The sequence below is a fragment of the Pseudomonas parakoreensis genome, assembly GCF_021602155.1.
Taxonomy (GTDB): Bacteria; Pseudomonadota; Gammaproteobacteria; order Pseudomonadales; family Pseudomonadaceae; genus Aquipseudomonas; species Aquipseudomonas parakoreensis.
This window is the reverse complement of sequence record NZ_BQHY01000013.1, coordinates 1-57,671: the sequence shown is the minus strand read 5'-3', so window position 1 is coordinate 57,671 and position 57,671 is coordinate 1. Positions and strand designations below refer to the sequence as shown.

The 57,671-nt window shown below is 61.0% G+C and carries 47 protein-coding genes and 1 other RNA gene (1 of these 48 running past the window's edge); 19 read left to right on the top strand and 29 right to left on the bottom strand.

What is annotated here, in order from left to right:
* Both L6D63_RS20275 and L6D63_RS20270 read right to left on the bottom strand, forming a co-directional pair.
* On the bottom strand, positions 1-337 hold the 5' portion of the coding sequence (locus tag L6D63_RS20275) for an ANTAR domain-containing response regulator (protein ID WP_047293011.1). It extends 239 nt beyond the left edge of the window; the window shows 337 of its 576 coding nt (coding positions 1-337); its start codon is at positions 335-337; its stop codon lies off the left edge, out of view.
* A gap of 15 nt (positions 338-352) precedes the next feature.
* Positions 353-1,564, bottom strand: coding sequence for a CmpA/NrtA family ABC transporter substrate-binding protein (locus tag L6D63_RS20270; RefSeq protein WP_047293013.1), 1,212 nt, complete (start codon positions 1,562-1,564; stop codon positions 353-355).
* 222 nt (positions 1,565-1,786) lie between these two features.
* Between L6D63_RS20270 and L6D63_RS20265 the strand changes: the two genes are divergently transcribed.
* Positions 1,787-2,809, top strand: a complete 1,023-nt coding sequence (locus L6D63_RS20265; protein ID WP_131670044.1) for a quinone-dependent dihydroorotate dehydrogenase — start codon at positions 1,787-1,789, stop codon at positions 2,807-2,809.
* A gap of 248 nt (positions 2,810-3,057) precedes the next feature.
* On the opposite strand, the gene rmf is transcribed toward L6D63_RS20265, so the two are convergent.
* Positions 3,058-3,273 carry a ribosome modulation factor gene (rmf, locus tag L6D63_RS20260; protein ID WP_003223300.1) on the bottom strand — a complete coding sequence of 72 codons (216 nt, stop codon included), beginning with the start codon at positions 3,271-3,273 and terminating at the stop codon, positions 3,058-3,060.
* A 531-nt stretch (positions 3,274-3,804) separates the two neighbouring features.
* Here rmf and rlmKL point away from each other — a divergent pair.
* Positions 3,805-6,075, top strand: a complete 2,271-nt coding sequence (rlmKL, locus tag L6D63_RS20255) for a bifunctional 23S rRNA (guanine(2069)-N(7))-methyltransferase RlmK/23S rRNA (guanine(2445)-N(2))-methyltransferase RlmL (RefSeq protein ID WP_131670045.1) — start codon at positions 3,805-3,807, stop codon at positions 6,073-6,075.
* Positions 6,076-6,222: 147 nt separating this feature from the next.
* Positions 6,223-8,610, top strand: a complete 2,388-nt coding sequence (locus L6D63_RS20250) for a sensor domain-containing diguanylate cyclase (protein WP_121184508.1) — start codon at positions 6,223-6,225, stop codon at positions 8,608-8,610.
* 137 nt (positions 8,611-8,747) lie between these two features.
* Here the strand turns inward: L6D63_RS20250 and dacB are convergent, their stop codons facing one another.
* Positions 8,748-10,208, bottom strand: a complete 1,461-nt coding sequence (gene dacB / locus L6D63_RS20245) for a D-alanyl-D-alanine carboxypeptidase/D-alanyl-D-alanine endopeptidase (RefSeq protein WP_047293022.1) — start codon at positions 10,206-10,208, stop codon at positions 8,748-8,750.
* A 234-nt stretch (positions 10,209-10,442) separates the two neighbouring features.
* On the opposite strand from dacB, the gene L6D63_RS20240 reads away from it, so the two are divergent.
* Positions 10,443-10,787: a YggL family protein gene (locus tag L6D63_RS20240; protein ID WP_003223308.1), complete on the top strand. Its 345-nt coding sequence runs from the start codon at positions 10,443-10,445 to the stop codon at positions 10,785-10,787.
* Between the two features lie 128 nt (positions 10,788-10,915).
* On the opposite strand, the gene L6D63_RS20235 is transcribed toward L6D63_RS20240, so the two are convergent.
* A complete protein-coding gene (locus tag L6D63_RS20235) occupies positions 10,916-12,106 on the bottom strand; it encodes a benzoate/H(+) symporter BenE family transporter (RefSeq protein ID WP_041067769.1) in 1,191 nt (396 codons plus the stop codon).
* A 357-nt stretch (positions 12,107-12,463) separates the two neighbouring features.
* Here L6D63_RS20235 and L6D63_RS20230 point away from each other — a divergent pair, with 357 nt between their 5' ends.
* On the top strand, positions 12,464-13,228 hold the full coding sequence (locus L6D63_RS20230; protein WP_007961054.1) for a GntR family transcriptional regulator: 765 nt from the start codon (positions 12,464-12,466) through the stop codon (positions 13,226-13,228).
* A 181-nt stretch (positions 13,229-13,409) separates the two neighbouring features.
* On the opposite strand, the gene guaD is transcribed toward L6D63_RS20230, so the two are convergent.
* The 4 genes from guaD to xdhA form a co-directional block, all read right to left on the bottom strand.
* Positions 13,410-14,714 carry a guanine deaminase gene (gene guaD / locus L6D63_RS20225; protein ID WP_131670046.1) on the bottom strand — a complete coding sequence of 435 codons (1,305 nt, stop codon included), beginning with the start codon at positions 14,712-14,714 and terminating at the stop codon, positions 13,410-13,412.
* A gap of 13 nt (positions 14,715-14,727) precedes the next feature.
* Positions 14,728-15,585 carry a xanthine dehydrogenase accessory protein XdhC gene (xdhC, locus tag L6D63_RS20220; RefSeq protein ID WP_131670047.1) on the bottom strand — a complete coding sequence of 286 codons (858 nt, stop codon included), beginning with the start codon at positions 15,583-15,585 and terminating at the stop codon, positions 14,728-14,730.
* A gap of 143 nt (positions 15,586-15,728) precedes the next feature.
* Positions 15,729-18,128: a xanthine dehydrogenase molybdopterin binding subunit gene (xdhB, locus tag L6D63_RS20215; RefSeq protein ID WP_047293027.1), complete on the bottom strand. Its 2,400-nt coding sequence runs from the start codon at positions 18,126-18,128 to the stop codon at positions 15,729-15,731.
* A complete protein-coding gene (gene xdhA / locus L6D63_RS20210; RefSeq protein ID WP_131670048.1) occupies positions 18,121-19,575 on the bottom strand; it encodes a xanthine dehydrogenase small subunit in 1,455 nt (484 codons plus the stop codon). Before xdhA ends, xdhB begins: the two co-directional genes overlap by 8 nt.
* 267 nt (positions 19,576-19,842) lie before the next feature.
* Here xdhA and L6D63_RS20205 point away from each other — a divergent pair, with 267 nt between their 5' ends.
* The 7 genes from L6D63_RS20205 to L6D63_RS20175 all read left to right on the top strand — a co-directional run bounded on the left by L6D63_RS20205 (position 19,843) and on the right by L6D63_RS20175 (position 31,448).
* Positions 19,843-20,535, top strand: coding sequence for a GntR family transcriptional regulator (locus L6D63_RS20205; protein ID WP_131670049.1), 693 nt, complete (start codon positions 19,843-19,845; stop codon positions 20,533-20,535).
* 2 nt (positions 20,536-20,537) lie between these two features.
* Positions 20,538-24,026 carry a chromosome segregation protein SMC gene (smc, locus tag L6D63_RS20200; protein WP_095667079.1) on the top strand — a complete coding sequence of 1,163 codons (3,489 nt, stop codon included), beginning with the start codon at positions 20,538-20,540 and terminating at the stop codon, positions 24,024-24,026.
* A 259-nt stretch (positions 24,027-24,285) separates the two neighbouring features.
* Positions 24,286-25,149, top strand: coding sequence for a cell division protein ZipA (gene zipA, locus L6D63_RS20195; RefSeq protein ID WP_047293036.1), 864 nt, complete (start codon positions 24,286-24,288; stop codon positions 25,147-25,149).
* Positions 25,150-25,332: 183 nt separating this feature from the next.
* Complete coding sequence (ligA, locus tag L6D63_RS20190) at positions 25,333-27,690, top strand: NAD-dependent DNA ligase LigA (RefSeq protein WP_131670050.1); 2,358 nt, start codon at positions 25,333-25,335, stop codon at positions 27,688-27,690.
* A gap of 171 nt (positions 27,691-27,861) precedes the next feature.
* Positions 27,862-29,025, top strand: coding sequence for a zinc-binding metallopeptidase family protein (locus tag L6D63_RS20185; protein WP_131670051.1), 1,164 nt, complete (start codon positions 27,862-27,864; stop codon positions 29,023-29,025).
* Between the two features lie 147 nt (positions 29,026-29,172).
* Positions 29,173-29,269, top strand: an RNA gene (ffs, locus tag L6D63_RS20180) — signal recognition particle sRNA small type.
* Positions 29,270-29,498: 229 nt separating this feature from the next.
* A complete protein-coding gene (locus tag L6D63_RS20175) occupies positions 29,499-31,448 on the top strand; it encodes a hypothetical protein (protein ID WP_131670052.1) in 1,950 nt (649 codons plus the stop codon).
* Positions 31,449-31,487: 39 nt separating this feature from the next.
* On the opposite strand, the gene L6D63_RS20170 is transcribed toward L6D63_RS20175, so the two are convergent.
* A complete protein-coding gene (locus L6D63_RS20170; RefSeq protein ID WP_131670053.1) occupies positions 31,488-32,237 on the bottom strand; it encodes a substrate-binding periplasmic protein in 750 nt (249 codons plus the stop codon).
* 143 nt (positions 32,238-32,380) lie between these two features.
* On the opposite strand from L6D63_RS20170, the gene dnaX reads away from it, so the two are divergent.
* From dnaX to L6D63_RS20145, 5 genes are all read left to right on the top strand, one after another.
* Positions 32,381-34,459, top strand: coding sequence for a DNA polymerase III subunit gamma/tau (dnaX, locus tag L6D63_RS20165; RefSeq protein ID WP_131670054.1), 2,079 nt, complete (start codon positions 32,381-32,383; stop codon positions 34,457-34,459).
* 67 nt (positions 34,460-34,526) lie between these two features.
* Complete coding sequence (locus tag L6D63_RS20160; protein ID WP_003223337.1) at positions 34,527-34,865, top strand: YbaB/EbfC family nucleoid-associated protein; 339 nt, start codon at positions 34,527-34,529, stop codon at positions 34,863-34,865.
* 299 nt (positions 34,866-35,164) lie between these two features.
* Entirely contained in the window at positions 35,165-36,199 is a 1,035-nt protein-coding gene (locus tag L6D63_RS20155) for an NADP-dependent oxidoreductase (protein ID WP_131670055.1), read from the top strand.
* A 66-nt stretch (positions 36,200-36,265) separates the two neighbouring features.
* Positions 36,266-36,868 carry a recombination mediator RecR gene (gene recR / locus L6D63_RS20150; protein ID WP_095667074.1) on the top strand — a complete coding sequence of 201 codons (603 nt, stop codon included), beginning with the start codon at positions 36,266-36,268 and terminating at the stop codon, positions 36,866-36,868.
* Positions 36,869-37,077: 209 nt separating this feature from the next.
* Positions 37,078-38,226, top strand: coding sequence for an acyl-CoA dehydrogenase family protein (locus L6D63_RS20145; protein WP_131670056.1), 1,149 nt, complete (start codon positions 37,078-37,080; stop codon positions 38,224-38,226).
* Positions 38,227-38,313: 87 nt separating this feature from the next.
* Here L6D63_RS20145 and L6D63_RS20140 read toward each other — a convergent pair whose 3' ends face one another.
* The 11 genes from L6D63_RS20140 to L6D63_RS20090 all read right to left on the bottom strand — a co-directional run bounded on the left by L6D63_RS20140 (position 38,314) and on the right by L6D63_RS20090 (position 48,162).
* Positions 38,314-38,862 (bottom strand): adenine phosphoribosyltransferase, encoded by a 549-nt coding sequence (locus L6D63_RS20140; RefSeq protein WP_003223345.1) that lies wholly within the window; start codon positions 38,860-38,862, stop codon positions 38,314-38,316.
* A 78-nt stretch (positions 38,863-38,940) separates the two neighbouring features.
* A complete protein-coding gene (gene fnr / locus L6D63_RS20135) occupies positions 38,941-39,675 on the bottom strand; it encodes a fumarate/nitrate reduction transcriptional regulator Fnr (protein WP_025110355.1) in 735 nt (244 codons plus the stop codon).
* A 159-nt stretch (positions 39,676-39,834) separates the two neighbouring features.
* Positions 39,835-41,217 (bottom strand): oxygen-independent coproporphyrinogen III oxidase, encoded by a 1,383-nt coding sequence (hemN, locus tag L6D63_RS20130; protein ID WP_047293078.1) that lies wholly within the window; start codon positions 41,215-41,217, stop codon positions 39,835-39,837.
* 246 nt (positions 41,218-41,463) lie between these two features.
* Positions 41,464-42,147, bottom strand: a complete 684-nt coding sequence (locus L6D63_RS20125) for a sulfite exporter TauE/SafE family protein (RefSeq protein WP_047293079.1) — start codon at positions 42,145-42,147, stop codon at positions 41,464-41,466.
* Positions 42,140-42,352 (bottom strand): cbb3-type cytochrome oxidase assembly protein CcoS, encoded by a 213-nt coding sequence (gene ccoS / locus L6D63_RS20120; protein WP_025110359.1) that lies wholly within the window; start codon positions 42,350-42,352, stop codon positions 42,140-42,142. Before ccoS ends, L6D63_RS20125 begins: the two co-directional genes overlap by 8 nt.
* A 22-nt stretch (positions 42,353-42,374) precedes the next feature.
* A complete protein-coding gene (locus tag L6D63_RS20115) occupies positions 42,375-44,825 on the bottom strand; it encodes a heavy metal translocating P-type ATPase (RefSeq protein ID WP_131670057.1) in 2,451 nt (816 codons plus the stop codon).
* 130 nt (positions 44,826-44,955) lie between these two features.
* Positions 44,956-45,495, bottom strand: coding sequence for a FixH family protein (locus tag L6D63_RS20110; RefSeq protein ID WP_095667071.1), 540 nt, complete (start codon positions 45,493-45,495; stop codon positions 44,956-44,958).
* A gap of 11 nt (positions 45,496-45,506) precedes the next feature.
* Positions 45,507-46,922 carry a cytochrome c oxidase accessory protein CcoG gene (gene ccoG, locus L6D63_RS20105; protein WP_236170378.1) on the bottom strand — a complete coding sequence of 472 codons (1,416 nt, stop codon included), beginning with the start codon at positions 46,920-46,922 and terminating at the stop codon, positions 45,507-45,509.
* A gap of 222 nt (positions 46,923-47,144) precedes the next feature.
* Entirely contained in the window at positions 47,145-47,555 is a 411-nt protein-coding gene (locus L6D63_RS20100) for a type II toxin-antitoxin system VapC family toxin (RefSeq protein WP_131670058.1), read from the bottom strand.
* Complete coding sequence (locus L6D63_RS20095) at positions 47,555-47,809, bottom strand: type II toxin-antitoxin system Phd/YefM family antitoxin (RefSeq protein ID WP_041067899.1); 255 nt, start codon at positions 47,807-47,809, stop codon at positions 47,555-47,557. Before L6D63_RS20095 ends, L6D63_RS20100 begins: the two co-directional genes overlap by 1 nt.
* Before the next feature lie 152 nt (positions 47,810-47,961).
* Positions 47,962-48,162, bottom strand: coding sequence for a hypothetical protein (locus L6D63_RS20090; protein ID WP_080963258.1), 201 nt, complete (start codon positions 48,160-48,162; stop codon positions 47,962-47,964).
* A 253-nt stretch (positions 48,163-48,415) separates the two neighbouring features.
* Between L6D63_RS20090 and L6D63_RS20085 the strand changes: the two genes are divergently transcribed.
* On the top strand, positions 48,416-49,420 hold the full coding sequence (locus tag L6D63_RS20085; protein ID WP_095667067.1) for a metallophosphoesterase family protein: 1,005 nt from the start codon (positions 48,416-48,418) through the stop codon (positions 49,418-49,420).
* Positions 49,421-49,474: 54 nt separating this feature from the next.
* Here L6D63_RS20085 and ccoP (L6D63_RS20080) read toward each other — a convergent pair whose 3' ends face one another.
* The 8 genes from ccoP (L6D63_RS20080) to ccoN (L6D63_RS20045) form a co-directional block, all read right to left on the bottom strand.
* Positions 49,475-50,458, bottom strand: coding sequence for a cytochrome-c oxidase, cbb3-type subunit III (gene ccoP / locus L6D63_RS20080; protein ID WP_047293090.1), 984 nt, complete (start codon positions 50,456-50,458; stop codon positions 49,475-49,477).
* A complete protein-coding gene (locus L6D63_RS20075; protein WP_003175465.1) occupies positions 50,455-50,640 on the bottom strand; it encodes a CcoQ/FixQ family Cbb3-type cytochrome c oxidase assembly chaperone in 186 nt (61 codons plus the stop codon). Before L6D63_RS20075 ends, ccoP (L6D63_RS20080) begins: the two co-directional genes overlap by 4 nt.
* Before the next feature lie 6 nt (positions 50,641-50,646).
* Positions 50,647-51,255: a cytochrome-c oxidase, cbb3-type subunit II gene (gene ccoO / locus L6D63_RS20070; protein ID WP_041067866.1), complete on the bottom strand. Its 609-nt coding sequence runs from the start codon at positions 51,253-51,255 to the stop codon at positions 50,647-50,649.
* Positions 51,255-52,697, bottom strand: coding sequence for a cytochrome-c oxidase, cbb3-type subunit I (gene ccoN, locus L6D63_RS20065; RefSeq protein ID WP_047293093.1), 1,443 nt, complete (start codon positions 52,695-52,697; stop codon positions 51,255-51,257). Before ccoN (L6D63_RS20065) ends, ccoO (L6D63_RS20070) begins: the two co-directional genes overlap by 1 nt.
* 481 nt (positions 52,698-53,178) lie before the next feature.
* The gene (ccoP, locus tag L6D63_RS20060; RefSeq protein WP_041067872.1) at positions 53,179-54,132 is read right to left on the bottom strand and encodes a cytochrome-c oxidase, cbb3-type subunit III; all 954 of its coding nucleotides are present in this window, start codon (positions 54,130-54,132) and stop codon (positions 53,179-53,181) included.
* Positions 54,129-54,326, bottom strand: a complete 198-nt coding sequence (locus tag L6D63_RS20055; RefSeq protein WP_041067875.1) for a cbb3-type cytochrome oxidase subunit 3 — start codon at positions 54,324-54,326, stop codon at positions 54,129-54,131. The genes ccoP (L6D63_RS20060) and L6D63_RS20055 overlap by 4 nt, the downstream gene beginning before the upstream one ends.
* Before the next feature lie 3 nt (positions 54,327-54,329).
* Entirely contained in the window at positions 54,330-54,938 is a 609-nt protein-coding gene (gene ccoO, locus L6D63_RS20050; RefSeq protein ID WP_003223389.1) for a cytochrome-c oxidase, cbb3-type subunit II, read from the bottom strand.
* 10 nt (positions 54,939-54,948) lie between these two features.
* Positions 54,949-56,373: a cytochrome-c oxidase, cbb3-type subunit I gene (gene ccoN / locus L6D63_RS20045; protein WP_041067879.1), complete on the bottom strand. Its 1,425-nt coding sequence runs from the start codon at positions 56,371-56,373 to the stop codon at positions 54,949-54,951.
* 95 nt (positions 56,374-56,468) lie between these two features.
* Here ccoN (L6D63_RS20045) and L6D63_RS20040 point away from each other — a divergent pair, with 95 nt between their 5' ends.
* The gene (locus L6D63_RS20040) at positions 56,469-57,146 is read left to right on the top strand and encodes an alpha/beta family hydrolase (protein ID WP_047293097.1); all 678 of its coding nucleotides are present in this window, start codon (positions 56,469-56,471) and stop codon (positions 57,144-57,146) included.
* The last annotated feature ends 525 nt before the right edge of the window (positions 57,147-57,671 follow it).

Genomic DNA, 57,671 nt, shown 5'->3' with positions numbered 1-57,671 from the left:
GAATCGGCTGCAGGCGCTGGGCGTGGATGCCTTCGACGATGTAGGCGCTGACCCCGGATTTGATCGCCTGACGCATCACCCCCGGGTCGTGTTCGTCGGTGAACATCACGATCGGCCGGGGCTGGTCGCGGCTGACCAGCACCACTTGCTCCATCACATCGCGGCCCGGTGACTCGGTATCGATCAGGATCACGTCCGGGCGCACCGTTTCGACGCGCGCTGGCAGGTCGATGGTCAGACCGGACTCATCGATGACCTCGAAACCCGCCTCGGTCAGCGCGGCCTTCAGGCGCCCGACTTTTTTCGCGGTGTCGTTGATCAGCAGAATGCGCAGCATATTGGCGGTCTCCTGTCAGCGGCGGGCGAGCAGAGGAGCGGCGTCGCTCAGGGCGTGCAGCTTGAAACTGCGGGCGTAAGCGGCCGGATCGCTGCCGTCCCAGACTTTGCCATCGAGCAACTGGCTGCTGCGCATCTCCTTGCCCCACGCGGCGACACCAACGGCGGTGGCGGCTTCGCGGTAGATGTCCAGTTGCTGAACCTGGCGGGCCACCGCGAGGTAGTCGGGATCCTCGCGCAACAGGCCCCAGCGACGGAATTGGGTCATGAACCACATGCCGTCGGACAGATACGGCAAATTCACCTCGCCGTTGCCGTGAAAACGCAAGGCGTGCGGGTCCTGCCAGCGATTGCCGAGGCCGTCGGCGTAATCCCCGAGAAAACGCGGTTCGATGCAGGACAGCGGGGCGTCGAGGTATTCCGGGGCGCTCAGCAACTGCGCGGTGCTGCGGCGGTTTTCCGCGCTTTGTTCAATGAAACGGCTGGCCTCGAGAATCGCCATTACCAGCGCCCGGGCGCTGTTGGGGTATTGCTCGACGAACGCGCGGGTGCAGCCGAGGACTTTCTCCGGATGATCGGGCCAGATGCTCTGGCTGGTCGCCAGGGTGAACCCCAGATCCTGTTGCACGGCGGCCGCCGCCCACGGCTCACCGACGCAGAAACCATCGATGCGCCCGGCTTGCAGGTGCGCGACCATTTGCGGCGGCGGCACCACCACGCTGTCGACGTCCTGCAACGGATGAATGCCCTGACTCGCCAGCCAGTAATACAGCCACATCGCGTGGGTACCGGTGGGGAAAGTCTGGGCGAAGGTCAGTTTTGCGCGGGTTTGGTGCGCGTGCCGATCCAGCGCTTCAGGACTGGTCACGCCCAGTTGCTGCAAACCGTGGGACAGGTTGAGGCTCTGGCCGTTCTGGTTCAGCCCCATCAGCACCGCCATGTCGCTCGGCGCCACGCCACCGAAACCCAGATGCACCGCGTAAATCAGCCCGTACAGGCTGTGGGCGACATCCAGTTCACCGCTGACCAGTTTGTCGCGCAAGGTCGCCCAGGACGCCTGACGCTTGAGGTTGATTGTCAGGCCGTAAGGCTGGGCGAAGCCTTGTGTGGCGGCCACGATCACCGAGGCGCAGTCGCTCAAGGCCATGAAACCGAGATTGACCACGCTTTTTTCCGGGGCATCACTGCCATTGACCCAGGCCAGTGGCCCGACGGACGAATCATTCATATAAAACCACCTTGAAAAAAAAGCGCCGTCCCAGGCTTTGCCCGAGCAAACCTGAGGACGACGCCATTGTCCGTGCCCGCACGCCGCCATTGGCCTGTGGGCTGATACCCTGAAAGTGCAAGGCATATGCCAGTCAGGCTGATTTGCCCGTGCGCCTCGCGCCGGGGGGCGATGCCCGGCTATAATCGCCGCCTCTTTTCGCCGCCCGAGTCATCGCCGCCCATGTACACCCTGGCCCGTCAGCTGTTGTTCAAACTTTCCCCGGAAACCTCCCACGATCTGTCGCTGGATCTGATCGGCGCGGGTGGGCGTTTGGGCCTCAACGGCTTGCTGTGCAAGAAGCCGGCTAACCTGCCGGTGACGGTCATGGGTCTGGACTTCCCGAATCCGGTCGGTCTGGCGGCCGGTCTGGACAAGAATGGCGCGGCCATCGACGGTTTCTCGCAACTGGGTTTCGGCTTTGTCGAAATCGGCACCGTGACCCCGCGTCCGCAGCCGGGCAACCCGAAACCACGGATCTTCCGCCTGCCGGAGGCCGAGGCGATCATCAATCGCATGGGCTTCAACAACCTCGGTGTGGATAACCTGCTGGCGCGGGTCGCTGCAGCCAAATACAAGGGCGTGCTGGGGATCAACATCGGCAAGAACTTCGACACTCCGGTCGAGCGCGCCGTGGATGACTACCTGATTTGCCTGGACAAGGTGTATGCCCACGCCAGCTATGTCACGGTCAACGTCAGCTCGCCGAACACCCCGGGCCTGCGCAGTCTGCAGTTCGGTGATTCGCTCAAGCAGTTGCTGGCGGACCTGGCCACGCGCCGCGCCGAACTGGCCCTGCGCCACGGCAAACATGTACCGCTGGCGATCAAGATCGCCCCGGACATGACCGACGAAGAGACCGCGCAAGTGGCTCAGGCATTGATCGAAACCGGGATGGACGCAGTGATCGCCACTAACACCACACTGAGTCGCGTCGGCGTCGAAGGCATGGAGCACGGTGACGAAGCGGGCGGTCTGTCCGGCGCCCCGGTGCGCGACAAGAGCACCCATACCGTGAAGGTGTTGGCGGCTGAGCTGGGGGGGCGCTTGCCGATCATTGCCGCTGGCGGCATCACCGAGGGCAAGCATGCGGCCGAGAAGATCGTGGCGGGTGCGAGCCTGGTGCAGATTTACTCGGGCTTCATCTATAAGGGCCCGGCCTTGATTCGTGAAGCGGTAGACGCGATCGCCGCGCTGCGCAAATAACCCGGGCTGACCCGGTCAATGTAGGAGCTGCCGAAGGCTGCGATCTTTTGATGTTGTTTTTTAATATCAAAAGCAAGATCAAAAGATCGCAGCCTTCGGCAGCTCCTACATGAGATGTGTGCCATTTCAGGCAAGCATAAAAAAGGGCTCCTCGAAGGAGCCCCTGGGCCGTAGCCCGCCGTCCGGGAAGGACGTGCATGGTAAGTCGCTAGAAATTCAGATTGTCGTGTTGCAATAAGTGCCCTGTGTCAGCCGACGGCGTGAAGTTCGTTGAGTCTGTGGATCCCCGCAGTGCCGGTCATACCGTCCCAGTTGTCGCCGCGTCCTTCTCGCCAGCCGTTGATCCAGGCTTGACGTACCGACGGTAGAGTAAATGGGCAAAGCTCGCGGGATTTGCCACCAACGCCATATTGATATCCGCGCAAAAATGCTCTTTCCAACGGATCACGCTTAAGTCTTCTCATAGGGTGTTTCCCTCACTTGTTGACTGTTTTCGTCGCGTTGACCTCAATCGAGGTCTGGCAGAAAAACTCTGCCGTTGGGCGGCTCGCTGCCGGCGTGGCGAGCCAAGGCGTTGACGCCGTTGCGACGTCAACCTGTGGTCAGTTCTAACCAATGAGTCACAGCGAGGGAATGATCGTTTTGTCATAAGGACGTAACGAAAGTAGTGCTACAGCCATAAGTAACGACGGGTTTCATGAAGGTTTCTGCAGCAAACCCCGGTATGATCGGCCCCGCGCTGGATGATGGGGTTAATCCTTTAGTGAGAATGACCCACGTTTGCGCTTGGGTAATATGCGACGAAGGGTCGCTTTAAGACTTTTTGTTTCATCAACTTTTTTATCTGTCCCGGCATCTAAGCTCTTTTAACCCGAGCAGCGGGGATGGAACGGCACACCTTCGTGCCACGCGGGCGTTCTTTTGGAAAAGCGCCTGATTGAAAACCGGACCGGCAATGCGTTGCCGGTTCACTAGCCAAAGGCTCTGGAAATACCATGTCCGATCGTTTCGAACTCTTCCTCACTTGCCCCAAAGGCCTTGAAGGCCTGCTCATCGAGGAAGCCGTCGGGCTTGGCCTTGAAGAGGCCCGCGAGCACACCTCCGCCGTGCGTGGCATGGCGACCATGGAAACCGCTTATCGCCTGTGCCTGTGGTCGCGTCTGGCCAACCGGGTACTTTTGGTGCTCAAGCGCTTCCCGATGAAAGACGCTGAAGACCTGTACCACGGCGTGCTTGACGTCGAGTGGCAGGATCACATGCTCGCCGACGGCACTCTGGCCGTCGAATTCAGCGGCCACGGCTCGGGCATCGACAACACCCACTTCGGCGCGCTGAAAGTCAAAGACGCCATTGTCGACAAACTGCGTACCCCGCAAGGCGACCGTCCGTCGATCGACAAGCTCAACCCGGATCTGCGCATTCACCTGCGCCTGGATCGCGGCGAAGCTATTTTGTCCCTCGACCTGTCCGGTCACAGCTTGCACCAGCGCGGTTACCGCCTGCAGCAGGGCGCGGCACCGCTGAAGGAAAACCTCGCCGCAGCGATCCTGATCCGTTCCGGCTGGCCGCGCATTGCGGCCGAAGGCGGCGCGCTGGCTGACCCGATGTGCGGTGTCGGTACGTTCCTCGTCGAAGCGGGGATGATCGCCGCCGACATGGCGCCGAACCTGCGCCGTGAGCAGTGGGGCTTCACCGCCTGGCTGGGGCACGTTCCGGCGCTGTGGAAAAAACTCCATGAAGAAGCCGTCGAGCGTGCCGCTGCCGGTCTGGCCAAGCCGCCGCTGTGGATTCGCGGTTACGAAGCCGACCCGCGCCTGATTCAACCGGGTCGCAACAACGTCGAGCGCGCCGGTCTGAGCGAGTGGATCAAGATCTATCAGGGCGAAGTCGCGACCTTCGAGCCGCGTCCGGACCAGAACCAGAAAGGTCTGGTGATCTGCAACCCGCCGTACGGCGAGCGTCTGGGCGACGAAGCCAGCCTGCTTTACCTCTATCAGAACCTTGGCGAGCGCCTGCGTCAGGCCTGCCTGAACTGGGAAGCGGCGGTGTTCACCGGCGCGCCGGATCTGGGCAAGCGCATGGGCATTCGCAGTCACAAACAGTATTCGTTCTGGAACGGCGCGTTGCCGTGCAAACTGCTGTTGATCAAAGTGCTGCCGGATCAGTTTGTCACCGGCGAGCGGCGGACCCCGGAACAGCGTCAGGCCGAGCGTGAGCAAGCCGCTTACGATCAAACCCCGAACGAGCCGCAAGAGCGCAAGTTCAACAAGAACGGCAACCCGATCAAACCGACGCCAGCCCCGGCCCCGGTGATCGAGCAGCCGCGCCTGAGCGAAGGCGGGCAGATGTTTGCCAACCGCCTGCAGAAAAACCTCAAGGCAATGAGCAAGTGGGTCAAGCGCGAAGGCATCGACTGCTACCGCGTCTACGATGCTGACATGCCGGAATACGCCATGGCCATCGACCTGTATCACGACTGGGTGCACGTGCAGGAATACGCCGCGCCGAAGTCGATCGATCCGGAAAAGGCCTCGGCACGCATGTTCGACGCCCTGGCCGCGATCCCGCAGGCGCTGAACGTCGACAAGAGCCGCGTGGTGGTCAAACGCCGCGAGCGCCAGAGCGGCACCAAGCAGTACGAGCGTCAGGCCGCGCAGGGCAAGTTCAATGAGGTCAGCGAAGGCGGCGTCAAGCTGCTGGTGAACCTCACCGACTACCTCGACACCGGGCTGTTCCTCGATCACCGGCCCATGCGCATGCGCATTCAGAAAGAGGCGGCCGGCAAGCGCTTCCTCAATCTGTTCTGCTACACCGCGACCGCCAGTGTGCACGCGGCCAAGGGCGGTGCGCGCAGCACCACCAGCGTCGACCTGTCGAAGACTTATCTGGACTGGGCGCGGCGCAACCTGTCGCTGAACGGCTTCTCCGACAAGAACCGTCTGGAGCAGGGCGACGTGATGGCGTGGCTGGAGAGTTGCCGGGATGAATACGACCTGATCTTCATCGACCCGCCGACCTTCTCCAACTCCAAGCGCATGGAAGGCATCTTTGACGTGCAGCGTGACCAGGTGCAGTTGATCGACCTGGCCATGGCGCGCCTGGCCCCGGGCGGCGTGCTGTACTTCTCCAACAACTTCCGCAAGTTCCAACTGGAGGAGAACCTGGCCGAGCGTTACGCGGTCGAGGAAATCAGCGCGCAGACCATTGATCCGGATTTCGCCCGCAATACCAGGATTCACCGCGCCTGGAAAATCACGGCGCGTTGACACTTGCCGTGGTTGGATCCACAGAGCCTTGATTTTTAAAGGCTCTTGGATCCGATCAGTGCTAGCCAAATTAATGGCTAATAGCTATAACTCAACGCATGGCCAATGGGGTTTTCCCCCGAAACAATGGCGTCGTGAGTTGCCCCTATGTCGTTGCACCCCGTGCGCCCAAAGATTCTGGGTTTTATCAGTGAAGACGTCTCGGCCTGGCTGGTCGCGATCCTGGTATTGCTCGCCGGCGGGATTCTCACGGGGCTGCTCGCCTGGGCCACCCTCAATCAGTTTCACCATCAACTGCGTCAACGCTTTCAGCTGCTGGCCAATGAGCGTTACAGCCGCATCGAAGAACGTTTTCAGGATCAGGAACAGCGTCTCGACGGCCTGCGCCGTTTTTTCGCTAATTCCGATTCGGTTTCGCGCAGCGAATTCGACGGCTATGCCAAACCGCTTCTGTTACGCACCCAGGCCTATTCCTATGCGCCGCGGGTCAGCCGTGCCGAGCGTCCGGCGATCGAACAAGCGGTGCGTAGCGAAGGGTTCAGCACCTTCACCTTTCGCGAGCTGAATGCTGACGGCCAGTTGCAGACCGCCGGTGATCGTCCCGAATACGTTCCGGTGATCTACACCCAGAGCCAGAGCCGCTTGCCCACCCCGCTGGGCTATGACCTGCTGGCGCAACCGTTGCGCCGGGCGACGCTGGAGCGCGCCGACCGCAGCGGGCACATGGCGGTGTCGCAGCCGCTGCATCTGGTGGGAATTGATCCGGCCTATGCCCGGGGCGTCTTGCTGCTGGCGCCGGTCACCGAGGAGGGCGCGGCGAAAGGTTCTGCGCAAGGGTACGTGATGGCGGTGATCAGCATGCAGCAGTTGCTGGCCGACGGACTGCCGGAGGAAACCCAGGATTTCCTCACGGTGCGTATTCTCGACCTGTCCACCGACGATCAGCATGAAGTGCTCTACGAGTCCGCCAACAAGGCCGGGGCCAGCGACCTGTCGGCCACACGTTTGGTTCGCATGGCCGACCATGATTATCAAGTGGACATTCAGCCCAGCGAGGCATTTTTACAGGCCAACCATTCTTCCATCAGCAGCCTGGTGGTGCTGGGGGCGCTGCTGAGCCTGTTGCTCAGCGCGTTGCTGTATGTGCTGGTCAGTCAACGCCAGCGCGCCCTGCGCATGGTCGAACTGCGCACGCAGGAGCTGCACGCCCGCGAGCAGGAATTGCGCGGCACCCACGGTCAGTTACGCGGCGTGCTGAATGCCGCGACCCAGGTGGCGATCATTGCCACGGATCTGCGCGGGGTGATCAACACCTTCAACCCCGGCGCGGAACAAATGCTCGGCTATAGCAGCGCCGATGTGGTCGGCCACATGACCCTGGAAAACCTGCATCTGCCGCGAGAGCTGGCCGCGCGTTCGGCGGAATTGAGTGCGCGTTACGGCAAGAGCATTCCGACCTGCCACGCGATGTTGGTCGAGGGCGGTGAAGTGGGCGGTCACGAGGCGCGCGAATGGACGCTGGTACGCCGCGACGGCAGTCATCTGCCGGTGAACATGCTCGCCACCCCGGTACTGGATGAGCAGGGGTTGTGGGTCGGGCATCTGGCGATCTGCATCGACATCACCGAACGCAAGCGCGTGCACGAAGCACTGGCGGCGCGCGATGTATTGCTGAAAAAACTCAGCGCCCACGTGCCCGGCGGCATCTACCAGTTCAAGATGGAATTCGACGGGCGCTTCAGCGTGATTTATGCCAGCGACGGCATCCGCGAGATCTACGAGCTGGAGCCCGACGTGTTGCTGCTCAATGCCGAGGCGATTTTCACCCGCATTCATCCGCAGGACGTTTCGCGGGTGCGCAGCTCGATCCGAACTTCGGCGGACAGCCTCAGCCCATGGCGCGAGGAATACCGTGTGCAGTTGCCCGAGCGCGGCCTGCGCTGGGTACGCGGCGAGGCGACGCCGGAGGAACTGCCGGGCGGCGGCGTGCTGTGGCACGGCTACATCTCGGACATTTCCGACTTGAAACGGGTGGAGGAGGAACTGCGGGCGCTGTCGGTCACCGACTCACTGACCGGCATCCACAACCGCCGCTACTTCCAGGAGCGCTTGACCACCGAAATGGCCCGGGTCGAGCGCGGCGGCGGTGAGCTGTCGGTGATCATGCTCGACATCGATCACTTCAAACGCATCAACGACCAGTACGGCCATGCCGTCGGCGATCGGGTGCTGCAGGCGGTGTGCGAGCGCATCGGCCATCGCTTGCGGCGGACCGATGTGTTCTGTCGTCTCGGTGGCGAGGAATTCATGGTGCTGTGCCCGGACATCGACGGCGAACATGCGTACATGCTGGCGGTGGAGTTGTGGCAAGGCCTGCGCAGCGCGCCGGTGGACGTGGTCGGGGTGGTGACGGCCAGTTTCGGCATCGCCAGCTGGCGTCCGGGGGAAGGCGCGGATGCGCTGTTGCTGCGGGCGGATTCGGGGGTGTATGCGGCGAAGCAGGGCGGTAGGGATCGGGTGGAGCAGATGAGCTGAGATTCAATACACCACAATCCTGTGGGAGCTGGCTTGCCAGCGATAGGGGCGTTTCAGTCAGCATCTTTGGTGGCTGACATTCCGCTATCGCTGGCAAGCCAGCTCCCACAGGGTTTGGTGGTGTTCGCAGGATCGTATTACAGCGCCGAAGCGGTCTGCGGCAAACGTGGCTGCTTGTACAGATCCAACAGCACCTGATCCAGCACCGACGACGCGCCGAACGGGGCCTTGTCGTTGAGGATCGCCACCACCGCCCAGGTGTTGCCGTTGACGTCGCGGCTGAAGCCGGCGATGGCGCGCACGGTGTTCAGGGTGCCGGTCTTGACGTGGGCTTCGCCACGCATCGCGGTGGTTTTCAGGCGTTTGCGCATGGTGCCGTCGGTGCCGGCAATTGGCAGCGAGCTGATGTACTCGGCAGCGTATGGGCTGTGCCAGGCGGCTTGCAGCATGTTGGCCATCTCGCGGGCGCTGACGCGTTCGGCGCGCGACAGCCCGGAGCCGTTTTCCATCACCAGGTGCGGCGCGGTGATGCCTTTCTTCGCCAGCCACTGGCGGACTACGCGTTGTGCGGCTTTGGCGTCGTCACCGTCGGCTTCGTTGCGATACTTCTGACCGAGGCTCAGGAACAGCTGCTGGGCCATGGTGTTGTTACTGTATTTGTTGATGTCGCGGATGATTTCCGCCAGATCCGGCGAGTAGGCGCGGGCCAGCAGCTTGGCGCTGCTCGGGGTCGCGGCGAGGCGATCCTTGCCCTGGATGCTGCCGCCCAGTTCTTTCCAGATCGCGCGCACGGCGCCAGCGGTGTAGGTCGCGTGGTCGAGCAGCGACAGATAAGTCTGCGAGCTGCAGCCATCGCCCAACTGGCCGGCGACGGTCACGGTCACGCTGCCATCAGGCTGGGTCACCGGGTTGTAGCGCACGCCACCGGTGCACTGCTTGGAATTGAGCGCCTTGACCGTGTTTTCGATGCGCACGCTGGCAATCGGCGGTTCCACCGAGATCAGCACCCGGCCACCGTCATTGCGCGCGACGAAGCGCAGGGCCTTGAGGTTGACCAGCAGGGAATCCGGTTTGACCAGAAACGGCTTGTTCTCGTCGTTGCCGTCGTCGTTGAATTCCGGCAGTTGCGGCTGGATGAAGAAGCTGCGGTCGAGGATCAGGTCGCCGGTGACCTGGGTCACGCCGTTGGCGCGCAGGTCGCGCATCAGCAGCCAGAGTTTTTCCATGTTCAGCTTCGGATCGCCGCCACCCTTGAGGTAGAGGTTGCCGTTGAGGATGCCGCCGCTCAGGTCGCCGTCGGTGTAGAACTCGGTTTTCCACTGATGGTTGGGGCCGAGCATTTCCAGCGAGGCGTAGGTGGTGACCAGTTTCATGGTCGAGGCCGGGTTGACCGAGACATCGGCGTTGTACACGGTCGGATTGCCCGGGCCGTCGAGCGGGATCATCACCAGCGACAGCGCGGTCGGCTGCAGCTTGCTGGCCTTGAGGGCTTTTTCGACGTTGGGGGTGAGGGCGGTGTTGATGGTGGCAGCGGCAACCGGCAGGGCCAGGGGCAGAATAAGGCCGGCAAGAAACAGAGGACGCAACGATTTGATCATATGAAATAAAACCCTGCAGAAGAGGGGAAAAATAACGAGGGCATGGATGAAAAAGCCCTCAGTGGTCATGAAAGTGTCGGCATTATGCCCCAAGGTGTAACAGCTTGTGCCTTGCCCGGGGCGGCCATTTCGTTATTTTTTTACAGGCGGTCGGCCATAGCGCCCAGAGAGTCGGGCAATTGACGGCTTAAACTGGTAAAGTGCCGGCCGTTATTACTTAAGAGGATTGTTCCAATGGCGACTAACCGTTCCCAGCGTCTGCGCAAAAAACTGTGCGTTGATGAATTTCAAGAGCTGGGTTTCGAACTGAACCTGGACTTCAAAGAAGACTTGTCCGAAGAAGCCATTGACGCTTTCCTCGAAGCATTCATCAAAGAAGCCATGGAAGCCAACGGTCTGGGTTATGTCGGCGGCGATGACTTCGGTCTGGTATGCCTGCAGAAGCGTGGCTCGGTCAACGAAGAGCAGCGCGCTGCCGTTGAAGCCTGGCTGAAAAACCGTAGCGAACTGACCGGCATGACCGTCAGCCCGCTGCTGGACGTCTGGTATCCGGAAAAGCCGATCAACGCGGCCAAGTGATACTGAAAAAAACGGCGACCTTCGGGTCGCCGTTTTTTTGCAAGATCAAAAGATCGCAGCCTTCGGCAGCTCCTACATGGGAATGGTGTACACCCTGTAGGAGCTGCCGAAGGCTGCGATCTTTTGCTTTAAGCTTTACGCCAATTCAAAATCAGCAGCGTAAGAACCCCCGCGACAATCCCCCAGAACGCCGAACCAATGGAAAACAGCGTCAACCCCGACGCCGTGACCATGAACGTGATCAGCGCCGCCTCGCGTTCTTTCACCTCGGTCATGGCAATGCTCAAACCGTTGATGATCGAACCGAACAGCGCCAATGCGGCAATCGACAGCACCAGTTCTTTCGGCAGTGCGGCAAACAGCGCCGCTAATGTGGCGCCAAACACCCCGGCAATCCCGTAGAAAATCCCGCACCAGACCGCGGCGGTGTAGCGTTTGTTGCGATCTTCATGGGCGTGCGGCCCGGTGCAGATGGCTGCGCTGATCGCCGCGAGGTTGATCCCGTGGGAACCGAACGGCGCCAGCAACAACGAGGCGATGCCGGTGGTAGTGATCAGCGGCGAGGCCGGGACGTTGTAGCCATCGGCGCGCAGCACGGCGATGCCGGGCATGTTCTGCGAGGTCATCGCCACCACGAACAGCGGAATGCCGATGCTGATGGTCGCCGCGAGGGAGAAGTGCGGCGTGGTCCAGACTGGCGTCGCCACTTCCAGGTGAAAACCGCTGAAATCCAGCAGCCCCATGAAGCCTGACAGCGCGGTACCGATCAGCAATGCAGCGAGCACGGCGTAACGCGGCGACAGGCGCTTGACCAGCAGATAGGTGAAAAACATCCCCAGCACCAGCCCGGTACGGTGCTGTGCGGCGACGAAGATTTCGCTGCCGATCTTGAACAGAATCCCCGCCAGCAACGCCGCCGCCAGCGATGCCGGGATTTTTTTCACCAAGCGTTCGAAGCTGCCGGTCAGGCCGCAAATGGTCACCAGTACTGCGCAAGTGATGTAGGCGCCGATGGCCTCACCGTAGCTGACACCGCCCAGGCTGGTGATCAACAGGGCTGCACCGGGGGTCGACCAGGCGATGGTGATCGGTGTGCGATAGCGCAGCGACAAGCCGATCGAGCACACCGCCATGCCGATCGAGATCGCCCAGATCCACGAAGAGATCTGTCCGCTGCTCAGGCCCGCCGCTTGCCCGGCCTGGAACATCAGCACCAGCGAACTGGTGTAGCCGGTCATCATCGCGATGAAACCGGCGACGATCGCCGAGGGCGAAGTGTCGGCGAGAGGGCGCAGGCGGGTGTAGGTGGCGTCGTTCATGACGGCGGTGTTCCTTATACAGATGGAGATGTCCGCAATTACGCTGAACCCTGTGTAGGAGCTGCCGAAGGCTGCGATCTTTTGATTTTGATGTTTGGAAGCAAGATCAAGAGATCGCAGCCTTCGGCAGCTCCTACATAAGAGCAGGTGTGCGCAAAAGCGGATTCTGCGATCAAGCCTAAACTCAATCGTAACGGATCGTTGCAATACAGCCGTGGTCACAAACAGCCATACAGTCGTGTTGCCACCATCCATTGTGTACAATCGCGCTGTTTTTTACGCGATACTTGCCAGCGACCTACTGTGCCGTATTACAGTCACGGTCTATTCGCCGCAGTTCTCCCGACTCGAGTGCCCATGAACGAACAGTTGCAACCCCTCAAGAAACAACCGCGAGCAGGCAAAGCCGGCCGCAGCGGAACCCAGGACGATATTGTCTACGCGCACATTTTCGAGGCGATCCTCGAACAGCGTCTGGCGCCCGGTACAAAATTGAGCGAAGAAGCGCTGGGGGAAATCTTCGGGGTCAGCCGCACCATCATTCGCCGCGCACTGTCGCGTCTGGCCCATGAAGGCGTGGTGCTGTTGCGGCCGAACCGTGGCGCTGTCGTCGCCAGCCCGAGCGTAGAAGAAGCGCGACAGGTGTTCATGGCCCGTCGTCTGGTGGAGCGCGCGATCACCGAATTGGCTGTGCAGCACGCCACCGCCGAGCAGATCGCCGAACTGCGCCAGATGGTCAACGACGAGCGCGACAGCTTCTCCCGCGGCGATCGTGGTGCCGGTATCCGTCTGTCGGGCGAATTCCACCTGAAACTCGCCGAAGCGGCGAAAAATGCGCCACTGATCAGCTTCCAGCGCAGCCTGGTCTCGCAGACCTCGCTGATCATCGCCCAGTACGAAAGCGGCAACCGCTCGCATTGCTCCTACGACGAGCACACCCAGTTGATCGACGCCATCGAAGCGCGCAACGGTGAGCTGGCGGTGGACCTGATGATGCACCACATGGACCACATCGACAGCAAGCTCAACCTCGATGAGGAAAGTGCGTCGGATGACCTGCATGCAGTGTTCTCGCATTTGCTGCAGACCAAGAAGCCTGGGCGTCCGGCGGCCAAGCTTTGAGCTGACACCGAGTCGCCCCAATCGCTGGCAAGCCAGCTCCCACAGGGATTTGTGGGGTTCACCGAATCTGCGATACACCGGAAAACCTGTGGGAGCTGGCTTGCCAGCGATAGCAATCTGACAGGCAACAAAAATCCCCCAGGCTGAAAAGCGCTGGGGGATTTTTTATGCCTTGGGAAACTCAGCGCTGATGCACCAGTGCACCCGCCGCATACGTCTGCTGCACCGTGCGGTCATCCCCGAGCGTCATCAGCACAAACAACGTCTCGGCAATGTTGTTGGCCTGCTTCAAACGATAGCTCAGCAGCGGCGTAGCGTTGTAGTCCAGCACCAGGAAGTCCGCATCGGAACCCGGTTGCAGGTTGCCGATCTTGTCTTCCAGGCGCAGTGCCCGCGCACCGCCGAGGGTCGCCAGGTACAGCGACTTGAACGGACTTAGGCGCGCCCCCTGCAACTGCATGACTTTGTAGGCTTCGTTCAGGGTTTGCAGCAGCGAGAAACTGGTGCCGCCACCGACGTCGGTGCCCAGACCGACATTCAGCTTGTGCTTCTCGGCCATCGGCAGGTTGAACAGGCCGCTGCCGAGGAAGAAGTTCGAGGTCGGGCAGAACGAGATCGCCGAGCCGGTTTCCGCCAGTCGCGCGCATTCGTCGTCGCACAAGTGCACGCCGTGGGCGAACACCGAGCGCTCGCCGAGCAGCTGGTAGTGATCGTAAACGTCCAGATAGCCCTTGCGCTCCGGGAACAGTTCCTTGACCCACTCGATTTCCTTGAGGTTCTCGCTGATGTGGGTCTGCATGTACAGATCCGGGTATTCGGTCAGCAACTGGCCGGCGAGGGTCAGTTGTTCCGGGGTGCTGGTCGGGGCGAAACGCGGGGTGACCGCGTAGTGCAGGCGGCCCTTGCCGTGCCAGCGCTCGATCAGCGCCTTGCTCTCTACGTAGCTGGATTCGGCGGTGTCGGTCAGATAATCCGGCGCGTTGCGGTCCATCATCACCTTGCCGGCGATCATCCGCAGGTCGAGCTTCTCGGCGGCCTCGAAAAACGAATTCACCGACTGCGGGTGCACGCTGCCGAACACCAGCGCGGTGGTGGTGCCGTTGCGCAGCAGTTCCTTGATAAAAATGTCCGCGACTTCATCAGCGTGGGTCTTGTCACCGAACTGGCTTTCGCACGGGAAGGTGTAGGTGTTGAGCCAGTCCAGCAGTTGCTCGCCGTAGGCCCCGACCATGCCGGTTTGCGGCAGGTGGATGTGGGTGTCGATGAAGCCCGGGGTGATCAGCGCATCCTGATAGTGGGTGATCTCGATGTCCGCCGGCAGGGTCGGCAGCAGTTCGCTGGCGTGGCCGAGGGCACTGATCTTGCCGCCATCGACCACCAGCAGGCCGTCCTCGAAATATTCGTAGGAGGCTTCGATACCGACCTCGGCGGGGTCGGCGATGCTGTGCAGGATGGCGGCGCGGTAGGCTTTGCGAGTCAGAGGCATGAGGGTTCTCTAATCAGTTTGAGGCTTTGAGTGTGGCGGCCTGACTGCGCCGGGAAACCGGCAGCAGTTTGGCAATCGGTTCGGCGCTGGCGCTGTGCTGGCCGAAATTGGCGTTATAGGTGGCGATGATTTCGCCGGCGATGGAGATGGCGATTTCCACGGGCAGTTTGCCTTTGACTTCGCCGATGCCCATCGGGCAGCGCATGCGTTGCACGACGCTGCTGTCGAAACCGCGATCACGCAGGCGATGTTCGAATTTGACGCGTTTGGTCTTCGAACCGATCAGGCCGAAGTAAGCGAAGTCGTTGCGCTTGAGGAGCGCGGCCGTCAGTTCCAGGTCGAGCTGATGGTTGTGGGTCATGACGATGCAGTAGCTGCCGGCGGGCAGGTCATCAATTTCATCCACAGGCTCTTCGGCGACGATTTTACGCACGCCGTGGGGAATCTGGTCGGGGAATTCCTCTTCCCGCGAATCGATCCAGCGCACCCGGCACGGCAGACTGGCGAGCAGCGGCACCAGCGCGCGGCCGACATGTCCGGCGCCGAACACGGCAATTTGCGCCTGCACCTGGCCCATCGGTTCGAACAGCAACACGGTGGCGCCACCGCAGCACTGGCCGAGGCTGGCACCAAGGCTGAAACGCTCCAGATGGGTGACCTGCTTGCCGCTGGCGAGCATCTCGCGGGCGATCTGCATGGCTTTGTATTCCAGATGCCCGCCACCGATGGTGTCGAAGGTCTGTTTCGCGCTGACGACCATTTTCGAACCGGCGTTGCGCGGGGTCGAGCCGAGTTCTTCGATGATCGTCACCAGAACGCAGGGTTCGCCCTGGTTCTGCAGGTCGGCGAGGGCGTCGATCCAGTTGTACATGTTCACCTCGACATCTGTCGTTGTCTGTTCGGGCCGCATCGCTGGCAAGCCAGCTCCCACAGGTTTTGTGGTGTACCGCAAATCGTGAAATCACCACGGATCACTGTGGGAGCTGGCTTGCCAGCGATTGGCCGCGCCTCGGTCTAGAGCGGAGCCAGCTCGGTTTCAGCTTCGACCGCTTTCACCGTCTTGAGCTGGCGCATCTGCTCACACCCCCACAACACCCGCTCCGGGGTCGCCGGCGCATCGATCTGCGGTTGATGCTTGTAGTCACCGAGGCTTGCCACCGCGTCCTTGATCGCGCACCACGCGGCAATCCCGAGCATGAACGGCGGCTCACCGACGGCCTTGGAATGGAACACCGTGTCTTCCGGGTTCTTGCGGTTTTCCACCAGTTTCACCCGCAGGTCCAGCGGCATGTCCGCCACGGCCGGGATCTTGTAGCTGGCCGGGCCGTTGGTCATCAGCTTGCCCTTGTTGTTCCAGACCAGCTCTTCCATGGTCAGCCAGCCCATGCCCTGGATGAAACCGCCCTCGACCTGACCGATGTCGATCGCCGGGTTCAGCGAGGCGCCGACGTCGTGGAGGATGTCGGTACGCAGCATCTTGTACTCGCCGGTCAGGGTGTCGACGATCACCTCGCAGCACGCTGCGCCGAAGGCGAAGTAGTAGAACGGCCGGCCCCGGGCCTGGCTGCGGTCGTAGTAGATTTTCGGGGTCTTGTAGAAACCGGTGCTCGACAGCGAGACCTGATTGAAATACGCCAGTTGGATCAGCGCCTCGAAGGTCATGATGTGGTCACGCACGCGCACATGGCCGTTGTGGAATTCCACATCTTCTTCGCTGACCTTGTAGTGCCGTGCGGCGAACTCCACCAGACGCTGCTTGATGATCTCGGCGGCATTCTGCGCGGCCTTGCCGTTGAGGTCAGCGCCGCTGGAAGCCGCAGTCGGCGAGGTGTTTGGCACTTTGTCGGTGTTAGTCGCGGTGATCTGCACGCGATCCATTTCCACCTGGAACACTTCGGCCACCACCTGCGCGACTTTGGTGTTGAGGCCCTGGCCCATTTCCGTGCCGCCGTGGTTCAGGTGGATGCTGCCGTCGGTGTAAACGTGGATCAGCGCGCCGGCCTGGTTGAGGAAACTGGCGGTGAAGGAAATGCCGAATTTCACCGGGGTCAGCGCCAGGCCTTTTTTCAGGATCGGGCTGTTGGCGTTGTAGCGGCGGATCGCCTCGCGGCGCTCGGCGTACTGGCTGCTTTCTTCCAGCTCGGCGGTCATCTCTTCGAGCATGTTGTGCTCGACGGTCTGGTAGTAGTGGGTGACGTTGCGCTCAGTCTTGCCGTAGTAGTTGGCCTTGCGCACGGCCAGTGGATCGAGGTTGAGATGGCGGGCAATCGCGTCCATCACTTCTTCGATGGCGACCATCCCTTGCGGGCCGCCGAAACCCCGGTAAGCAGTGTTCGACGCGGTGTTGGTCTTGCAGCGGTGGCCGTTGATGGTCGCGTCACCGAGGTAATAAGAGTTGTCCGAGTGGAACATCGCCCGGTCGACAATCGAAGCGGAAAGGTCCGGCGAACAGCCGCAGTTGCCGGCCAGGTCCATGGCGATGCCGTGCAGGCGCCCGGTGCTGTCGAAGCCGACGTCGTACTCGACATAGAACGGGTGGCGCTTGCCGGTCATCAGCATGTCTTCGACCCGTGGCAGGCGCATCTTGGTCGGCTGGCCGGTGAGGTGCGCGATCACCGCGCACAGGCACGCCGGGCTGGCGGCCTGGGTTTCCTTGCCGCCGAAACCACCGCCCATGCGGCGCATGTCGACGACGATCTTGTTCATCGACACGTCGAGCACTTCGGCCACCAGTTTCTGCACTTCGGTGGGGTTCTGCGTCGAGCAGTAAACGATCATGCCGCCGTCTTCGGTGGGCATTACCGAGGAGATCTGCGTCTCCAGATAAAAGTGTTCCTGGCCGCCGATGTGCAGCGTGCCTTGAATGCGGTGTTCGGCGGTGGCCAATGCCGAAGCCGAATCGCCACGCTGATGGGTGTGGCTGTCGAGTACGAAATGGCGTTTGCGCAGGGCTTCGACCACGTCCAGCACCGGCTCCAGATCTTCGTATTCGATGATCGCGGCCATCGCGGCTTTACGCGCGGTTTCCAGATCTTTCGCGGCCACGGCCAGCACTGGTTGACCGACGAACTGCACGTCATCGATCGCCAGCAGCGGATCGCCCGGCAGCAGCGGGCCGATGTCTTTCAGGCCCGGCACGTCTTCGTGGGTGATCGCAATGCGCACGCCTTCGAAGGCGTAGCAGGGCTTGGTGTCTATGCGGATGATTTTCGCGTGGGCGCGGTCCGACAGCCGTGCATAAACGTGCAGTTGATTGGGGAATTCCAGGCGATCGTCGATGTACTGCGCTTCACCGGACACATGCTTGGCGGCGCTGTCGTGCTTGACGCTGCGGCCGACGCCGGTGGTCAGGTCCCTGGCGAACAATTCCGCCAGTTCGGCTTGAGTCTTCTCTACGGCGTGATGGTTAGACATAAGCGGTCACCCGAGTCTCGATGTGCGGTGTTTGCAGTTCGATGAAGTATTTGCGCAGCAGGTTCTGCGCGCTGAGCAGGCGATATTCCTTGCTGGCGCGGAAGTCCGAGAGCGGCGTGAAGTCTTCGCCCAGTGCGGCGCAGGCGCGTTCGATAACGGCGTTGCTGAATGGCTGGCCGAGCAGCAAGGCTTCGCAATGGGCGGCGCGTTTGGGGATCGCGGCCATGCCGCCGAACGCCACGCGTGCGTCAGTGATCACGCCATTCTCGACGCGCAGATTGAAGGCGGCGCAGACGGCGGAAATGTCATCGTCCAGACGCTTGGAGACCTTGTAGGCGCGGAAACGCTGCCCGGCCGTGGCACGCGGGACGATGATCTTCTCGATGAACTCGCTTTCCTGACGGGCGGTGACCTTGTAGTCGATGAAGTAATCTTCCAGGTTCAGGGTGCGCCGGGTTTCACCCTTGCACAGCACCACCTGCGCGCCGAGGGCGATCAGCAGCGGTGGCGAATCACCGATCGGCGAGGCGTTGCCGATGTTGCCGCCGAGGGTGCCCTGGTTGCGGATCTGCAGCGAGGCAAAGCGGTGCAGCAGTTCGCCGAAGTCCGGGTATTCGGCAGTCAGCGCTTCGTAGCAGTCGGAGAGGGCGGTGGCGGCGCCGATTTCGAGGCGGTCATCGAAGCTTTCGATGCGCTTCATTTCGGCGACGTTGCCGACGTAGATCATCACCGGCAAGGTGCGGTGAAACTGGGTGACTTCCAGCGCCAGATCGGTACCGCCGGCCAGCAGCCGCGCTTGTGGGTAAGCGTCATACAGATCAGCCAGATCGGCCACGGTCAGCGGCACCAGGCAGCGCTTGTCGCCACTGTTGAGTTCACCGATATCGGTCGGGGCGATGGCTTTGAGGCGGGCGATGGTCTCGGCTTCGCGGGCATCGAACTGGTCCGGCTGTTTGCCGCAGCAGGATTGCTCGGCGGCGGCGAGAATCGGCCGGTAGCCGGTGCAGCGGCAGAGATTGCCGGCCAGCGCTTCGTGCGCCTTGGCCTGATCCGGTGCATCGCTGTTCTTTTGCAGGGCGAACAGCGACATGACGAAACCGGGGGTGCAGAAGCCGCACTGCGAGCCGTGGCACTCGACCATGGCTTGCTGCACGCTGTGCAGTTCGCCCTGGTGCTTGAGGTCTTCGACGCTGATCAGTTGTTTGCCGTGCAGCGACGACACAAAGGTCAGGCACGAGTTGAGGCTGCGATAGCGAATGTGTTCGCGGCCGGCGTCATCGGTTTGCAACTCGCCGACTACTACGGTGCAGGCGCCACAGTCGCCGCTGGCGCAGCCTTCTTTGGTGCCGGATTTGCCTACATGCTCACGCAGGTAATTGAGCACGGTCAGATTCGGGTCCAGGGCGTGCTCGCTACGGAGTTCCTGGTTGAGTAAAAACTGGATCACGGAAGGCCTCGCAGACTCATTATTGTTGTTAACCGACGTGAGCCGAATTTAGCAGGTCTGACTTTTCGGTCAATGGTTTTCTGACTTAAAGGTCAGGAAAATCGGTTTTGTCGATTAACGCGTGCTCTATTGAGTATTGACCCTGAGCGGAACCCCTGCTTTTTTGCTTGAATCGTGCCAAAAAGCGCCGTGCGGGCACTCCGCCATGCACGTGCATTTGCGCTACACTGCGCCGCTTGTGCAGATCGAAGAGTTTGAAGGACAACCATGACGTTCAAGGCGCCGGACAGCCTCGCCGAGCAAATCGCTCACCACCTCGCCGAACGCATCATTCGCGGCGAAATGAAGCCGGGAGAGCGCATTCAGGAACAGAAGGTCACGCTGGCCCTCAATGTCAGCCGCGGATCGGTCCGCGAAGCCCTGCTGATCCTCGAACGCCGTCACCTGATCGCGATCCTGCCGCGACGTGGCGCCCATGTCACCGAACTTACCGCACACAAGGTGCAGAGCCTGTGCAAGCTGATGAGCGAGCTGTACATCCTGCTCGGCAATGCGGTCGCCAATGGCTGGCAGACCCAGGCCGACATGGCGCCGTTCGTGCAGATCCAGCAGCGCCTCACCGCCAGCTATGAGCGTCAGGACATCCGCACCTTCGTCGATGACAGCTTCGCCGTGATGCGCGCGGCGTACCCGTTTGCCAACAACCCGTACCTGCAAGAGACCGTCGAGAACCTGCAGCCGGCCATGAGCCGTGCGTATTTCCTCGCCCTCGAACAGCGCAAGGCCGAAATGAGCGAGTTCCTCGAACAGCGCAAGGCCGAAATGAGCGAGTTCCTCGAACTGTTCGAACGCCTGCTGGCCGCTGTCCTCGCCCGTGATTTGCCGCAGATCCGCATCGTGCTGACGGCTTATGCCCAGCGCAGCTGCGATCTGGTGGTCTCCGCCCTGACGGGTGCCTGAGCGTGCGGCTAAAGTGCATCAAGCTGGCGGGGTTCAAGTCCTTCGTCGACCCGACCACGGTGAACTTCCCCAGTAACATGGCGGCAGTCGTCGGGCCGAACGGTTGCGGCAAGTCGAACATCATCGACGCCGTTCGCTGGGTGATGGGCGAGAGTTCGGCGAAGAACCTGCGTGGCGAGTCGATGACCGACGTCATCTTCAACGGCTCGACCAGTCGTAAGCCGGTGAGTCAGGCGAGCATCGAACTGGTATTCGACAACTCCGACGGCACGCTGGTCGGCGAATACGCGGCGTACGCCGAGATTTCCATTCGCCGCAAAGTCACCCGCGACAGCCAGAACAGCTATTTCCTCAACGGCGCCAAGTGCCGCCGTCGCGACATCACCGACATCTTCCTCGGCACCGGCCTCGGCCCGCGCAGCTACTCGATCATCGAGCAGGGGATGATCTCCAAGCTGATCGAAGCCAAGCCGGAAGACCTGCGCAACTTTATCGAAGAAGCGGCGGGCATCTCCAAGTACAAGGAGCGTCGGCGCGAAACCGAAAACCGCATCCGCCGCACCCACGAAAACCTTGCGCGTCTGACCGACCTGCGTGAAGAGCTGGAGCGCCAGCTCGAACGCCTGCACCGCCAGGCCGAGTCCGCCAAGAAGTATCAGGAATACAAGGCCGAAGAGCGCCAGCTCAAGGCGCAACTGTCGGCCCTGCGCTGGCAGGATCTGAACGATCAGGTCGGCCAGCGCGAATCGATCATCGGCAACCAGGAAGTCAGTTTCGAAGCGCTGGTCGCCGAGCAGCGCAATGCCGATGCCGCCATCGAGCGCCTGCGCGACGGGCACCATGAACTGTCCGAACGCTTCAATCTGGTGCAGGGACGCTTCTATTCGGTCGGCGGCGACATCGCCCGGGTCGAGCAGAGCATTCAGCACGGCCAGCAACGCTTGCGTCAGTTGCAGGACGACCTTAAGGAAGCCGAGCGCGCGCGTCTGGAAACCGAATCGCACCTGGGCCATGACCGTACGTTGCTGCTGACCCTCGGCGAAGAGCTGGACATGCTCATCCCCGAGCAGGAAGTCACCAGTGCCGCCGCCGAAGAGGCCGCCGCCGCACTGGAAGATTCCGAAAGCGTCATGCACGGCTGGCAGGAGCAGTGGGACACCTTCAACCTGACCGCCGCCGAACCCCGGCGCCAGGCCGAAGTGCAGCAGTCGCGGATCCAGCAACTGGAAACCAGCATGGAACGGCTGGCCGATCGGCAAAAGCGTCTCGCCGAGGAGCGCGACTTGCTCTCCGCCGACCCGGAAGACGCGGCGATCATGGCGCTCAACGAGCAGCTCGCCGAATCCGAAGCGACCCTCGAAGATTTGCAGACCAGCGAAGAAGCGCAGGTCGAAAAACTTGAACAACTGCGTCAGGAATTGCAGCAGGCACTGACCGCGCAACAACAGGCGCAGGGCGATCTGCAACGGCTCAACGGGCGACTGGCGTCGCTGGAAGCCTTGCAGCAAGCTGCGCTCGATCCGGGCACCGGCACCGCCGAATGGCTGAAAGAACACAACCTCGCCGAACGGCCGCGTCTGGCCGAAGGCCTGAAGGTCGAGGCTGGTTGGGAGCTGGCGGTGGAAACCGTGCTCGGCGCCGATCTGCAAGCGGTGCTGGTGGATGACTTCAGCGGCTTCGATCTGTCCGGTTTCACCCAAGGCGATTTGCGCCTGCTCAGCCCTGCCAGTGATGGCGTGCGCGTCGCGGGCAGTTTGCTGGATAAAGTCGAGGCGCAGATCGATCTGTCGCCATGGCTCGGCCAGGTCAAACCGGTCGACAGCCTCGAACAGGCGCTGGCCCTGCGCGGGCAGTTGAGTGCCGGGCAGAGCCTGATCAGTCGCGACGGTTACTGGGTTGGTCGACACTTCTTGCGCGTACGTCGCGCCAGTGAAGCCGAGAGCGGCATGCTCGCCCGTGGCCAGGAAATCGAGACGCTGCAGGCCGAGCGCGAAGAGCGCGAAGCCACGGTCGAAGCCATGGAAACCCGCTTGCAGACCTTGCGTGCGCAACAGCGTCAGCAGGAAAACGGCCGCGAACATTTGCGTCGCCTGCTGCAGGATGAAGCCCGCTCCCAAGGTGAATTGAAAGCCCAGTTGTCTGCCGGTAAAGCCAAGGCCGAGCAACTGACGCTGCGCCGCACGCGGCTTGACGAAGAGCTGATCGAGCTCGCCGAGCAGCGCGAGCTTGAGCACGAACAAGTCGGCGAAGCGCGCATGCAATTGCAGGAAGCGCTCGATGCCATGGCGCTGGACACCGAGCAGCGCGAATTGCTGCTGGCCCAGCGTGACAGCTTGCGCGAACGCCTTGATCGCGTGCGCCAGGAAGCCCGCCAGCACAAGGATCACGCCCATCAACTGGCGGTGCGTCTCGGTTCGCTGCGTGCGCAGCACGATTCCACGCGCCAGGCGCTGGAGCGTCTGGAAATGCAGGCCGAGCGCCTGAGCGAAAAACGCGAACAGTTGAGTCTGAATCTGGAGGAGGGCGAGGCGCCGCTGGAAGAGCTGCGCCTGAAACTCGAAGAACTGCTCGACAAGCGCATGACCGTCGACGAAGAACTGAAGACCGCGCAGATCGCCCTGGAAGACGCCGACCGCGAACTGCGCGAGGCGGAAAAGCGCCGGACCCAGGCCGAGCAGCAATCGCAACTGATCCGTGGTCAGCTCGAACAGCAGCGCATGGAATGGCAGGCGCTGACCGTGCGGCGCAAGGCGTTGCAGGATCAATTGCTCGAAGACGGCTACGATCTCAATGGCGTGCTCGCGACATTGACGCCTGAGGCCAGTGAACGCGCCGCCGAAGAAGAACTCGAACGGATCAATGCGCGGATTCAGCGCCTGGGCGCGATCAACCTCGCGGCCATCGACGAATACACGCAACAATCCGAGCGTAAACGTTATCTGGATGCGCAGGACGCCGATCTGGTCGAAGCATTGGAGACCCTGGAAAACGTCATTCGCAAGATCGACAAGGAAACCCGTAACCGTTTCAAAGATACCTTTGATCAGATCAATGGCGGTTTACAGGCGCTTTTCCCGAAAGTTTTCGGTGGCGGCAGCGCGTATTTGGAACTGACGGGCGAAGATCTACTCGATACAGGGGTGACGATCATGGCGCGGCCGCCAGGAAAGAAGAACAGCACCATCCATTTGCTCTCCGGCGGGGAAAAAGCCCTGACCGCGCTGGCCCTGGTTTTTGCGATCTTCAAATTGAATCCGGCGCCGTTCTGCATGCTCGATGAAGTTGACGCGCCACTGGATGACGCTAACGTTGGACGCTACGCACGATTGGTTAAAGAGATGTCGCAGACCGTGCAGTTCATCTATATCACCCACAACAAGATCGCCATGGAAATGGCCGATCAACTGATGGGCGTGACGATGCACGAGCCGGGTTGTTCGCGACTGGTTGCAGTGGATGTCGAGGAGGCGATGGCGATGGTGGACGCCTGAGTCAGCGTGGTGTCGGAAGGGTATGAATAGTCTGTAGGACTTTTTTACCGACTTCGACTTGCTGGCCAATCGACATATTCGCGCAAGCCAACGTGACAGACGGTGTAAAGTTGTCTTTGGTCGTGCTAGTTTAATGTCAATTTTTCGTATACGTGGGCAAAACGCCTGTCAGAACATAGAGTTGGCGCCACGTTTTAAAGCGGTTTGCACAATGTAAACCCCTTATTTTTCAGCATTTTTTATAGAGGCACGGGATTACATGGAAATCGGTCTGCGCGAGTGGCTGATCGTCATCGGCATCATTGTGATAGCCGGTATTCTTTTCGATGGCTGGCGCCGTATGCGCGGCGGCAAGGGAAAACTGAAATTCCGTCTTGACCGAAGTCTGTCCAACCTGCCGGACGAGGACACCAGCGCTGAGCTGTTGGGCCCGGCCCGCGTGCTGGATACGCACAAAGAGCCACAACTGGACGAACACGATCTGCCATCGGTGAGCATGCCGGCCCGCGAAGCACGCGAGCCTCGCGAATCCGGTTCGAAACGTGGCAAGCGCGGCAGCAACGGTCCGGCCCAGGGCGACTTGAACCTCGACCTGGATCTGGACGGCGGTCCGAGCTTCAGCAGCCGTGATGACGACTTCGTCGAAGACAGCAAGCCTGCGCCGGCCGTGGCCGACAAGGATCAGCCGCAAGCCGAAGAAGTCCTGGTGATCAGCGTGATCTGCCGTGACGCCGCCGGCTTCAAAGGCCCGGCCTTGCTGCAGAACATTCTCGAAAGCGGTCTGCGTTTTGGCGAGATGGATATTTTCCACCGCCACGAAAGCATGGCCGGCAACGGTGAAGTGCTGTTCTCCATGGCCAACGCGGTCAAGCCGGGTATTTTCGATCTGGACGACATCGACCATTTCAGCACGCCGGCGGTGAGTTTCTTCCTCGGTCTGCCAGGCCCGCGTCATCCGAAGCAGGCCTTCGACGTGATGGTGGCGGCAGCGCGCAAGCTGTCCCAGGAGCTGAACGGCGAGCTGAAAGACGACCAGCGCAGCGTGCTGACCGCACAGACCATCGAGCACTACCGTCAGCGTATCGTCGAATTCGAGCGCCGCGCCCTGACCCAGAAGCGCTAAGGCCAGAGCGCAGTTGTGGCGAGGGAGCTTGCTCCCGCTCGGTGGCGAAGCCGCCGTGATTTTGGGGCTGCTGCGCAGCCCGGCGGGAGCAAGCTCCCTCGCCACAATGTCCATAGCCCTGAGCCACTGTGATTTAGAGATTGAGCAGCCTCGGCTGCTCTTTTGCTTTATGAGAGAACACCCATGACCGCCGCCAAAAACCGCATTCTAGAGCTGCGCGCTGAACTCGATCAGCACAACTACCGGTACCACGTCCTCGACGAGCCGAGCATTCCGGACGCCGAGTACGATCGGTTGTTCCACGAGCTCAAGGCGCTGGAGGCGGCCAATCCCGAACTGATCACCAGCGACTCGCCGACCCAGCGTGTCGGCAGCGTGGCGTTGACTGCCTTCACCCAGGTGCGTCACGAAGTGCCGATGCTCAGTCTCGGCAACGCCTTCGAAGAAACCGACATGCGCGAATTCGACCGCCGGGTGACCGAAGGTCTGGATCTGCCGGCCGGTGATCTGTTCGGTGGCGGTGCGGCGGTGGAATACAGCTGTGAGCCGAAACTCGATGGCCTGGCGGTCAGCCTGCTGTATCAGAACGGTGTGCTGGTACGCGGCGCTACCCGTGGCGATGGCACCACCGGTGAAGACATCAGCGTCAACGTGCGCACGGTGCGCAACATTCCGTTGAAGCTGCATGGCGAAGGCTGGCCGGCGACTCTGGAAGTGCGTGGTGAAGTATTTATGTCCAAGGCCGGTTTCGAGCGCCTTAACGCTTCGCAACTGGAAGTCGGCGGCAAGACCTTCGCCAACCCGCGCAATGCCGCGGCCGGCAGCCTGCGCCAGCTGGATTCGAAGATCACCGCCAACCGCCCGCTGGAATTCTGCTGCTACGGCATCGGTCAGGTCTCCCACGATATCTCCGATACCCACATCGGCAACCTCAAGCAGTTGCAGAAGTGGGGCCTGCCGATCAGCCACGAGCTGAAACTGGCCAAAGGCATCGGCGAGTGCCTGGATTACTACCGCGACATCGGCGAACGGCGTAACGCGCTGGCCTACGAAATCGACGGTGTGGTGTTCAAGGTCAACAGCATCGCCGATCAGCGCGAGCTGGGCTTCCGTGCCCGCGAACCGCGCTGGGCGATTGCGCACAAATTCCCGGCCATGGAAGAGCTCACCGAACTGCTCGACGTGGAATTCCAGGTCGGCCGCACCGGCGCCGTCACGCCGGTGGCGCGGCTGAAACCGGTCAAGGTCGCGGGCGTCACCGTGGCCAACGCCACCCTGCACAACATGGACGAAGTGGCGCGCCTGGGCCTGATGATCGGCGACACGGTGATCATCCGCCGCGCCGGAGACGTGATCCCGCAGGTGGTGCAAGTGGTCACCGAACGTCGCCCCGAGAATGCGCGTCCTGTGGCGATTCCAGAGAGCTGCCCGGTCTGCGGCTCCCATGTCGAGCGCACGCAACTGGTCAAGCGCAGCAAAGGCAAGGAAACCATCAGCGAAGGTGCGGTGTACCGTTGCGTTGGCCGTCTGGCCTGTGGTGCGCAGCTGAAGCAGGCGATCATTCACTTCGTCTCGCGTCGGGCGATGGACATCGAAGGCCTTGGCGACAAGAGCGTCGAGCAACTGGTCGACGAAGGTCTGGTCAATTCGCCGGCCGATCTGTATGCGCTGAAGTTCGACGACATTGTTGATCTGGAAGGCTTCGCTGAAGTCTCCAGCAACAAGCTGCTGGCGGCGATTGAAGACAGCAAGCAGCCGGGGCTGGCGCGTTTCATCTACGCCCTTGGCATTCCCGATGTCGGCGAAGAGACGGCCAAAGTCCTGGCGCGCTCGCTGGGTTCGCTGGAGCGCGTGCAACAGGCGCTGCCACAAGTGCTGACCTACCTGCCGGACATCGGTCTGGAAGTGGCGCACGAGATTCACAGCTTCTTTGAAGATGCGCACAACCAGCAGGTGATCAGCGAGTTGCTGGGGCATGGCTTGCAGATTCAGGATCAGGGCGAGTTGGGCGCCGAGTTCGCCGCCAGCACCACGCTCGGCGGTCTGCTCGACAAGTTGCACATTCCCTTTGTCGGCCCGGGCGGCGCGCAAAAACTGGCGGACAAATTCGGTTCGCTGGAAGCGGTAATGAATGCCGACTGGCTGGACATGCGCCAGGCGCTGCCGGAGAAGCAGGCCAATTCGGTGCGTGAGTTTTTTGCTGTGGCCGAGCACCGGCAGATTGCCGAAGCGGCGGAGAAACAGCTGCGTGATTTCGGCATGCACTGGCTCAGCGAGAAGAAAGTCGTCGAAGGCCTGCCGTTGTCCGGCGAAACCTGGGTGCTGACCGGCAAGGTCGAGCTGATGAGCCGTGATGTGGCCAAGGAACATCTGGAAAGCCTTGGCGCCAAGGTCGCCGGTTCGGTATCGGCCAAGACCCACTGCGTAGTGGCGGGGCCCGGAGCCGGTTCGAAATTGACCAAGGCCAATGAGCTGGGGGTGAAGGTGATGGACGAAGAGGCGTTTATCGCTTTCCTGAAGGGACACGGTCTGTCCGTTTAAGAACAAAAGATCGCAGCCTTCGGCAGCTCCTACAGGGGATCAATGTGGCAAGACACTAATTCTGTAGGAGCTGCCGCAGGCTGCGATCTTTTGCTTTTCCCCACACAAAGCGTGGGAACGATCAGCGCACGAGGATGATCTAGTCTTGGCAAGCCCCAGGGAGAGATCGCCATGTACCGCTTTTTCGAGCAGCTCAGTTCTCGCATCGTCGCGCCGTTCATGGGCGAGTCTTCACGCAACAGCAAAATCTGGCCGTGCCGCTGCGGCCAGTCGCTGTTCTTTCGCAACAGCCAGTGCCTGGCTTGCAGCGCCATGCTCGGCTATCAGCCTGAAGCAAGTCGCCTGACCTCGCTGAAGCCCGGGCCGCAGGACGGTAGCTGGACACTCGATGCCGATCCCGACGCCGGATTGTTCCGCCGCTGCGCCAATCTCGACACTCCCGCCGCCTGCAATTGGCTGCTGCCGGATAACGGCCGCGACAGCCTGTGCGTCGCCTGCAGCCTCAATCGCACCATCCCCGACCTCTCGGTGCCGGAAAACCCTGAGCGCTGGCGCAAAGTCGAAATCGCCAAACGCCGGTTGGTGGCGCAACTGATCACCCTCGGGCTGCCGGTCATCCCGAAAACCGTGGATGAAGAGCGCGGCCTGGCCTTTGATTTCATCGGCGTCGACCTCGAAGGCAACGCGCCAATGACCGGCCACGCTAACGGCCTGATCACCCTCGACATCAAAGAAGCCGACGACGCCCATCGCGAGCAGGTGCGGGCGGCGATGCATGAACCTTATCGCACGCTGCTCGGGCATTTCCGGCATGAGGTCGGGCATTATTATTGGGATCGTCTGATCGCCAACGGCCCGTGGCTCGAAGCCTTCCGCAACCTGTTCGGCGACGAGCGCGCCAGTTACGCCGAAGCGCTCGACCGTCACTATCAACAAGGCGCGCCGCTGGACTGGCCGCAACACTACGTCAGCGCCTACGCGACCATGCACCCGTGGGAAGACTGGGCGGAAACCTGGGCGCATTACCTGCACATGATGGACGCGGTGGACACTGCACTGGGTTTCGGCATGAGTGCACGGGAGATGGACTTCGACTATCAGCCGTTTCCACCCAGCACACTGTATGACCCAGAGCATCCCGGCGGCGCGGCGTTCCTGTCGTTCGTCAACGCCTGGATCGAACTGGCGGGCATGCTCAACGAACTGTCGCGCAGCATGGGGCAGCCGGATTTCTACCCGTTCGTGCTGCCGGCGGCGGCGATTGCCAAACTGCACTTCATTCATCTGGTGATCCAGCAGGCGGGCGGCAAAGCGGACGAGGTGCTGACCCTGTAGGAGCTGCCGCAGGCTGCGATCTTTTCAGGCTCAGCGCATGTCCTTGAACCCGTTCATATTTTTTATCTGCAACCAACGGTTGTAACTTCATCTCAGATAGGTACAATGGCGCGGCTCGCCGACAGGTGAGTGTCGTTATGGTGACCCCATCGGTCCCCCCGCAACGATTACCCGTGAACCTGGTCAGATCCGGAAGGAAGCAGCCACAGCGGGAACATTGTGTGCCGGGGTGTGGCTGGTGGGGTTACCACCTTAACGAACAAAGAACGCTTCAACAGAACTGCATGGGTTTCGCCCACTGCGGTTTTTTTATGCCCGCGATTTGGGCTTTCACGCCAGCCCCTGTGGGAACAAGCCTGCTCGTGAAGGCAGCCACCCCGATGCCTGTTCAGCCACCAAGGTTGAACAGTGGCATACTCCACCGTCTTGCTGCGCGCGTCGTTGACAAGTTCGCGCCCTGGCTACGAGGTTGTATGCACCCGGAACATCACGATTTATCCACCGCCGTTTACTTGCCCGTGACGGACGAGACCTGCGCGAGCCTGTTGCAGCCCGATGGCGTGACAATCCTCGACACGCTGACAGATGCGCAGCTCGCCGCCGTGCTGGTCATCCAGAATCTGGCTCAGGCCGCCGAGAAGGATCTCACTGCCGCTGCGGCGGAGAAGGTGCTGGCGCGGCTGATTGCGTGGGCGGTCGATGGCCGGACAGGGTTGCTGTCCGAGGCGCAACGACTGTTCGATCCGCGTCAGCTGTATTTCGGCCTGAACGCCATCAGGGGATTGAATCTGCGTTTGCTGTTGGCTGACGAGGTGTCGGCGCAGGATTACTTGCTGCCCGATGGCAAGTGGGATGATGAGTTCAAAACGCGCCACCACGCGGCCAACAATCCGTTCAGCCAGCAGATGATCAGCCCGGCACACCGCGAGCGCTGGCTCAGCGCCGCGCAAGACAAACTGGTCAGAACCTTCCGCGCCAACCTCGATGAAGACCTGCACGTCCAAGGCTACGCCGGGATCGGCAAGAGTCACCTGATCGGCGCCTTGACCGAGTGTCTGGATCCCGCGAAAACCCTGCTGCTGGCACGCACGCCGGAAAAACTCGCGACGCTCCGCCAACGCATGGGCGTTACCGGTGACCGCAAACCCGGCATCACCTTTGAAGCGTTCGCGCGCGGGCTGATTTATGGGCGCAAGCTGCCACCCGCAGGCGCCGCCGGCCGGGTCGCGAGCAAACAGAGTCTGGCGCAGGCGCTGAATATCCTGGGCTTTCGCGAGCACGACGCGCAACGCACCCTGAGCGTTTGTCTGGAAACCCTTGAGCGCTATTGCCACTCCCGGGACTACAGCCTGTCGGCGCATCATCTGCCGCATTTCAAACTGTCCTTGTCCAGCCTTGAGTCCAAGGTGTTGCTGGAGTATTCGAGCCGCGTCTGGACTTACCTCGAGGCCAACCCGGCGTGGGGCCGGCAGAGCGGCTTCGAAGCCTTGTTGCTGATCAAGCGGGCAAGCCTCGCGGGCTGCGTGGTGCCGTCGCGGTATACCCACGTGCTGATCGACGAGAGCCAGGACATTCCTGCGTCGCTGCTGCAGATTATCGAGCGCGGCCGGCAGGTGCTGATCACGCTTGGCGATGAGTACCAGCACGCCGAGCGCGATCTGGTGAAAAGAAAACGTGAAGTGCGCCAGAGCGATATCACCTATTCGGTGCGTTCGGGGCGCAACGTCGAGCGTCTGGTCAATCCACTGATTTCCCGGCACTCGGAAAAGAGCAAGATACCCTTCGAAGGCGCGCGTGAGGCGGACGTCGGCATCGAGTTTTATCCACAGGGCTTTGTCCCGCCGCAAGGTTGTGTGGTGCTGACGGCGTCACCGTGGGACACCATGAAGTGGGCGATGCAGCTACACGATGCCAATTGCCCGTTCAGCTTTGCCGACATGAAAGCGCAGCGCGACTTCGAACACTTCATGACCAGTGCCATCGAGTTGTTCAGGGTCGATTACTACAGTTCCACGCACAGCGAGAAGGGCGCGCATCGCTATTTCAGCGACGTGCCGAAGTGGCAGCAGGTGCGCGAGGCCAACCAGTACGACGAGGCGTTTCTGTGGGTCGAGGCCGAGCTGGAGAAGGGCTTCAAGGTCGCTGACCTGACCCGGCTCAACCGGATGATCGGCAGCCCCGGCAAAAGCTGCCTGCTGATGCCGGCGCAGGAGGCGGGCGGCATGGAGTTCGACCGCGTTCTGCTGACGCCCGAACTGCTGACCAACGTGCAGTTCAAGGACGCCTACGCGTTCGATCAGCGGATCTGCGCCGTGTACATCGCCATCTCCCGCGCCCGCCAGCAGCTTTACCTGCCGTATGATGTGGTCGAGTGGATCGAGTTTCACGACTACCAGAAATTCCGTGAGTCGCACGGTTACTGAATAATCCTCTGTGGGAAATGTCTCGCCCCAAAAAAGGGGTTATGGGGTGGTTTGAGAGGATCCGGTATACAACCGGATGATGTCATCAATCTCCCCCGACATTTTCATCCGCAGCAACGTGCGCAGAATTCGCTGCACCGGCACCTGCGGATCATTCCTCACATAGCAGCCGACATGCTGTTCCTGCAGCACCGCCACCCCCTGCAGTTGCTGCGTGGGCAGCAGGCGCTGATTGAACCAGTCCAGTGTCCATTGATTGCTCACCGCATAGCGATAACGCCCGGCCAGGAGTTTTTCCAGCACTTGTTCCTGATTGCGCGCGTCGTCGCGTTGCAGGTGGTCGGCGTCGAACAGCGGCTGCAGAGTCGGGTAGGTGTAGCCGAGCACGGTGCCGATCGATTGCCGGGGCAGGCGGGCGGGATCGATGTGGAGCGGTTGATTGTCGCGGCTGATCAGCAGATCGCGCTGGAACAGCAGCGGGAGGCTCCAGATGTAGTCTCCGGACTGATTCGGTAGCCACGATTGTGCGGCATAGCAGCGCACGTCGACTTCACCGTGTTCCATGGCGTTCTGCACCCGGGCGCGCGGCAGCACATGGAATTCGGCGGGTACGCCGACCTGTGTCGCCAGGCTGAGCATGATGTCGTGGAGAATGCCCTGGGTGGGGCGGCCGTGCTCGATTTGCACCATGGGCATCGCCCAGCTGTCGGCCACGACGAAGCGCAGCGGCGGTTCGGCGGCGTTCACGCTCAGACTGATCCCCAACAAAGCTCCCAAGGCCCAACGCATAAATGCTCCGATGAGTCCCGACCACGAGCGAAATTTCCTCGCCAACAGCAGCTTAGCCAGATTAGACGAGCACACCGGATGCAATTTTGCCCTTGCTCCGCTAGCATTAGCCGCTTCAGCTTCCTTCGTTGCGACGGTTTTCGATGAGTTATCAGGTTCTTGCACGTAAATGGCGTCCGCGCTCGTTCCGCGAAATGGTCGGCCAGACCCATGTGCTCAAGGCTCTGATCAATGCCTTGGACAGCCAGCGGCTGCACCACGCGTACCTGTTCACCGGTACCCGCGGGGTCGGCAAGACCACCATTGCGCGGATCATTGCCAAATGCCTGAACTGTGAGACAGGTATCACTTCCAGCCCCTGCGGCGAGTGTTCGGTGTGCCGCGAGATCGATGAAGGGCGCTTCGTCGACCTGATCGAGATCGACGCCGCGAGCCGGACCAAGGTCGAGGACACCCGCGAGCTGCTCGATAATGTGCAGTACGCGCCGAGCCGTGGGCGTTTCAAGGTCTACCTGATCGACGAAGTGCACATGCTCTCCAGCCATTCCTTCAATGCGCTGCTGAAAACCCTTGAAGAGCCGCCGCCGTACGTCAAGTTCATCCTCGCGACCACGGATCCGCAGAAACTTCCGGCAACGATTTTGTCGCGTTGCCTGCAGTTCTCGCTGAAGAACATGACGCCCGAGCGCGTGGTCGAGCATCTGACCCACGTGCTCGGCGCCGAAAACGTGCCGTTCGAAGACGACGCGCTGTGGCTGCTGGGCCGCGCCGCCGATGGCTCGATGCGTGACGCCATGAGCCTGACCGACCAGGCCATCGCCTTCGGTGAAGGCAAGGTATTGGCCGCCGATGTGCGGGCGATGCTCGGCACGCTGGATCACGGCCAGGTCTTCGACGTGCTGCATGCACTGATCGAAGGCGACGCCAAGGCGTTGCTCGAAGCCGTGCGCCACTTGGCCGAGCAAGGCCCGGACTGGAATGGCGTGCTCTCGGAAATGCTCAACGTGCTGCACCGTGTCGCCATTGCCCAGGCCTTGCCTGAAGGTGTCGACAACGGTCATGGCGACCGTGACCGCGTATTGGCTTTGGCTCAGGCGCTGCCGGCCGAAGACGTGCAGTTCTATTACCAGATGGGCCTGATCGGCCGCCGCGACTTGCCGCTGGCGCCGGACCCGCGTGGCGGTTTCGAGATGGTGTTGCTGCGGATGTTGGCCTTCCGGCCCGCCGACACCGCGGACGCCCCGAGGCAACCGCTAAAGCCAGTGGGGATCAGCCAGGCCACAGTTGATTCCGCAAACTCCGTGGCTGCCGCGCCCAAGCCTGCGCCGGTGGTCGCTGCGGCTGTTGCGCCAACGCCAGCAGCGGTTGCTGCGCCGGCTCCGGAGCCAGCGCCTGTGGTGGTCGCCGTGCCGGCACCTGCGCCGGAACCAGAGCCAGTCGCCGAAGCAGTGGTCGACCTGCCGTGGAACGATCCGGTCGAACCTGAGCCGGAACCCGCGCCTGTGCAGCAGCCGGCCGTCGAGCCGGTGCTGGAAACCGCCAGCGAGCAGCCCGAATTGCCGCCGATGCCGCTGCCGACCCCGGACAGCGTGGTGCCGGACGCGCCCGAGTGGGCCGCTGCGCCGATTCCCGAACCGTCGGTCGCCGACATTGATGCCGCCACGCCGGGCATGGACCTCGACGATGAGCCGCCGCTGGACGAAGACTACATCGAACCGGACATGGATTCGGCCTACAGCTACCTCGACGACCTCGCCAGCGAGCACACCGCCGAGCCAGCCCCGGAACCCGAGCCGGAGCCTGCCGCCGCGCCGGCCACCGGTCTGGCGTTGCAATGGCTGGAGCTGTTCCCGCAACTGCCGATCTCCGGCATGACCGGCAGCATCGCCGCCAACTGCACGCTGATTGCGGTCGATGGCGACCATTGGCTGATGCACCTGGACCCGGCGCACAGCGCACTGTTCAACGCCACGCAACAGCGGCGTCTGAACGACGCGTTGAACCAGTTCCACGGTCGCACGCTGAGCCTGACCATCGAGCTGATCAAGCCCGAGCAGGAAACCCCGGCGCAAGCTGCTTCGCGGCGTCGGGCCAACCGTCAGCGCGAGGCGGAGGAATCGATCCACGGCGATCCGTTCATCCAGCAGATGGTCCAACAGTTCGGTGCGGTGGTGCGACACGATACTATTGAACCTGTCGATGCCTTGGTCGCCCAAGGCTAATAACTGAGGGCGTTCGGCGTTAAGCGCCGGGCGCTGTTTTGATCCAAGTACTTTTGAGGTGATTCCCATGATGAAAGGTGGCATGGCCGGCCTGATGAAGCAGGCGCAGCAGATGCAGGAAAAAATGGCCAAGATGCAGGAAGAACTGGCCAACGCCGAAGTCACTGGCAAGGCCGGTGGCGATATGGTCACCGTGGTCATGACCGGTCGTCACGACGTGAAAAGCGTCAGCATCGACCCAAGCCTGGTTGAAGGCCTGAGCGAAGATGACAAGGAAATGCTCGAAGCCGTGGTCGCCGCCGCCGTCAACGACGCCGTGCGCAAGATCGAAGCCAACAGCCAGGAAAAAATGGGCAGCATGACCGCCGGCATGAACCTGCCAGCGGGGATGAAACTGCCATTCTGATTCGCCAACGCGGGTTGGATGAGCTACACAAAATGCCAGGCATCGCGCCTGGCATTTTTTTTCCGTTTCTGGGGCGTTCGGTATTCGTTTGTGGCGAGGGAGCTTGCTCCCGCTCGGCGACGAAGTCGTCGTAAACCCTGAAAACCCGGTATTCCTGAAAGGAAGCAGGGGGAGCGCTTCGCACTCCAGCGGGAGCAAGCTCCCTCGCCACAGGCGTCTAGTAGAAACATCGAACGCTGTGATGCCACCAAGGTCTGCTCCCTATACCCCCGAATTCATCATTCACAGGAGACGCTGACATGTCCGACCCTCTGACCCTCAATCAACGCTTTGTCCTCGCCTCGCGCCCGGTCGGTGCGCCAACCCCGGAAAACTTCCGTCTGGAGCGCGAAGCGTTGCCTGACCTGCAAGACGGCCAGGTGCTACTCAAGACCCTGTACCTGTCGCTGGACCCCTACATGCGCGGACGCATGAGTGACGCACCGTCCTACGCCGCGCCGGTACAAATCGGCGAAGTGATGACCGGTGGTGCTGTCAGCCGAGTCGAGGATTCGCGTCATCCGAAATTCCACCAAGGCGATCTGGTGGTCGGCCTCACCGGCTGGCAGAGCCACAGCATCAGCGATGGGCGCAACATCATGCCGATCCCGTCCGGCCTGCCGAGTCCGTCGATGGCGCTTGGCGTGTTGGGCATGCCGGGTATGACTGCGTATATGGGGCTGATCGACATCGGTCAGCCGAAAGAAGGTGAAACGCTTGTCGTGGCTGCTGCGTCCGGCGCCGTCGGCTCGGTGGTGGGTCAAGTGGCAAAAATCAAAGGCCTGCGCGCCGTGGGTGTGGCCGGTGGTGCCGACAAATGCCAATACGTGGTCGAGGAGCTGGGTTTCGATGCCTGCATCGATCACAAGGCGCCGGACTTTGCCGAGCAACTGGCCAAAGCCTGCCCGAACGGCATCGATATCTATTATGAAAACGTGGGCGGGCATGTGTTCGATGCGGTGGTGCCGCTGCTCAATCCCAAGGCGCGCATTCCGCTGTGCGGGCTGATTGCCGGTTACAATGCCACTGAAGCGCCGCAAGGTCCGGATCGCCTGCCGATGCTGCAGCGTACGTTGCTGACCAAGCGTGTGCGGATTCAGGGCTTCATCGTGTTTGATGACTACGGCGACCGTCAGCCGGAGTTCATCAGCCACATGGTGCCGTGGGTGCGCGACGGCAAGGTGAAATTCCGCGAAGACGTGGTGGAAGGTCTGGAGCAGGCGCCCGAGGCGTTTATCGGTCTGCTGGAGGGGCGCAACTTCGGCAAACTGGTGGTGAAGGTCGCCCAGGACTGAGCATTTGACGCTGGCCGGAGGCGCGGGTATAAACCGCGTCTCGTTGTTTTGTCGGACTTTTTACCCATGAGCTTCAGCCCTTTGATTCGCCAACTGATCGACGCCCTGCGCACCTTGCCCGGCGTGGGTCAGAAAACCGCCCAGCGCATGGCGTTGCAGTTGCTCGAACGTGACCGCAGCGGCGGCACGCGCCTGGCCCAGGCTTTGAGCCAGGCCATGGAAGGGGTGGGTCACTGCCGTCAGTGCCGCACGCTGACCGAAGACGATCTGTGCCCGCAATGCGCCGACACGCGCCGCGACGACACGCTGCTGTGCGTGGTGGAAGGGCCGATGGACGTGTATGCGGTGGAGCAAACGGGTTTCCGTGGGCGCTACTTCGTGCTCAAAGGCCACCTGTCGCCGCTCGACGGCCTGGGGCCGGAAGCCATCGGTATTCCGCAGTTGATGACGCGCATCGAAGAGGCTGGCACCTTTACCGAAGTCATCCTCGCCACCAACCCGACGGTCGAAGGTGAGGCGACCGCGCATTACATCGCCCAGCTTCTGGCCAACAAAGGCCTGATCGCCTCGCGGATTGCCCACGGTGTGCCGCTGGGGGGTGAGCTGGAGCTGGTGGATGGCGGGACGCTGGCGCATTCGTTTGCCGGGCGTAAGCCGATTTCCCTCTGACAGGTGTATCGCCTGATCTGGCCCCATCGCTGGCAAGCCAGCTCCCACAGTGATTTCGGTCGTTCACAAATGTTGTGCACACTAAAGAAACCTGTGGGAGCTGGCTTGCCAGCGATGGGCGCACCTCGATTTGGCTGATTCACACAATTGTGTTGAAAACCAAGCAAGCGCTCGGTTAACGTCGGCCAACCCTTCGATGGAGTTCGCCGATGCCTGCCTTCCAGGAATACTTCGACCCCAGCCACCAAATGGTTCGCGACAGCGTCAGACGTTTCGTCGAGCGCGAGATCCTGCCAGACATTGACGCGTGGGAAGAAGCCGAAAGCTTTCCCCGTGAGCTGTACCTGAAGGCCGGGGCGGCGGGGATTCTTGGCATCGGTTATCCCGAAGCGCTGGGTGGCAGCCACGAAGGTGATCTGTTCGCCAAGGTTGCCGCCAGCGAAGAACTGATGCGCTGCGGTTCCGGTGGTCTGGTCGCCGGTCTCGGTTCGCTGGATATCGGCCTGCCACCGATCGTCAAATGGGCCCGGCCCGAGGTGCGCGAGCGTGTCGTGCCGCAGGTGCTCAGCGGCGAGAAAATCAGTGCGTTGGCGATTACCGAACCCGGCGGGGGTTCCGACGTCGCCAACCTGCAAACCCGCGCCGTGCGTGACGGCGACGTCTACCGGGTCAGCGGCAGCAAGACCTTCATTACCAGTGGCGTACGCGCCGATTTCTACACCGTCGCCGTGCGCACCGGAGCGCCGGGTTTTGGCGGCGTCAGCCTGCTGTTGATCGAGAAGGGCACCCCCGGCTTCACCGTCGGCCGCCAGTTGAAAAAAATGGGCTGGTGGGCCTCGGACACCGCTGAGCTGTTCTTCGACGATTGCTGGGTGCCTGTGGGCAATCTGATTGGCGCCGAGAACATGGGTTTTGCCTGCATCATGGGCAATTTCCAGAGCGAACGGCTGGCGCTGGCGTTGATGGCCAACATGACCTCGCAGCTCGCCCTCGAAGAAGCGCTGAAATGGGCGCGCGAGCGTGAAGCATTCGGCAAGCCGATCGGCAAGTTTCAGGTGATCAAACATCGGTTGGCCGAAATGGCCACGGCGCTGGAAGTGTCACGCGAGTTCACCTATCGGCAAGCGGCGAAAATGGCGGCGGGGCAGAGCGTGATCAAGGAAATTTCCATGGCCAAGAACGTCGCCACGGACACCTCGGACCGGATCACCCGCGAAGCGGTGCAGATCCTCGGTGGCCTGGGTTACATGCGCGAGAGCCTGGTGGAGCGGCTGTATCGGGATAACCGCATTCTGTCGATCGGCGGCGGGACGCGGGAAGTGATGAACGAAATCATCAGCAAGCAGATGGGGCTTTAAAAGCAAAAGATCGCAGCCTTCGGCAGCTCCTACAGGGAAACGCATCCCTTGTAGGAGCTGCCGAAGGCTGCGATCTTTTGATCTTTACTATTTATCGGTCAAAGCAAACTGCGTCAGACAGAAAGTAGGGATGCCCATGTCTTCCAGACGCTGCGAACCGCCAAGCTCTGGCAGATCGATAATCGCCGCCGCCTCATGCACCCGCGCGCCCATGCGGCGGATCAGGTTGGCCGCTGCGATCAGCGTGCCACCGGTGGCAATCAGATCATCGAACATCACCACCGAATCACCTTCGCACAGGCTGTCGGCGTGGACTTCGAGGAACGCTTCGCCGTATTCGGTCGCGTAACCTTCGGCCAACACGTCCGCCGGCAGTTTGCCCTGCTTGCGGAACAGCACCAGCGGCTTGTTCAACTGGTAGGCCAGCACCGAACCGATCAGGAAGCCGCGCGCATCCATCGCGCCGATGTGGGTGAAGTCGGCTTCCACATAGCGGTGGGCGAAGCTGTCCATCACCAGGCGCAGGGCCTTGGGCGACTGGAACAGCGGGGTGATGTCGCGAAAGATCACGCCCGGTTTCGGGAAGTCGATCACGGGGCGGATCAGGGATTTGATGTCGAAGGAGTCGAAGACCATCGTCGAGGTGTCCTGGCAGGGCTGCAAACGGCGCAGTATACCCGCAGCTGAAACGCTTCGCTCAACCGCGGATCGAGATCAGCCTTCCAGCGAGCCGCCGGCCAGGGCGCAGAGCTGGATCGGGTCGAGGATGTGGATCTCCTTGCCCTCGGCGGCGATCAGCTCGTTCTGCTGGAAGCGCGTGAACACCCGCGACACGGTTTCCACCGCCAGGCCCAGGTAATTGCCGATTTCGTTGCGCGACATGCTCAGGCGGAACTGGTTGGCCGAGAAGCCGCGAGCGCGGAAGCGGGCCGACAGGTTGACCAGAAACGTGGCGATGCGCTCGTCGGCGGTTTTCTTCGACAGCAACAGCATCATTTGCTGATCGTCACGGATCTCGCGGCTCATCACCCGCATCAGCTGCCGGCGCAGCTGCGGCAGTTGCAGGGCCAGTTCGTCGAGGCGTTCGAAAGGGATTTCACAGACCGAGGTGGTTTCCAGGGCTTGGGCCGACACTGGATGTTTCTCGGTGTCCATGCCGGACAGGCCGACCAGTTCGCTCGGCAGGTGGAAACCGGTGAGCTGTTCTTCGCCGGTGTCGCTCAGGCTGAAGGTCTTCAGGGCGCCGGAGCGTACTGCATAAACGGAATCGAAGGTGTCACCCTGGCGGAACAGGAACTCACCCTTTTTCAACGGGCGACCACGTTTAACGATTTCGTCCAGCGCATCCATGTCTTCCAGATTCAGAGAAAGTGGCAGGCAGAGAGGGGCCAGGCTGCAATCCTTGCAATGGGCCTGGTTGTGAGCGCGCAGTTTGACTGGCTCGGACATTTCTTAAATCCTTGTGGGAAAACACACATAAGCCGTAAGGGTAACCCACGGGAGGACATTCAGGCCAGTCTGGGGCGAGATTGCCCTGCGGGCATAAGGCCGCAGGGCAAACAAAGACACGGGGCGTTCGCGATACATCGGTTTCATGAGCAGGGTGTTTCAGATCACCCGCGAGAAACGCTGACGGTTCTGTTGTTCCAGGTACGCGTCGAACACCATGCACACCGAGCGCACCAGCAGGCGTCCGGCCGGCAACACTTCGATGCGCTCGCGCTCCAGCTTGATCAGCCCGTCGTTGGCCATGCCCTGCAGTTGCGGCCACAGTGCGCCAAAATAGCCCTGAAAGTCGATGTTGAACGCTTGCTCGATTTCGGCGAATTCCAGGCTGAAATTGCAGATCAGTTGCTGGATCACCGCGCGGCGCAGGCGATCATCGGCATTGCACACTAGGCCCCGGCTGGTCGCCAGTTGCGCGGCGGCGAGGGTGTTCTGGTACTGGTTCAGATCGCTGTTGTTCTGGCAGTAAAGATCGCCGATCTGACTGATCGCCGACACCCCCAGACCAATCAGGTCGCAATGGCCATGAGTGGTGTAGCCCTGGAAATTGCGCTGCAGGGTCTGTTCTTCCTGGGCAATCGCCAACTCATCGTCGGGCAGGGCAAAGTGATCCATGCCGATGTAGCGATAACCGGCGGCGGTCAGTTGTTCGATGGTGCGCTGGAGCATTTGCAGTTTTTGCGCAGGGCTTGGCAGCTCCTGGCTGTTGATTCGCCGCTGTGGCATGAAGCGCTCCGGCAGGTGCGCATAGTTGAATACCGAGAGCCGGTCCGGTTGCAGGCTGATGACTTCCTCGACGGTTCGCGCGAAATTTTCCGGAGTCTGCTTCGGCAGGCCGTAGATCAGGTCGATGTTGATCGAGCGAAACTGCAGGGTGCGCGCCGCGTCGATCACTGCGCGGGTTTCTTCCAGGCTCTGCAGGCGATTGACCGCCCGTTGCACCGCCGGGTCGAGGTCTTGCAGGCCGATGCTGACCCGGTTGAAGCCGAGTTCGCGCAACAGGCCCATGGTCGACCAGTCGGCCTCGCGCGGATCGATCTCGATGCCGTAGTCGCCGGAGTCATCATCCAGCAGATTGAAGTGTTTGCGCAGGTGCGCCATCAACTGCCGCAGCTCGTCATGGCTGAGGAAGGTCGGGGTGCCGCCGCCGAAGTGCAACTGCTCGACTTTCTGCGCCGGTTCCAGGTGACAGGCAATCAACTGGATTTCCTGTTCCAGGCGTTGCAGATACGGCTGTGCCCGCCCGCGATCCTTGGTGATGACCTTGTTGCAGGCGCAGTAGTAGCAAATATTTGCGCAGAACGGCACGTGCACGTACAGCGACAAGGGGCGCAGCGCCTTGCGACTTTCGCGCAGGGCGTGAAACAGGTCGAAGGTGCCGACCTGACTGTTGAATTGCACGGCCGTCGGGTACGAGGTGTAGCGCGGCCCCGCCAGGTCGTAGCGGCGGATCAGATCAGTGTCCCAACGAATGGCGTCGAGCATGCGGGCATTCCCCCGGATAGGCTGGCAGTGTGGCGAGTCTATCGGGGTGCGGCGACGGGGCTGTTGATTTGCATCAACGGCGGATTGGTAGTGACTGCTTTGTGGTGAGGGGATTTATCCCCGATCGACTGCGAAGCAGTCGTAAACCTGTTTGCAATGTATGAATGGAAGAATGCAGGGGCGCCTCGCACCCCATCGGGGATAAATCCCCTCACCACAATGGATCTTCTCAGGGCTTTGATCGGATCAGTGACCCATCAGCCAATGTTGGTGGGGGCCAGGAAGGGTCCAGATCCCGAACAGAATCACCAGCAAGCCCCCGGCCACGCGCACGCTGCGTTTGCGCAGCAACGCCGTCACCCGCTCGGCAGCCAGCCCTGTCGCGAGCAGCACCGGCCACGTGCCCAGCCCGAACGCCAGCATCAACAGCGCACTGTCCAACGCATTGCCCTGGCTCGCCGACCACAGCAGCGTGCTGTAAACCAGTCCACACGGCAGCCAGCCCCACAGTGCGCCGAGCAGCAGGGCGCGGGGCAAACTCGACACCGGCAGCAAGCGGTTGGCCACCGGCTGAATGTAACGCCACAAGCCACGGCCAAGGCTTTCGATACGGGTCAGGCCGCTCCACCAGCCGGCCAGATACAGGCCCATGGCAATCAACAGCAACCCGGCGAGAATACGCATGAACATCGCCGCCGGACTGTTCGCCACCGCCCAGCCAGCCAGCCCGATCAGCAAACCGGCCGTCGCGTAACTGAGGATCCGTCCGAGGTTGTACGCCAGCAGCAGACGAAAGCGTCGGCTGCGCTGTTCCTTGGGAATCGCCAGAGTCAGCGCGCCCATCAGGCCGCCGCACATGCCCAGGCAATGCCCGCCACCGAGCAGGCCGAGGATCAGCGCAGACACCAGGAGAGGCGCCAGCTCAAGCATGGGGTGGCGCCTTGTCCTGCGGTTTGTCGGATTTGGCTTCGTCGACGGCGGCGGTGTGGTTCGGGTCCTGATCATCGAACAGGATGCTGTGGGCCGGGCCATCAAGGTCGTCATACTGGCCGCTGTCCACCGCCCAGAAGAAGATGTACACAGCGATGGCCACGATCAGCAGGGCGGCGGGGATCATCACGTAAAGAGCTGGCATCGGTACTCCAGGCCCGCGCGGCTCAAGCCGGCAGCGGACGGGTTTCTGAACGGGTGCCGGCAACCGGCGCGCTCGGCAGGCGAGTCAGGCGCAGGGCGTTGAGCACCACGGTCAGCGAACTGATCGACATGCCGACAGCGGCCCACACCGGGGTGATCCAGCCGAGGGCGGCGAACGGCAACATGAGGCCATTGTACAGCGCCGCCCACAGCAGGTTCTCGATGATTACCCGACGGGTTCTGCGCGCTAACGTGAAGGCGTGCACCAGTGCGTCGAGGCGGTTGGACAGCAGCACCGCGTCGGCACTGGTTTTCGCCAGATCGGTGGCCGAACCCATGGCCACGCTGATGTCGGCAGCGGCCAGCACCGGCACGTCGTTGACCCCGTCACCGAGCATCAACACCTTGCGTCCTTCCTGATGAAGTTGTTGCAGCACGCGCAGTTTGTCATCCGGACGCAGACCGCCACGGGCCTCGTCGATACCCAGTTCGGCGGCGACGCTGGCGACCATCGGCGAGCTGTCGCCGGACAGCAGCAATGTGCGCCAGCCACGGGCCTTGCAGGCGGCGAGCAGGGCAGGCGCATCGTCGCGCAGGCGATCGTCGAGGACGAACCATGCCAGCGCTGCCGAGTCATCACCCAGCAGCAGCCACTGACCCGGCTCATCCGGCATCGCCGGCAACGGCGAACCGCTGAGGGCGCAGACAAACTCCGCCTGGCCAATGCGCAAACGCTGTGTGCCTACCCGTCCTTCGAGACCGAGTCCCGGCGTGCTGTGCACATCTTCAGCGGCCAGTGGCGCACGACCGAAGGCGCGGGCAATCGGGTGTTCCGAACGGTTTTCCAGGGCGGCGGCAAGGCTCAGGCACTGGTCGCTGCTGAGTGTGCCCAGCGGGCGAATCGAGCGCAGGACCAGGCGGCCTTCGGTCAGCGTGCCGGTCTTGTCGAAGATCACCGTGTCGATCTGGTTCAGGCCTTCCAGCACATGCCCGCGCGTCAGCAACAGGCCGAGTTTGTGCAGGGTGCCGGTGGCGGCGGTCAACGCCGTCGGGGTTGCCAGTGACAGCGCGCAAGGGCAGGTCGCGACCAGCATCGCCAGGACGATCCAGAACGCCCGCGACGCATCCAGCTGCCACCACAACAAGCCGATGCCCGCCGCCGCAATCAGCGACAACAGCAAGAACCACTGCGCCGCGCGGTCGGCGATTTCCGCCAGGCGCGGTTTCTCGGCCTGGGCGCGATCAAGCAGGCGGACGATGGCCGACAGGCGTGTGTCCTGACCCAGTGCCAGTACTTCGACGGTGAGCGCGCCTTCGACATTCAGCGTGCCCGCGGTGACCGCATCGCCCAGCGTGCGCGGTTGCGGCAGGTATTCGCCGGTCAGCAGCGATTCGTCGATGCTTGACTGGCCATCGAGAATCCTGCCATCCGCCGGCAGGATCGAACCTGGTTGCACCAGCACCCGGTCACCCAGGCGCAGTTCGCTGAGCAGGATGCGTTCGCTCTGGCCGTCGGTGTCGAGACGCAGGCACGAGGCCGGCAGCAGGTTTACAAGCTGCGCGGTGGCAGCGGCGGTGCGCTCGCGGGCACGGCGTTCCAGATATCGCCCGGCGAGCAGGAACAGCGCAAACATCCCGACCGCATCGAAATACAGTTCGCCGACCCCGGTGATCGAGGTCCAGATCCCGGCGATGTAGGCGCTGCCGATGGCCAGCGACACCGAGACGTCCATGGTCAGGTGGCGGGTGCGCAGATCGCGCATCGCGCCCTTGAAGAACGGCGCGCAGCTATAGAACACGATCGGTGTTGTGAGAAATAGCGCGACCCAGCGCAGGATCGTGTGCAATTCGGGGCTAAGGTCGATGTTGAATTCCGGCCAGGTGGCCATGGTCGCCATCATTGCCTGAAACCACAGCAATCCGGCGACGCCAAGCTGGCGCAGGGCCAGGCGATTTTCGCTGGCCAGTTGTTCGCTGGCGCGGTCGGCCTGATACGGGTGGGCGACGTAACCGATGTGGCGCAGCTCGGCGAGGATCTGGCTCAGCGGCAATTGCGCGTCGGCCCATTGCACATGCAGGCGATGGTTGGACAGATTCAGTCGTGCCTCAGCCACTGCCGGCAGAGTGCGCAGGTGTTTCTCGATCAGCCAGCCGCAGGCGGCGCAATTGATGCCTTCCATCAACAGCGTGGTTTCGGCGAGTTCGCCCGCGTGACGGACGAAGGGTTTTTGCACGTCGGCGCGGTCGTACAGCGCCAGTTCATCGGTCAATTGCACCGGCAAGGCTTCGGGGTTGGCCGAGGCTTCGCTGCGATGCTGGTAGTAACTTTCCAGACCGCCGGCCACGATGGCTTCGGCCACGGCCTGACAGCCGGGACAGCAGAACTCGCGGGACTCCCCGAGCACGACGGCGGTGAAGCGACTGCCCGACGGAACGGGCAGGGCGCAGTGGTAGCAGGGGAGTGGGGTGGTCATCGAATATTCGCTAATACTGCTGAATCAACACCATCCTTGTAGGAGCTGCCGCAGGCTGCGATCTTTTGATTTTGTTTTTGAAAGCAAGATCAAAAGATCGCAGCCTGCGGCAGCTCCTACAGGGTTCGGTTTACTTTTTCTGGTCTTCAGCGCCCTGCAACGGTTCGTCACCGAGCAGCAGGTCCTTGTCATGGCTGACCTGTTCTTCTTCGAACATGCGCCACACGTGGTCGTCCTGAGTACCCAGCAATTCGACAAAACGCCGACCTTCGACCTTGTCGCCCAACTGGCCGATGTAACGGCCGGCTTCGGTTTCACTGCGGGTCAGGACAATCTTGCGATCCTTCTCCGGCTGGGTCGGCGAGATCAGGTTCAGTTCCAGGGTTTTTGGCTGGCTGGCACCGCTCAGGCGCAGGTCGACTTCGCCGGTGAGTTCATCCAGATGGACGTTGGCGCGCATCTTCAACTCCTGCGCCAACAGTTCGCGATCCAGCGAGCGGTTGATGCCTTTGCCGGCCTCGTAGTAGTTGTCGTTGACCAGATTGTCCGGGTTGTTCACCGCAATGGTCACCATTGACAGGGTCAACGTCACCGAGCAGGCCAGGATCCCGATGATGATCCATGGCCAGAGGTGCTTGTACCAAGGGCTTGCGGCGTTTGCGGCGGGCATGTTCAGTTCTCTCAACGGGTTTGTGGGCCGATGAATCGGCTCTTGGCTTCAACGTGGACGCTGTCGTCGTCGGCGTCCTTGAGGATGAATTTCACCTCGTTGGTGCTCGACGGCAATTGTTCCGGTGCGCTCGACAACTCCACCGGCATGCTGAAGATTTCGCCGGCCGGGACCGTGATCTCGCGTTTGCCTTGCAGGCGCAGATCCGGCAGGCCAGCGGCCTCCAGCACGTAGGTGTGGTCGCGCTGATCCTTGTTCATGATCTTCAGGCTGTAGACGTTTTCGATCCGGCCTTCGGCGTTCTCGCGGTACAGCACGCGGTCCTTGCTGACGTCGAAGCCGACCAGCGAGCGCATGAAGAATGCGGTCACCAGCAGGCTGATCATCGCCAGCAGCACCACCGCATAGCCGATCAGGCGCGGCCGCAGTTTATGGGTTTTCTGGCCCGAGAGCTTATGTTCGGTGGTGTAGCTGATGAGGCCGCGCGGGTAGTCCATCTTGTCCATGATCGCGTCGCAAGCATCGATGCACGCCGCACAACCGATGCACTCGATCTGCAGGCCGTCGCGGATGTCGATACCGGTCGGGCACACCTGGACGCACATGGTGCAGTCAATGCAATCGCCCAGGCCCATGGCTTTGTAATCGACACCTTTCTTGCGCGGGCCACGGCTTTCGCCGCGACGCGGGTCGTAGGACACGATCAGGGTGTCCTTGTCGAACATCACGCTCTGGAAGCGTGCATACGGACACATGTAGATGCACACCTGTTCGCGCAGCCAGCCAGCGTTGCCGTAGGTGGCGAGGGTGAAGAAGCCGACCCAGAAATACGACCAGCCATCGGCCTGGCCAGTGAAGAAATCGAACACCAGTTCGCGGATCGGCGAGAAGTAGCCGACGAAGGTCATGCCTGTGACGAAACCGATCAGTAGCCACAGCGAATGTTTGGCGAGCTTGCGCAGAAACTTGTTGCCGCTCATTGGCGCTTTATCGAGCTTGATACGCTGGTTGCGATCGCCTTCGGTGACCTTCTCGCACCACATGAAAATCCACGTCCACACGCTTTGCGGACAGGTGTAGCCGCACCAGACGCGGCCGGCGTACACGGTGATGAAGAACAGGCCGAACGCGGCAATGATCAGCAGACCAGACAGCAGGATGAAGTCTTGCGGCCAGAACGTGGCGCCGAAGATGAAGAACTTGCGTTCCGGCAGGTTCCACCACACCGCCTGATGCCCGCCCCAGTTCAGCCACACCGTACCGAAATACAACAGGAACAGCGCAGCGCCGCCCATCATCCGCAGATTGCGGAACAGGCCAGTGAAAGCACGGGTGTAGATTTTTTCTCGAGAGGCGTAAAGGTCGACGCTGTTGTTCGCGTTTTTGCTCGGCGGTGTGACGTCGTGTACCGGAATCTGGTTGCTCATCATTGCATCCCACGGCAGTGGACAAATGCCTCGGTCGATACGTGCCGACCGCGGTCAGAAAGGGGTGTTGCAGTGGCGCAATGATACGCCTGTCGCTCTAACTCAAGGGTGCGACCTTTGGTCGCGTTGGGGAAAAAGCATTATTGGTGTAGCGAATGCAGAAAAGCCTGATGCAGATCAATTGACTTGTTGAGTATGGACGGTTTTGCAGTGGCAGCTAATTCATTGTTCCCACGGATTGATCACGGCGACGCCGCTCGAGCGGAAATCATCGACATTACGCGTGACCACCGTGAGTCCATGCACCAGGGCCGTGGCAGCGATCAATGCATCGCTTTCATTGGTCTGGTCGGGCACATGCAGGCTGGCACAACGTAGCGCTACTGCAGCATCAACCGGCAGGATTCGAGCTTCGAATGCCGGCATGACGTGACGCGTCAGCCAACTGCGCAACAGCTTTCCTTGAGCAGGATCACGCCGTTCCGTTCGCAGGACTCCGGTTTCCAGTTCTTTCAGAGTAATGGCGGAAATGTACAGACACGGGGCGATGACGCCTTTGGCCCAACTGACCACATTGGCATCGGCTTGCGGCTTGCGAAGTTCGGAAATCACATGGATGTCGAGTAAATACATCAGGACAGGTCCACGGGACGATGAATGATGACTGCGCGCTCGGTTTCGAAATCGATGTCGGCAGCCTCCGGCATGACCAACCAATCGACAATGCTTGTGTTTGCGCCGCTCAGTTTCTGATATTCCTCAATGCTCAAAAGAACATGAGAAGCCTTACCACGGTCTGTGATGATCACTGGACCCAGACGCGCAGCCTTTTTGGCGCTGCTGGTGTCCTGATTGAATTCACGGCTGGAGATGGTGGTGATTGCCATCATGGTTGACCTCTCGCTACTCCGCCTTTAGGGCGGCAATCGAGGAAGACAGGACTCAGCCGTCCGTTGGTCGGTCCATGGCTGGCATTAGTCGAGCCAGCCCCGCACAAAGCGCAGGCTGGCTCAGGTTGATTCATACGTGGCTTCAAGACTCAGGGCAGCCTGCCGCCGCCCAGGCTGTCGAGACTGCCGGTATTTCGATGGCGTTTTGTGGTGCTCTTGGAATCGGGTTGTGACGGATTGTCGAATGTCACGGTAATGGTTTCTACAGTTGTTTCCAATGATTCAATTGGTTGATCAGATTCAGTAAGCGGCTGATCAACCGGAAGACAATGTTTGTCGTTATTCAACATAGCGGCTTCATCCTTGAAGTGGCTCCGGTGCGGGTCACCGGGCTGTGGCAGACCCTACAGAGCATGCTGAAACGCGTCCACCGCACATGTGTCTCAAAGTATTAATTTCAACGGCTATGCCAATAACGTAGAAATATAATTAGTTAATTGAGGGCTTTTAATTTTTTATTATTTTCGAATAGCTTGGTGGCTGTTCTGCAGCGTGCGAGTTGCATGTTCGTGTTTTGAAAGTTAACGCAATAATGGAATGATTATGAAAATCAAGGAAGTTAAAAAGCTGTTCGCTTGTCTGTACCTGTTATCGCTGACCTCTCTCGCCAGTGCCAATGAGGGTGTTCCGCAGCACATGGTATTTGCCTCGGACCCGCAATACCCGTGGACGGAAAAATCGGACAGTGGTGAAGATGAGCCGAGCGCGGATTTTGAAAAACGCTCGAAATGGCTGGTGGAGAATCAGTTCGCGAGTATTGCGCAGTTTCGCAACGAGATGGGCGGCCAGGCCAGCGTACCGTTGATGATCAACGGCGACATCACTGCTTTCGGTCATGGCTGGCAGCGCTCCTTCATGAGGACGATGCTGAGCAAATACTTTGGCGATCACTTTCTCTATGGGTTGGGCAATCATGATTATCAAAACAACGTGAATGATTGTTTTAGTGAAAGTTGTGCGGCGGGCAGCATTGTCGATTATCGCGATCATCACGTGGATAAAGTCGATGAGTTCGATCTTGAAGTGAGCGGCAGCTTTTTGAATAAGCACTATCTCGGCAGCCTGGCGTATTCAAAGAATATCGGTGAAGTCCACCTGGTGCAGTTGAATAATGAGCCGACTTACCAGGTGAAGATTTCCCATGCGCTGAATCCGACTTCGTTCGACATCAAACCGTCGCTGGACTGGCTGGAAAATGATTTGCGAATAGCGCGAGCGCAAGGCTACGCGATCATTATCAACATGCACAAACCCTATGACTGGGCAGGCAGTTGGGAGCAACAGAAGCGCTTTCGCGACATGATTGAAAAGTATCAGGTGACGGCGATGTTTGCTGGCCATTACCACGGCGAGGGTGGCAGCCAGACCTACATGGGCAGTGTGCCGATGTTTCTCAGCGGTGCCGCTTCTCAACAGACGTACCTGACGGCGAGCTTTTCCAAAGACCGCAAACAACTGGAGGTGAGTCTGGTCGAGGGTAATCAGTGGCGCAATCGTCAGCCGGTGGCCACAGTCCCGGTGAAATCGATCTGGGCCAGTCGCCCATAAAAAAGCCCCCGCCAGAGCACTGGCGGGGGCTTTATTTTGCGTCAGGCGTTGGCCTTATTGGGCCTCGGCTTCAGCGGGTTTTTCACCGTGGGACAGGCTGTAAACATACGCCGCCAGCAAGTGCACCTTATCGTTGCCTTGCAGTTGTTCCTGCGCAGGCATCTGGCCCTGACGGCCGTAACGGATGGTCTGTTGCAGTTGGGCGAAGCTTGAACCGTAGATGAACGCGGCCGGGTGGGTCAGGTTCGGTGCGCCCATCGCCGGGGTGCCTTTGCCTTCCGGTCCGTGGCAGGCCACGCAGTTGGCGGCGAACAGTTTCTGGCCGTTGGCCGGGTCAGCCTTGGTGCCTTCCGGCAGTTTGCGGCCATCAAGCTGAGTGACCACGAAGGCTGCGACGTCGGCGACGCCTTGCTCGCCAATGACGTCGGCCCAGGCCGGCATCACCGCGTGACGACCGCCCATGATGGTGGTCTTGATGGTTTCCGGCTCGCCGCCCCAGCGCCAGTCGGCGTCGGTCAGGTTCGGGAAGCCATAGGCGCCTTTGGCGTCGGAACCGTGGCACACCGAGCAGTTGGAAGCGAACAGACGGCCACCCATCTTCAGTGCTTGTGGATCCTTGGCGACTTCCTCGATCGGCATCGCCGCGAACTTGGCGAAGATCGGACCGAACTTGGCGTCCGAGCGGGCCATTTCCTTTTCCCACTCGTGCACGCCGGTCCAGCCGGTCTGGCCGTTGGCGAACGCGGTCTGCTTGTCGTTATCAAGGTAGTTGTAGCCCGGCAACAGGCCTTTCCAGTTGCCCAGACCCGGGTACAGCACCAGATAACCGAGGGCGAACACGATGGTGCCCACGAACAGCATGAACCACCATTTCGGCAGTGGGTTGTCGTACTCCTCGATCCCGTCGAAGGAGTGGCCCACGGTCTCTTCCGTCTGCTCGCTGCGCTGGCCCTTGCGGGTCGACAGCAGCAGCCAGGTCAGGGAAAAGATCGTACCGAGACTGAGGACTGTGACGTACAGACTCCAGAATGTAGTCATTCTTTGTTACTCCTAGAAGCTTGCTCGACGTGCTTGATGGCTTCGGGATCATCCGCAAAAGGCAGCAAGGTTGCGTCTTCAAACTCCGACTTGCGCTTGGGGCTGAATACCCACAACGCCAAACCGATGAAGGCCACCATCACGACAACGGTGCCCAGGCCGCGAATCATCCCGATATCCATAAAGAATCACCGTTTGCTTTTGATGATGGTGCCCAGGCCTTGAAGGTAGGCCACCAGCGCGTCCATTTCGGTTTTGCCCTTCACGGCCTCTTTTGCACCGGCGATGTCTTCGTCGGTGTAAGGGACGCCGAGCGTGCGCAACACTTCCATTTTCCTGGCCGTGTCTTTGCCGTCGAGCTTGTTTTCCACGAGGAACGGGTAAGCCGGCATTTTCGACTCAGGCACCACGTTGCGCGGGTTGTACAGGTGCGCACGCTGCCAGTCATCGGAGTAACGACCGCCCACGCGAGCCAGGTCCGGACCGGTACGTTTGGAACCCCACAGGAACGGGTGGTCCCAGACGCTTTCACCGGCGACCGAGTAGTGGCCGTAGCGTTCGGTTTCGGCACGGAACGGACGGATCATCTGCGAGTGGCAGCCGACACAACCGTTGGCGATGTAGACGTCGCGGCCTTCCAGTTCCAGTGCCGAGCGCGGCTTCATGCCTTCGACTGGCTTGTTGGTGACGTCCTGGAAGAACAGCGGAACGATCTGGGTCAGGCCGCCAATGCTGACGGCGATAACCATGAAGAAGGCCAGCAGGCCAATATTCTTCTCGACAGCTTCATGCTTCATCAGTGAGCTCCAACGACAGCGATCTGGGCGGCGGCTTCGGCTTCAACCGGGTTCGAGGCGCGCACGGTGCGCCAGACGTTGTAAGCCATCAGGAACATGCCGCTGGCGAAGAATGCACCGCCCAGGGCACGGACGATGTAGCCCGGGTGGCTGGCCTGCAGCGCTTCGACGAACGAGTAGGTGAGGGTGCCGTCATCGTTGATTGCACGCCACATCAGGCCCTGAGTGATGCCGTTGACCCACATCGAGGCGATGTACAGCACGGTACCGATGGTCGCGAGCCAGAAGTGCGCGTTGATCAGGCCGACGCTGTGCATCTGCGCGCGGCCGAACAGTTTCGGGATCATGTGGTAGATCGCGCCGATCGAGATCATCGCTACCCAGCCGAGCGCGCCGGCGTGTACGTGGCCGATGGTCCAGTCGGTGTAGTGCGAGAGCGAGTTGACGGTCTTGATCGCCATCATCGGACCTTCGAAGGTCGACATGCCGTAGAACGCCAGCGATACCACGAGGAAACGCAGGATCGGGTCGGTGCGCAGCTTATGCCAGGCGCCCGACAGGGTCATCATGCCGTTGATCATGCCGCCCCAGCTCGGTGCCAGCAGGATGATCGACATCGCCATGCCCAGCGATTGCGCCCAGTCCGGCAATGCGGTGTAGTGCAGGTGGTGCGGGCCGGCCCAGATGTACAGGGTGATCAGGGCCCAGAAGTGCACGATCGACAGGCGATAGGAGTAGATCGGACGTTCGGCCTGTTTCGGCACGAAGTAGTACATCATCCCGAGGAAGCCGGTGGTCAGGAAGAAGCCCACGGCGTTGTGGCCGTACCACCACTGGATCATCGCGTCGGTCGCGCCCGAGTAGGCGGAGTAGGACTTGAAGAAACTCACCGGCAAGGAGGCGTGGTTGACGATGTGCAGCATTGCGGTCACGACGATGAACGCGCCGTAGAACCAGTTACCGACATAGATATGCTTGGTCTTGCGCTTGGTGATGGTGCCGAAGAACACCAGCCCGTAGGAGACCCAGACAATGGCCAGCAGAATGGCGAGCGGCCATTCCAGTTCGGCGTATTCCTTGGTGGTGGTGTAGCCCAGCGGCAAGGTAATGATTGCGCCGACGATAACTGCCTGCCAGCCCCAGAAGGTGAAGGCGGCGAGGCTGTCGGAGATCAGTCGCGTCTGGCAGGTTCGCTGCACGACATAGTAGGAAGTGGCAAACAGTGCACAACCACCAAAGGCGAAAATCACCAGGTTTGTGTGCAACGGGCGCAGGCGTCCAAAGCTCGTCCACGGCAGACCGAAGTTCAATTCCGGCCAGACCAGTTGCGAGGCGATGAAGACACCGAGCCCCATGCCAAGGATCCCCCAGACCACCGTCATGATGGCGAACTGGCGGACTACCTTATAGTTATAAGCAGTCGGACTGATTGCTGTGCTCATTCTAAGGTTCCACGGTTTGGGTGTTTTATTAGGATTAAAATCGGCCGCAAGTATGCAGAGAGCAGGGGGTCATTGCAACGCGCCATGACCTGGGTCAATGCTTTCCAACGCTGATTCTGCGGCCTTTCCATACGCCGCGTAAGGACAAAATCGGCCTCGGACAAAATGTCGCAGCGGACGAAAAAAGCGAGGGGTTCAGGTCGGTTGTAACGAGGTGTGTTCGAACGCAGTGATCGGGTGACGGACGGTCATCGACGCGACAGCCGGTATCTACCGGGCTTTGCGCCCTGTCAGTCAGGCGATTTGTCGAACACATCGCTCAAGGTCGACCTGGAACCGGCACGGGCCAGTCCGCATCGAGCAAGCGTAGACCCGAATCGGAGGATTCGAAAGGAGAGGGTGTGACGGGGTGCGACAATGCGTCGCAAAGGGGCGGGATGCTGCCGCATCGAGAACGATGCGGCAGAGGTGTACGCAATGCTTATTGCTTGTTGTCTTCAGTAATAAGTTTTTCTGTATTCAATCCGTGCGACAGGCTGTACACATAAGCGGCCAGCAATTGCACTTTATCGTTGCCCAGCAGTTCGTTCTGCGCCGGCATGTGGCCTTGGCGACCATGGCGAATGGTCTGCTCAAGCTGCGTCAGGCTGGTGCCGTAGATAAATCCGGCCGGGTGCGTCAGGTTCGGCGCACCCATGGCTTCAGTGCCTTGGCCGGTTGCCCCATGACAGGCTACGCAGGTGGTGCTGAACGCTTGCTGTCCGGCCTGCAGGTCAGCCTTGCTGTCGGCCGGCAGCGGCAGGCCGGCCAGTTCGTGACGCACATACGCCGCGACGTTCTTCACCCCGGTCTCGCCGAGCACTTCGCCCCAGGCCGGCATCGCCGCCATCCGCCCACCCATGATGGTGGTCTTGATGGTCTCGGCACTGCCGCCCCAGCGCCAGTCCTTGTCCGCCAGGTTGGGGAAACCGAACGCGCCCTTGGCATCGGAACCGTGGCACACGGAGCAGTTGGAGGCGAACAGTCGGCCACCCATTTTCAGCGCCTGCGGATCCTTCGCCACTTCTTCCACCGGCATGGCGGCGAACTTGGCGAAGATCGGCCCGAATTTGGCGTCGGCCTTGCTCATTTCCTTTTCCCACTCGTGGACACCGGTCCAGCCGTCCTCGTAGCCGGGCAGGATGCCTTTCCAGTTGCCCAGACCCGGATAGAGGATCAAATAGCCCACGGAAAACACCAGCGTGCCGGCGAACAGCATGAACCACCATTGCGGCAGCGGGTTGTCGTACTCCTCGATGCCGTCGAAGCTGTGGCCCATGGTCTGGTCGACGCTGCCCTTGGTCTCGCCCCGGCGCGTGCCGATCAGCAGCCAGGTCAGGCCGATCAGGCTGCCGATGGTCAGTACGCAGATCCACGTACTCCAGAAGGTGGTCATGGCCGGGTACTCCTTGTTTCAGATGCGGGGGTAGTGTCGGGTTGCGGCTCGTCGGCGAACGGCAGCAGACGTGCTTCGGCAAACTCCGGGGTGCGCTTGCGATTGAATACCCACAAGGTCAGACCGACGAAGGCGACGAACACCACGACCGTGCCGAGGCCACGTATGAGGCCTGTGCTCATTTCAATGACCATGGCTCACCTCTTGCTCTTGATCGCAGTGCCAAGCACTTGCAGGTAGGAGACGAGGGCGTCCATCTCGGTCTTGCCCTTGAGGCTGGCGACCGCGCCGCTGATATCGTCGTCTGTGTACGGCACGCCGAGGGTGCGCATGGTCTTGAGCTTGGTTTCGGTGTGGCTGCTGTCGACCGCTTGCGTGACCAGCCACGGGTAGGCCGGCATTTTCGACTCGGGTACCACGTTGCGCGGGTTGTACAAGTGCGCGCGGTGCCAGTCATCCGAGTAACGCGCGCCGACGCGGGCCAGGTCCGGACCGGTACGCTTGGAGCCCCACAGGAACGGGTGATCCCACACGCTCTCACCGGCCACCGAGTAGTGCCCGTAGCGTTCGGTTTCGGCGCGGAACGGGCGAATCATCTGCGAATGGCAACCGACGCAGCCTTCGCGGATGTAGATGTCGCGGCCTTCCAGTTGCAGCGCGGTGTAGGGCTTCATGCCCTCCACCGGTTTGTTGGTGACGTCCTGGAAGAACAGCGGGACGATCTGGGTCAGGCCGCCGATGCTCACGGCAAACACCATCAGCAGCATCAGCAGGCCGACGTTCTTTTCAATCGTTTCGTGTTTCATGGCGGACTCCTCAGGCCATCTGCGCGGCAGCAACGACGTCAGCAGGCTGCGAGGCCCGCACGGTGCGCCAGGTGTTGTAAGCCATCAGGAACATGCCGCTGAGGAAGATCGCCCCACCCACCAGACGTACGATGAAGCCTGGGTGGCTGGCCACCAGGGTTTCGACGAAGGAGTAGGTCAGCGTGCCGTCCTCGTTGACTGCGCGCCACATCAGGCCCTGGGCGATGCCGTTGACCCACATCGAGGCGATGTAGAGCACGGTGCCGATGGTCGCGAGCCAGAAATGCGCGTTGATCAGGCCGATGCTGTGCATCTGCTCTTTGCCGAAGACTTTCGGGATCATGTGGTACAGCGCGCCGATGGAAATCATCGCCACCCAGCCGAGCGCGCCGGCGTGTACGTGGCCGATGGTCCAGTCGGTGTAGTGGGAGAGGGCGTTGACGGTCTTGATCGCCATCATCGGACCTTCGAAGGTCGACATGCCGTAGAACGCCAGCGACACCACGAGGAAGCGCAGGATCGGGTCGCTGCGCAACTTATGCCAGGCGCCCGAGAGGGTCATCATGCCGTTGATCATGCCGCCCCAGCTCGGTGCCAGCAGAATCAGCGACATCACCATGCCCAGCGACTGCGCCCAGTCTGGCAGCGCGGTGTAGTGCAGGTGGTGCGGGCCGGCCCAGATGTACAGGGTGATCAGCGCCCAGAAGTGCACGATCGACAGGCGATACGAATACACCGGACGTTCGGCCTGTTTCGGCACGAAGTAGTACATCATCCCGAGGAAACCGGCGGTGAGGAAAAAGCCTACGGCGTTGTGGCCGTACCACCATTGCACCATCGCGTCGGTCGCACCGGCGTAGACCGAGTAGGACTTGGTGAAACTCACCGGCAACTCGAGGTTGTTGACGATGTGCAGGATCGCCACGGTGATGATGAACGCGCCGAAGAACCAGTTGCCCACATAAATGTGCTTGGTCTTGCGCTGCATGATCGTGCCGAAGAACACGATGGCGTAGGCGACCCAGACGATGGTGATCAGGATGTCGATCGGCCATTCCAGCTCGGCGTATTCCTTGGAGCTGGTATAACCCAGCGGCAGGCTGATCGCCGCCAGCAGGATCACCAGTTGCCAGCCCCAGAAGCAGAACGCGGCGATTTTCGGCGCGAACAATTGCGTCTGGCAGGTGCGCTGCACCGAATAGAACGAACTGGCGAACAGCGCACAACCACCGAAGGCGAAGATCACCGCGTTGGTGTGCAGCGGGCGCAGACGGCCGAAACTGGTCCAGGGCAAATTGAAGTTGAGTTCCGGCCAGACCAATTGGGCCGCGAGAAAAACCCCGAGCCCCATGCCGACGATGCCCCACACCACCGTCATAATGGCGAATTGGCGGACCACCTTGTAGTTGTAGGCGGTACTGATAGAAGTGTTCATGGTTCCCCATCCACGGTTCAGCCGAAGTGAGCGCGCGCAGAAAACGCCGCGAATCCTTCGTCTGGAGTTATAGGCAGACTAAAAGCGAGGCAAGCATGGACAAACAGCACAAGGCCAGTATTGACGGGGATCAATGGGCGCAGTGCGTGCGGGATCACGGGTGGCTTTGGGATGCAGCGTCGGGCGAGGCTTCGGCGACATTGATCCTGGCCCATGGGGCGGGTGCGCCGATGGACAGTGACTGGATGACGGATATGGCTGGGCGCCTTGCTGGGTTGGGCGTGAACGTGTTGCGGTTTGAGTTTCCTTATATGGCGCAGCGGCGTATCGACGGTAGTAAACGGCCGCCTAATCCGGCGCCGAAACTGCTTGAGTGCTGGCGCGAAGTGTTCGCTGAAGTGCGACGTCATGTCGCTGGGGTTTTGGCGGTTGGCGGGAAGTCGATGGGGGGGCGGATGGCCAGTCTCTTGGCCGATGAGTTGGGGGCTGATGCGTTGGTTTGTCTGGGTTACCCGTTTTATGCGGTGGGGAAACCGGAGAAGCCGCGGGTTGAGCATTTGGCTTGTTTGCGGACTCGGACGTTGATTCTTCAGGGGGAGCGGGATGCGCTTGGCAATCGGGAGGCTGTCGAGGCTTACGATCTATCGCCGAGTATTGAGGTGTTTTGGCTGGCCTCTGGGGATCATGATTTGAAGCCGCTGAAGGTTTCCGGGTTTACGCATTCGGATCATTTGGCTTCGGCGGTGGAGAAGGTTGCCGGGTTTCTTCGTTGAGGTTTGGTTTTGGGGTGTATATCCGTTGCTGCGGTTATGGCTGCTTAGGGTTCCGCCCTTACGGCGGGTCACTTTTGGCAAACGCCCCAAAAGTAACCAAAAGGTCTTGCTCCTACGTCCGGCCCGCTCGCTGAGGCTCGGGGTTCCTTCGCTGCGGGATCGATCCGGGGCGCAGCGCCTACGGTTTGCTTCGCTGCACCTCCTCTCGCTGTGTTTGGCTGCGCCAAACGGTCGCTGCGCTCCCACCCCCGGATCAATCCCTCCACTCAGCCTTCCGACGTCGCCCGCGGATCAAGATCAAAAGCGGTACTCGAGCTAACGCTCATCGTGTTGAGTGGTGAGGAGCAAGAGCGGTGCGGGTTCTGTTCTTGCTCTTGTGTGGGAGCCAGCCCGCTGGTGATGGCGGCCTGACAGCCGACCAATCTCTAACTGATGAGACCTGATCCCACTGTGGGAGCTGGCTTGCCAGCGATGGCGGCCTGACAGCCGACCAATCTCTGACTGATGAGACCTGATCCCACTGTA

What these genes read in the sequence shown, in the direction of transcription:
- L6D63_RS20040 (WP_047293097.1), top strand. Translation starts at nt 56,469, where the DNA reads ATGGACAAACAGCACAAGGCCAGTATTGACGGGGATCAATGGGCGCAG.
- L6D63_RS20085 (WP_095667067.1), top strand. Translation starts at nt 48,416, where the DNA reads ATGAAAATCAAGGAAGTTAAAAAGCTGTTCGCTTGTCTGTACCTGTTA.
- rlmKL (WP_131670045.1), top strand. Translation starts at nt 3,805, where the DNA reads ATGTCCGATCGTTTCGAACTCTTCCTCACTTGCCCCAAAGGCCTTGAA.
- ccoO (WP_003223389.1), bottom strand. Translation starts at nt 54,938, where the DNA reads ATGAAACACGAAACGATTGAAAAGAACGTCGGCCTGCTGATGCTGCTG.
- L6D63_RS20160 (WP_003223337.1), top strand. Translation starts at nt 34,527, where the DNA reads ATGATGAAAGGTGGCATGGCCGGCCTGATGAAGCAGGCGCAGCAGATG.
- ccoS (WP_025110359.1), bottom strand. Translation starts at nt 42,352, where the DNA reads ATGCCAGCTCTTTACGTGATGATCCCCGCCGCCCTGCTGATCGTGGCC.
- ccoN (WP_041067879.1), bottom strand. Translation starts at nt 56,373, where the DNA reads ATGAACACTTCTATCAGTACCGCCTACAACTACAAGGTGGTCCGCCAA.
- L6D63_RS20115 (WP_131670057.1), bottom strand. Translation starts at nt 44,825, where the DNA reads ATGACCACCCCACTCCCCTGCTACCACTGCGCCCTGCCCGTTCCGTCG.
- L6D63_RS20110 (WP_095667071.1), bottom strand. Translation starts at nt 45,495, where the DNA reads ATGCCCGCCGCAAACGCCGCAAGCCCTTGGTACAAGCACCTCTGGCCA.
- L6D63_RS20235 (WP_041067769.1), bottom strand. Translation starts at nt 12,106, where the DNA reads ATGAACGACGCCACCTACACCCGCCTGCGCCCTCTCGCCGACACTTCG.
- ligA (WP_131670050.1), top strand. Translation starts at nt 25,333, where the DNA reads ATGACCGCCGCCAAAAACCGCATTCTAGAGCTGCGCGCTGAACTCGAT.
- L6D63_RS20205 (WP_131670049.1), top strand. Translation starts at nt 19,843, where the DNA reads ATGACGTTCAAGGCGCCGGACAGCCTCGCCGAGCAAATCGCTCACCAC.
- L6D63_RS20175 (WP_131670052.1), top strand. Translation starts at nt 29,499, where the DNA reads ATGCACCCGGAACATCACGATTTATCCACCGCCGTTTACTTGCCCGTG.
- L6D63_RS20100 (WP_131670058.1), bottom strand. Translation starts at nt 47,555, where the DNA reads ATGTATTTACTCGACATCCATGTGATTTCCGAACTTCGCAAGCCGCAA.
- ccoO (WP_041067866.1), bottom strand. Translation starts at nt 51,255, where the DNA reads ATGAAGCATGAAGCTGTCGAGAAGAATATTGGCCTGCTGGCCTTCTTC.
- L6D63_RS20185 (WP_131670051.1), top strand. Translation starts at nt 27,862, where the DNA reads ATGTACCGCTTTTTCGAGCAGCTCAGTTCTCGCATCGTCGCGCCGTTC.
- recR (WP_095667074.1), top strand. Translation starts at nt 36,266, where the DNA reads ATGAGCTTCAGCCCTTTGATTCGCCAACTGATCGACGCCCTGCGCACC.
- ccoP (WP_041067872.1), bottom strand. Translation starts at nt 54,132, where the DNA reads ATGACCACCTTCTGGAGTACGTGGATCTGCGTACTGACCATCGGCAGC.
- hemN (WP_047293078.1), bottom strand. Translation starts at nt 41,217, where the DNA reads ATGCTCGACGCCATTCGTTGGGACACTGATCTGATCCGCCGCTACGAC.
- L6D63_RS20095 (WP_041067899.1), bottom strand. Translation starts at nt 47,809, where the DNA reads ATGGCAATCACCACCATCTCCAGCCGTGAATTCAATCAGGACACCAGC.
- ccoN (WP_047293093.1), bottom strand. Translation starts at nt 52,697, where the DNA reads ATGAGCACAGCAATCAGTCCGACTGCTTATAACTATAAGGTAGTCCGC.
- dnaX (WP_131670054.1), top strand. Translation starts at nt 32,381, where the DNA reads ATGAGTTATCAGGTTCTTGCACGTAAATGGCGTCCGCGCTCGTTCCGC.
- L6D63_RS20250 (WP_121184508.1), top strand. Translation starts at nt 6,223, where the DNA reads ATGTCGTTGCACCCCGTGCGCCCAAAGATTCTGGGTTTTATCAGTGAA.
- zipA (WP_047293036.1), top strand. Translation starts at nt 24,286, where the DNA reads ATGGAAATCGGTCTGCGCGAGTGGCTGATCGTCATCGGCATCATTGTG.
- dacB (WP_047293022.1), bottom strand. Translation starts at nt 10,208, where the DNA reads ATGATCAAATCGTTGCGTCCTCTGTTTCTTGCCGGCCTTATTCTGCCC.
- L6D63_RS20145 (WP_131670056.1), top strand. Translation starts at nt 37,078, where the DNA reads ATGCCTGCCTTCCAGGAATACTTCGACCCCAGCCACCAAATGGTTCGC.
- L6D63_RS20270 (WP_047293013.1), bottom strand. Translation starts at nt 1,564, where the DNA reads ATGAATGATTCGTCCGTCGGGCCACTGGCCTGGGTCAATGGCAGTGAT.
- ccoP (WP_047293090.1), bottom strand. Translation starts at nt 50,458, where the DNA reads ATGACTACATTCTGGAGTCTGTACGTCACAGTCCTCAGTCTCGGTACG.
- L6D63_RS20155 (WP_131670055.1), top strand. Translation starts at nt 35,165, where the DNA reads ATGTCCGACCCTCTGACCCTCAATCAACGCTTTGTCCTCGCCTCGCGC.
- L6D63_RS20230 (WP_007961054.1), top strand. Translation starts at nt 12,464, where the DNA reads ATGAACGAACAGTTGCAACCCCTCAAGAAACAACCGCGAGCAGGCAAA.
- L6D63_RS20075 (WP_003175465.1), bottom strand. Translation starts at nt 50,640, where the DNA reads ATGGATATCGGGATGATTCGCGGCCTGGGCACCGTTGTCGTGATGGTG.
- L6D63_RS20240 (WP_003223308.1), top strand. Translation starts at nt 10,443, where the DNA reads ATGGCGACTAACCGTTCCCAGCGTCTGCGCAAAAAACTGTGCGTTGAT.
- L6D63_RS20125 (WP_047293079.1), bottom strand. Translation starts at nt 42,147, where the DNA reads ATGCTTGAGCTGGCGCCTCTCCTGGTGTCTGCGCTGATCCTCGGCCTG.
- L6D63_RS20140 (WP_003223345.1), bottom strand. Translation starts at nt 38,862, where the DNA reads ATGGTCTTCGACTCCTTCGACATCAAATCCCTGATCCGCCCCGTGATC.
- ccoG (WP_236170378.1), bottom strand. Translation starts at nt 46,922, where the DNA reads ATGAGCAACCAGATTCCGGTACACGACGTCACACCGCCGAGCAAAAAC.
- xdhC (WP_131670047.1), bottom strand. Translation starts at nt 15,585, where the DNA reads ATGTACAACTGGATCGACGCCCTCGCCGACCTGCAGAACCAGGGCGAA.
- L6D63_RS20055 (WP_041067875.1), bottom strand. Translation starts at nt 54,326, where the DNA reads ATGGTCATTGAAATGAGCACAGGCCTCATACGTGGCCTCGGCACGGTC.
- L6D63_RS20265 (WP_131670044.1), top strand. Translation starts at nt 1,787, where the DNA reads ATGTACACCCTGGCCCGTCAGCTGTTGTTCAAACTTTCCCCGGAAACC.
- L6D63_RS20090 (WP_080963258.1), bottom strand. Translation starts at nt 48,162, where the DNA reads ATGTTGAATAACGACAAACATTGTCTTCCGGTTGATCAGCCGCTTACT.
- guaD (WP_131670046.1), bottom strand. Translation starts at nt 14,714, where the DNA reads ATGCCTCTGACTCGCAAAGCCTACCGCGCCGCCATCCTGCACAGCATC.
- L6D63_RS20170 (WP_131670053.1), bottom strand. Translation starts at nt 32,237, where the DNA reads ATGCGTTGGGCCTTGGGAGCTTTGTTGGGGATCAGTCTGAGCGTGAAC.
- rmf (WP_003223300.1), bottom strand. Translation starts at nt 3,273, where the DNA reads ATGAGAAGACTTAAGCGTGATCCGTTGGAAAGAGCATTTTTGCGCGGA.
- xdhB (WP_047293027.1), bottom strand. Translation starts at nt 18,128, where the DNA reads ATGTCTAACCATCACGCCGTAGAGAAGACTCAAGCCGAACTGGCGGAA.
- fnr (WP_025110355.1), bottom strand. Translation starts at nt 39,675, where the DNA reads ATGTCCGAGCCAGTCAAACTGCGCGCTCACAACCAGGCCCATTGCAAG.